The sequence below is a fragment of the Gordonia sp. NPDC062954 genome (genome assembly GCF_044543825.1).
Taxonomy (GTDB): domain Bacteria; phylum Actinomycetota; class Actinomycetes; order Mycobacteriales; family Mycobacteriaceae; genus Gordonia; species Gordonia tangerina.
Genome location: NZ_JBITWL010000011.1, coordinates 114,760 through 155,942 on the forward strand (window position 1 = coordinate 114,760; position 41,183 = coordinate 155,942).

A 41,183-nucleotide genomic window follows, 5' to 3' on the forward strand; every position below is an offset into this window, starting at 1 on the left:
CGCGTCGTCGCTGTGCAGCATGGACGCGATAAGCAGGCCCAGCCCCATCCCCACGAGGAGCACAGCCACCGTGGCCAGGGTGCTCAGCAACATCCTGCGTGATGCGGCAGCTGATTCCGGATCGGGTGCCCGGTCCTCGCGGTCGGTTCCGTGGGCATCGTGCGCCCCGTCGTTCATACCGTCACCGTCGGTCATACCGTCACCGTCGGTCATGGCGTACCCGTTGCGTCGGTCGGCGCCTGTGCGCCGGTGCCCATGTCCTGACCGGCGCCCGACGTCGCGCCGGTCCCGTCCATCTGCACTGCGTCAGGGCCGGGTTGGCCCTCGTCGGCAGCCGGCGGGTCGCTCGGGTCGAAGGCCCCCGGGATGGCGGCACAGGCGGCCTGCGTCTCGGGGAACGCCGCGGCGGCCGGATTCTCTGAGTAGACGCCGGGCGTGGTGTTGCGTCGCAAGGCGGTGATGAACTGGTCGACGCGCGGATCGTCGGCGGTATCGAGCTTCAGCTGATGTCCCCAGCTCTGCAGTGAGATCGCCTGGTCCAGGCCCGGATACGGCGACATGAACAGGAACTGTTCACCACTGACCTTCTTCGTCAGCACGTCGAGGTCCGCGTCGCTGATCGTGTCCGGGTTGTAGGCGATCCACACCGCGCCGTGCTCGAGCGCATGTACGGCGTTCTCCGAGCGCAATGCGTCCGGGTACACGATGCCGGTGCAGGTGGCCCAGACCTCGTCGTGCGGGCCGCCGAATGGCGGCGACTGGTCGTAGGCCACGCGCTGGTCGGCCCGCACGTGCTGAGCGGCCTGGTAATAGATCTTGGTGACGCCATCGATCGCGTCGGACGGGTCCGGGTTCTGCGCCGATGGCACGAACTCCGCAACCGTCTGCGGTTTGAGTTCTTGGGCTTCCTGCTGGTCGCGGAACTTCGGCAGCAGGTACCAGATCAGACCACCGATCAGCGCGAGCACCAGCACGATGGCCCCGACGATCATCCAGTCGATGCCGCGCCGGGCACCCGATCCTCGGCCGGCCTTGGGGACGTTGGCTCCCGGGGTGCGCGCCATAGCTCTCTTTCACCGATCTCATTCGCCGCCGAACGTCGATCTCCCCGCGGCGGCGGGGAGATCGGCACAGCGACGGCCAGTCTACGCAACGTCGGAAATGCCGGTTTTCGCCCACGCGCACGCCGGGCAGGCGGAGGCGATTATCCCTGCGGGGACATGGGCCAATAGGATGATGTTCCGTGACTCCCGCCGACCTCGCTGCGCTGCTGCGCACGGTGACCGTGACCGTCGTCCGCGACCGCGGGCTCGATGATGCGGCCGTGCCCGAATCCGTCGTGGTCGAGCGGCCGCGCCACGCTGACCACGGCGATTATGCGACCAACATCGCGCTGCGGCTCGGCAAGAAGCTCGGTGTGGCACCGCGCGACCTCGCCGGCTGGCTGGCCGACGCGTTCGCCGCTACCGACGGCATCGCGAAAGCCGAGGTCGCCGGGCCGGGCTTTGTGAACATCTGGCTGGCGGCAGCCGCGCAGAATTCCGTGGTCGCCTCGGTGTTGGACAGTGCCGCGGGCTACGGCCGCGGCGACGATCTCGCCGGACGACGCATCAACCTCGAGTTCGTGTCGGCCAATCCGACCGGGCCCATCCATCTGGGCGGCACCCGGTGGGCGGCTGTCGGCGACGCCCTCGGCAGAGTACTCGCGGCACGCGGTGCCGCGGTCACCCGCGAGTACTACTTCAACGATCACGGCACGCAGATCGATCGCTTCGCCCGTTCACTGGAGGCGTCGGCACGTGGGGAGGCCACCCCGGAGGACGGCTATGCCGGCGACTACATCGCCGAGATCGCGGCCCATGTTCTCGCGCAGGTGCCTGATGTGCTCGACCAGCCCGATGCGCAGCGGCTCGAGACGTTCCGGTCCGTCGGGGTCGAGTCGATGTTCGACCACATCAAGACCAGCCTGCACGACTTCGGCACCGACTTCGACGTCTACACCCACGAGAACAAGATGTTCACGTCCGGGCTGGTCGACGAGTGTATCGGCGAGTTGAAGGCCAACGGCAACCTCTACGAGGCCGACGGCGCCTGGTGGCTGCGGTCCAGCGACTTCGGCGACGACAAAGACCGCGTGGTCATCAAGAGCGACGGCGACGCCGCCTATATCGCCGGTGACATCGCGTACTACAAGGACAAGCGCAACCGCGGCTTCGACCTCTGCATCTACATGCTCGGCGCCGATCATCACGGCTACATCAGCCGATTGAAGGCCGCAGCGGCGGCGCTCGGTGACGACCCGGCGAGCGTCGAGGTGCTCATCGGCCAGATGGTCAATCTGGTCCGCGACGGCACACCGGTGCGCATGAGCAAGCGGGCGGGCACCGTCATCACCCTCGACGACCTCGTCGACGCGGTGGGAACCGACGCCGCACGATATGCGCTGATCCGCTCGTCGGTCGACGTCAACATCGACATCGACCTCGACTTGCTGCGCAAGCAGTCCAACGACAATCCGGTGTACTACGTGCAATACGCACACGCCCGGTTGTCGGCGTTGTCGCGCAACGCCGCCGATCTGGGGTTGACGATGTCGACCTCGCATCTGGATCTGCTCGACGACCCCGCCGAAGGCGACCTGATCCGCACCATCGGCGACTTCGACGAGGTGGTGGCGAGCGCCGCGGAACTGCGTGAACCACATCGGATCTGTCGGTACCTGGAGAGTCTCGCCGGCGCCTATCACCGGTTCTACGCCCGGTGCCGTGTGCTCCCGCAGGGCGACGAACCCGCCGCCGACATCCACGCCGCGCGGCTGGCGTTGTGCGATGCGACCCGTCAGGTGATCGCCAACGGGCTCGACCTGGTCGGCGTCAGCGCACCGGAGCGGATGTGAACGCGCACCCCGCCGGACCCCGGCATGCCGAGATGTTGGCCGCACCGCATCTCGCCGAGCGGCCCAACGACCCCGCCGAACTCGCGACGATCCCGGCGCACGTGTGGCCGCGCAACGCTGTGCGTCGCGACACCGGTGAGGTCGAAATCGCCGGAGTCGGCGTGGCGGAACTCGCCGACACCTACGGCACTCCGCTGTTCATCGTCGACGAGGCGGACTTCCGATCCCGCTGCGCCGACATGCTCGCGGCGTTCGGCCCCTACGGCCGCGTGCACTACGCGTCGAAAGCCTTCCTGAGTACCCAGATCGCCCGGTGGGTGGACGAGGAGGGGCTGTCGCTGGACGTGTGCACCGGCGGTGAGTTGGCCATCGCCCGGCACGCCGGTTTCCCGCCGGAGCGAATCGCCCTGCACGGCAACAACAAGAGCGTCGAGGAACTGGCGCTGGCACTCGACATGGGAGTCGGGCACATCGTTCTCGATTCGATGGTCGAGATCGAGCGGCTCGACGAGCTCGCCGGTGCGCGCGGGGTGGTCGCCGATGTACTCGTCCGGGTCACCGTGGGTGTGGAGGCGCACACCCACGAGTTCATCTCGACCGCGCACGACGACCAGAAATTCGGGTTTGCGCTTGCCGGGGGAGTGGCGATGGCGGCCGTGCGCCGGGTCTTCGCCACCGACAACCTGCGCCTGGTGGGTCTGCACAGCCACATCGGCTCGCAGATCTTCGACATGGACGGCTTCGAGGTCGCTGCCCACCGCGTCTTGGGCCTGCTCAAAGACGTCGTCGCCGAATTCGGTGTCGACAAGACGTCCCAGCTGTCGATCGTCGATCTCGGTGGCGGACTGGGTATCTCGTATCTCCCGGAAGACGACCCGCTGCCGATCGGTGACGTCGCGGAGACTCTCGCGGACATCGTGCGGCGCGAGTCGGCCGCTGTCGGCCTCCCGATGCCCACCCTCGCCGTGGAGCCGGGTCGCGCGATCGCCGGTCCCGGGACGGTCACCCTGTACCGCGTGGGCACGGTCAAGGATGTGACGGTCGGCAAGAACCTCACCCGCCGATACGTCTCCGTCGACGGTGGCATGAGTGACAACATCAGGACCGGGCTGTATCAGGCCGAATACGACATTCGCCTGGTGTCGCGGGTCTCCGAGGCGCCCGCAGTGGTCAGTCGAGTGGTCGGTAAACACTGCGAGAGCGGCGATATCGTGATCAAGGACTGTTGGCTGCCGGGCGATGTCGGTCCGGGCGACCTCGTCGCCGTCGCCGCAACCGGGGCGTACTGCTATTCGATGTCGAGCCGCTACAACATGGTGTTGCGTCCCGCAGTGACCTCGGTGCGCGCCGGATCGGCCCGAATGATGTTGCGCCGTGAGACCATCGACGACTTCCTCGCCTTGGAGGTGACCGAATGAACCCGACCCCAGATCGCACCATCGGCGTGGCCGTGCTCGGCATGGGAAATGTAGGTGCCGAAGTGGTGCGCATCATCGCCGACAATGCCGATGATCTGCGATCCCGCGTGGGTGCGCCGGTGGAGTTGCGCGGCGTGGCGGTGCGCGACCTGAGCAAACCCCGCAAGGTCGCCCAGGAGCTGCTGACCGACGATCCGGACGCGCTGGTGGCCCGCGACGACGTGGACATCGTGGTGGAACTCATGGGCGGGATCGACCCGGCCCGCGGTCTCATCCGTACGGCACTGGAGCACGGCAAGTCGGTGGTCACCGCGAACAAGGCGCTGTTGGCCGAGTACACCGGCGAACTCGCCACCGCGGCAGCCGATGCGAAGGTGGATCTGTACTTCGAGGCAGCCGTCGCCGGCGCGATCCCGGTGGTGCGCCCGCTGATGCAGTCGCTGGCCGGTGACACCGTCGAACGGGTGGCCGGAATCGTGAACGGCACCACCAACTTCATCCTCAGTGCGATGGACGAGACGGGCGCCGACTACGCCGACACCCTGGCCGAGGCCGGCCGACTCGGATACGCGGAGGCCGACCCGACGGCCGACGTGGAGGGCTACGATGCCGCCGCCAAGGCGGCCATCCTCGCGTCCATCGCCTTCCATACCCGGGTCACCGCGGCCGACGTGCACCGCGAGGGCATCACCTCGGTCTCCGCGGCCGACCTGGTCGCGGCCAAGAAGTTCGATTGCACGGTCAAGCTGCTGTCGATCTGTGAGCGCGTCCACGACGCGGACGGGCGGCAGCGGATCTCGGCGCGCGTGTATCCGGCACTGATCCCGCTGACCCACCCGTTGGCCACCGTCAACGGTGCGTTCAACGCGGTTGTGGTGGAAGCCGAGAACGCCGGACGATTGATGTTCTACGGTCAGGGCGCCGGTGGCGCACCCACCGCGTCGGCGGTGTTGGGCGACATGGTGATGGCGGCTCGCAACAAGGTGCACGGTGGCCGCGGTCCGCTGGAGTCGACGTACGCGTCGCTCCCGATCGCGCCGGTCGACGATGTACCGACGCGCTACTACATCTCGATGAAGGTGGCTGACCGGGCCGGCGTGCTGGCGCAGGTCGCCGGTGAGTTCACCAAGCGTTCCGTCTCGATCGCCGCGGTCCGGCAGGAGGGTGCGGGCGACGACGCGCGGCTGATCCTGGTGACCCACCGCGCGCCCGACCGAGCGCAGTCGGAATGCGTTGCCGCACTCGAAGACATGGATGCAGTGCTCAAAGTGTCGAGCGTTCTGCGATTGGAAGGAACCGATGACTGACGTGACCCCGGTGCACCGGCAGTGGCCCGGATTGATCGAGGCCTACCGTGATCGACTCCCGGTCGGTGACGACTGGCGCGTCGTCACCCTGCTGGAGGGTGGGACGCCGCTCATCGCCGCGCCGCACCTGTCGGAGATCACCGACTGCGAGGTGTACCTCAAGGTCGAGGGGCTCAACCCGACCGGGTCGTTCAAAGACCGCGGGATGACCATGGCCGTCAGTACCGCGGTCAACAACGGCAAGACCGCCGTGTTGTGCGCATCGACCGGCAACACCTCGGCGTCGGCTGCCGCATACGCCACGCGGGCCGGGATCACCTGCGCGGTTCTGATCCCCGAGGGCAAGATCGCGATGGGCAAGCTTGCGCAGGCCGTCATGCACGGTGCCAAGATCATCCAGGTCCAGGGCAACTTCGACGACTGCCTGGAGCTCGCACGTAAGGCGACCGCGGAGTTCGGCGAGATCGAACTGGTCAATTCGGTCAACCCGTCCCGGATCGAGGGGCAGAAGACCGCCGCGTTCGAGATCGTCGACGTGCTCGGTCGCGCTCCCGACGTCCACGCGCTTCCGGTGGGCAATGCGGGCAACATCACCGCGTACTGGAAGGGCTACACCGAGTACCACCGCGACGGTGTGAGTGGGTCGGTACCGCGCATGCTGGGTGTGCAGGCCGCCGGGGCCGCGCCGTTGGTCGATGGTGCACCGGTCAAGGAGCCGGAGACCATCGCCACCGCCATCCGGATCGGTTCGCCGGCGAGCTGGAACCAGGCGGTCGCCGCCAAGGAGGAATCCTCCGGACAGTTCCGGGCCGCCACCGACGAGAAGCTGCTCGAGGCCTATCGTCTCATCGCCGGGCGCGAGGGTGTGTTCGTGGAGCCGGCATCGGCGGCCGGTGTCGCCGGTCTGCTCGCCGCACGCGCCGACGGCTGGGTCGCGGCCGGCTCGACGGTGGTCTGCACGGTGACCGGTAACGGTCTCAAGGATCCGGACACCGCGCTGTCCGGGATGCCGGAAGTGGAGGCGATCCCCGTGGACCCGGTGGCCGTGGCCGATGCGCTCGGTGTCCGCTGAGTCCCCGGGTGTGGACACCGCGATGACCGATGAGACGGCCGTCAGTGACGCCAGAGTGCTGATCCCCGAAGGAATTTCGGTGCGCGTGCGGGTTCCCGCGTCGAGCGCGAACCTGGGGCCGGGATTCGACTGCCTGGGCGTGGCGCTGGGGATCTACGACGAACTGATCGTGGAGACGACCGCATCCGGGGTCGAGGTCGAGGTGATCGGCGAAGCCGCCCTGGAGGTCCCGCGTGACGCCTCACATCTGGTGGCGCGCGCCATCTTCCGCGGCCTCGATGCGGCAGGTGCGGTGGCCGGTGGGTTGAAGCTGCGGTGTGTCAACGCGATTCCGCATTCACGCGGATTGGGGTCCTCGGCGGCCGCGGCCGTCTCCGGTCTCGCCGCGGCCTCGGGCCTGTTGGAAGGTGCGGGGGTGCGTGACGCCTTCGACGCCGACGAGATGGTGCAGCTGTCCTCGGAATTCGAAGGACACCCGGACAATGCGGCCGCAAGTGTGCTCGGTTCGGCCGTGGTGACCTGGATCGAACATGGGGCCCACCAGAACCGCTACCGCGCACGACGACTGGTGGTGCACCCGGACATCACTGCGACGGTGTTCGTGCCCGATACCGAGTCGTCGACCTCGGTGACGCGTGGCCTGCTGCCGGAATCGGTGCCGCGACGCGATGCGGTGTTCAACGTCAGCCGTGCGGCGTTGGCCGTGGTGGCGCTCACCTCCGATCCCACGGCATTGTTCGCCGCCACCGAGGATCGACTGCATCAGGACTACCGGGCCGACGCGATGGCCCCCACCGCCGGCCTCGTTGCGCAACTGCGCACACGTGGCCTGGCTGCGACCGTCTCCGGCGCTGGGCCCACCGTGCTCGTGTTGTCGGCCGGACCGGTTCCCGCAGACGCGCGCGACATCGCGCTTGCTTCCGGATACGTACCGTCGACGGTGGCCATCGCCGGGGGAGTCGAGATCACGCGGCCATCCTGAGGCCCTACATCCGATGCGTGTCCGATCCGACGCGCGTCCGATGCGGTTGTGCCGACAGGGACGACTCGGGTCGTCGCGCATGAGCGAGCTGTGGGGCATCGGGAAGAATTGGAACCGTCGGTATGTTGCCCGTATCATCCGGACGAGTTACGATGAACGGGTCTAGCCGCGCAGGCTTGTCTTGCCGTGCTCCTCTCCGATCTACGATCCAGGCTGCTGGCCCGGTGCCGGTCGCATGATCTTCTGTCAGGAGTCGCCGAGCACGTCCATCGGACACACCGGAGCGGACCACATTTCTTCTGACCGTCTTCTGAGGAGAATCCCAGGGACATCTCCGACGGGGACGAAGCCCGCCGAATGCGGCGGGGTGACAAAGGAACCCCGGCGAGCCCACGCTCTGCTCGGGGGAACGAAAGGACATCCGTGACGGAAACGGACCTGATCACCGCACCAGCATCCTCGAACAGCGAGGATTCCTCGCCTGCGGTGAGTTCGACCACACGTGGCTCCTCGACCCGCGCCCGTAGTGGGCTGTCCGGGATGGTGCTCACAGAGCTACGTGCACTCGCCGGTGAACTCGGCATCAAGGGCACCTCCGGTATGCGCAAGGGCGACCTGATCGCCGCCATCAAGGAACGTCAGGCCTCCTCCGGCGCAGCCCAGAAGGGTGAGTCGGCTCAGTTGAGCCTCGCCGAGGAAGAGTCGGCGCCGGCCAAGGGGCGGGGACGTCGTCCCAAGGCGGAGGCGCCGACCAGCACCGAGTCCGACTCCGACCAGGTCGCGGTGAAGGACGGCGAGACCCCGGCGCGGGGTCGTCGACGCGCTCGCGCTGCAGCCGAGGAATCGGGTAGCGAGGCCACCGCCGACACGGCGGCGGGCAATGGGGAGGTCGCCGCGAAGTCGACCGACGCCGAGTCGAAGCGACCCAAGGACGCCGAGGCCGCACCCACCGCAGGCGCTGACGAATCCGGTGATGACCAGCGTAATCGCGGGCGCAACCGCAATCAGAACAGCCCCAACCGGAACCAGAACCGGGACTCTCAGGGCGGCCGCGACAACAACCAGCGCGACAACAACAACCAGCGCGACAACAACAACCAGCGCGACAACCGGGACGGCCAGGGCAACCAGGGTGGTCAGAACAACCGGGATCAGCGCAACAACCGCGACGACGACGGTGACGGAGACGGCAGCGGCCGCGGCCGGCGGGGACGCCGGTTCCGGGAACGTCGCCGCGGGCGTGACCGTGACTCGTCGGGCGGTGCGGAACCCCAGGTCTCCGAGGACGATGTGCTGCAGCCCGTCGCCGGCATCCTCGACGTGCTCGACAACTACGCATTCGTGCGTACTTCGGGCTATCTCGCGGGTGCGAACGACGTGTACGTATCGATGAACATGGTCCGGAAGAACGGCCTGCGCCGGGGTGACGCCATCACCGGTGCGGTCAAGGTGCCCCGCGAGGGCGAGCAGCCCAACCAGCGCCAGAAGTTCAACCCGCTCGTCCGGTTGGACTCGGTGAACGGCACCGACATCGACACCGCGAAGAAGCGCCCCGAGTTCGGCAAACTGACGCCGCTGTACCCCAATCAGCGGCTGCGGCTGGAGACCACCCCCGAGCGGCTCGACACCCGGGTCATCGACCTGATAATGCCCATCGGCAAGGGACAACGTGCGCTGATCGTGTCGCCGCCGAAGGCAGGCAAGACGACGATTCTGCAGGACGTCGCGAACGCGATCACCATCAACAACCCGGAATGCCATCTGATGGTGGTGCTCGTCGACGAGCGTCCCGAAGAGGTCACCGACATGCAGCGCTCGGTGAAGGGCGAGGTCATCGCGTCGACGTTCGACCGTCCGCCGTCAGATCACACGTCGGTCGCCGAACTCGCGATCGAGCGTGCCAAGCGGCTGGTGGAGAACGGCAAAGACGTGGTGGTGCTGCTCGACTCGATCACCCGACTCGGGCGTGCCTACAACAACGCATCCCCGGCATCGGGTCGCATCCTCTCCGGCGGTGTCGACTCGACCGCGCTCTATCCGCCGAAGCGGTTCCTCGGCGCGGCACGCAACATCGAGCACGGCGGTTCGCTGACGATCATCGCGACGGCGATGGTCGAGACCGGCTCCACGGGCGACACGGTCATCTTCGAGGAATTCAAGGGAACCGGCAATGCCGAGTTGAAGCTCGATCGTAAGATCGCCGAACGCCGAGTCTTCCCCGCGGTCGACGTGAACCCGTCCGGTACTCGCAAGGACGAACTCCTGCTGTCGCCGGAGGAGTTCCAGATCGTGCACAAGCTGCGCCGTGTGCTGTCGGGTCTGGACTCCCAGCAGGCCATCGACCTGCTGATCAGCCAGCTGAAGAAGACCAAGTCGAACGTGGAGTTCCTGATGCAGGTCCAGAAGACCGCGCCGGGAGCGATGAACGACGACTAGTCCCACCCGATCGGCGCGACGGATCACCACAGCTGCCGGTTGACGCGATCGAAGCGTCAACCGGCAGCTGTGTCGTCTAGCCCGTCAGTAGACGTCGCGCACGTAGCGCTTGGTGCGCCGCAGTTCGTCCACGACCTCGTGGGCTGCGGTCGTCGACAGCCCGCCGTGCTCGGCGATGATGTCGAGCAACGCGGTATCGACATCGCGGGCCATCCGGGTCGCGTCTCCACAGACGTATATGTGCGCCCCTTCCGACAGCCACGCATAGAGCGCCGCGCCCTGTTCCCGCATCCGGTCCTGAACGTAGATCTTGTGCTCCTGATCACGGGAGAAAGCCAGGTCGACACGGCTCAGCAGGCCGTCGGCGACGAAGCCCTCGATCTCGTCGGCGTAGATGTGATCGTGTTCGCGGTGTCTGTCGCCGAAGAACAGCCAGTTGCCGCCGCTGGCCCTGCGGGCCGCACGTTCGTGCAGGAATGCGCGGAACGGCGCGATACCGGTGCCCGGGCCGATCATGATGGCCTTGATGTCATCGGGTGGCAGACGGAAGGCGCGGTTGGCCGTAACGAACACGTCGACCTCGGTGCCCGCCGGTCGGCGGTCGGCGACGAAGGTCGAGCATGTGCCGCCGCGGCGTCGGTCGGCTCCGTCATGACGCACAGTGGCCATCGTCAGGTGGACGGTCGAGCCATGTACCAGCGGACTCGACGAGATCGAGTACTGCCGGTGCACGAGTGGACGCAATTGGGCGATCAGTTCCTCGGGGGCGATGACCACCGAGCGGTCGACCTCGAGCAGATCGAGGACGTCTTTGCCGGCCAGCCAGGTATCGCGGGCATCCCGGGCGACGACGTCGTCGGCGACAAGGCTGTTCAGCTCGGGGTTGCCGGTCCGGCACGCGATCAGTCGCAGCAGATCTTCCGGCGCGGTGCAGACCTCGTATCCATGGGTCAGCGCTTCGCAGAGCGCTCGGGTGGTGCGGCGATCGGCGACGGGGGTGTCGGGTGCGACGCCCAACCGATCGATGATCCGGGCGACCACGTCCGGATCGTTCACCGGCCAGACGTTGATGCCATCACCGGGCTGATACTCGATCCCGCTGTCACCGAGCGAGAGCACGATGTGGCGAACCTCCTTGTCCGAACCCGGACCGGACAGCACGGTGTTCGCCACCACCGTCGCCCGATAGGGGTTCTTCCTCGACCACTTCGACCTCACACGCGTCGGTACGTGGCGGGAGCTCGATTCGCGCAGCACCGGGGGAGAAGAACTGTCGAGCGGCATGGGATCCTCGCGGGTCGGCCCGTTTGTCGCGGGCGGTGTGCGATGCCCGGAAGGCATCGTGAGTTAGGTATGCCTAAGCACGGTAGTTCATATGGCGTGCGGGAATGAACGCGGAGGGGGTCGCGTTGGTGCCGAAGGATCGCGCGATGACCGCGTGGATCGGCAGTGGTGTTGGGTCCGGAACGGATTTCTTCGCTGCGGGATCCGCGTGGCATACTGAGCGGTCGAGTCCGGTTCCGGTTCACACCGTCGATCCCCGACGGTGACCCGGCGACCACAGAAAGGGACAACCAGATGAAGCAGGGAATCCATCCCGAGTACGCGACGACCACAGTCGTCTGCGGTTGCGGCAACACCTTCGAGACCCGCAGCACCGCGGACAACGGACGTATCAACGTCGAGGTCTGCTCGCAGTGCCACCCGTTCTACACCGGTAAGCAGAAGATCCTCGACACCGGCGGCCGTGTTGCCCGCTTCGAGAAGCGCTACGGCAAGCGGACCAAGAACGCCGACGCCAAGTAGCTGTACCGACGACGCCCACCGCGCGCGTGCGATGCACGCCGGGTGGGCGTCGTTGTCATTTCGGCGATCGATGTCGCCGTTTCTCGATTCAGATTCGATCTCAGGGAGAAGTGAGGTCCCGTGACCACGCAGAGTCCGTCGGCGATCGACGACATCCTCGCCGAACATGCGGGCCTGGAGGCGCAACTCGCCGACCCGTCATTGCATGACGATCCCACCGCTGCCCGCCGGGTCGGGAAACGGTTCGCCGAGCTCGCGCCGATCATGGCGACCTATCGTCGGCTCGAGGCGGCCCGCGACGACCTCACCGCCGCGCGGGAACTCGCCGCCGACGACGCCTCCTTCGCCGAGGAGCTGCCGGCGCTGGAGGCGAGCGTCGCCGAGCTGGACGCCACGCTCACCGACCTGCTCGCCCCCCGCGACCCGCATGACGGGGACGACGTGGTGCTCGAGATCAAGTCGGGCGCAGGTGGTGAGGAGTCGGCGCTGTTCGCCTCCGACCTGGCACGGATGTATCTCAAGTACTGCGAGCGACGGGGCTACAAGGTGCAGGTTCTCGGGGTCACCGAGAGTGATCTGGGTGGTTACAAAGAGGCGACCATCTCCATCAAGGCCAAAGTGCAGCTGCGCGACGGAGTCTGGTCTCGTCTGAAGTTCGAGGGTGGCGTGCACCGCGTCCAGCGGGTCCCGGTCACCGAGTCCCAGGGACGAATCCACACCTCGGCCGCAGGTGTGCTCATCTACCCTGAGCCCGAGGAGGTCGAACAGATCCAGATCGACGAGAACGATCTGCGCGTCGACGTCTACCGGTCTTCTGGTAAAGGCGGCCAGGGAGTCAACACCACCGACTCCGCGGTCCGGCTCACCCATCTGCCGACCGGCATCGTGGTGACCTGTCAGAACGAGCGGTCCCAGCTGCAGAACAAGGCGCGTGCGATGCAGGTGCTCGCCGCTCGGCTGCAGCTCGCCGCCGAAGAGGAGGCCGAGGCCGCCGCTGCCGAGGGCCGCGCCGCGCAGATCCGGACGGTGGACCGTTCCGAGCGCATCCGCACCTACAACTTTCCGGAGAACCGCATCTCCGATCACCGGATCGGTTACAAGGCCAACAATCTCGATGCGGTACTCGGAGGCGACATGGATGCGTTGCTCGATGCGCTGATCGCCGCCGACCGTCAGGCGCGGCTCGAAGCCGAGTGAGTCGATGAGTCAACCGGATGGTGGGTCGGTCGGCGCTCGCCCGGTGGCGGCCGAACTCCGATGGGCGGCACAGCGTCTGGCCGAAGCCGGGGTGGACAGCCCCCGCGCCGACGCCGAGTGGTTGCTGTGCGATGCCCTGGGGTGTGACCGCGGGCGCCTGCTGCTCGTCGATGCCGTGTCCGACAACGCCCGGACCCGATTCCACCACGCCGTTGCGCAGCGCGCGGAGCGAATCCCGTTGCAGCACATCACTGGTACTGCAGCATTCGGGCCTGTCGATCTCTCCGTGGGGCCGGGCGTCTTCACTCCGCGGCCAGAAACCGAGTTCCTGGCCGATTGGGCGGCCCGCGCGCTGGCGGACACCGCCGGGACGCAACTGGTGGACCTGTGCAGCGGTAGCGGTGCGCTGGCGATAGCGGTGGCGACGCTGGTGCCGAGTGTGCGGGTGACCGCCGTCGAGTATTCGCCACGCGCGCTGCACTGGTTGCGGCGCAACGTCGATGCGGCCGCCGCCGACGTCGCCGCGCGGATCTCGGTGTGCTGCGCCGATGTCACAGATGCCGAACAGATGGGCGAGCTCATCGGCCCGGCCGGCGTCGACGTCGTGGTGGCCAATCCGCCCTATGTCCCGGACGGTCACACGATCGCGCCGGAGGTGGCCCACGATCCACCCGAGGCGGTCTTCGCCGGACCCGACGGCATGACGGTGATCGATCCGATGGTGCCGATCGTTGCCGATCTGCTGCGACCCGGCGGATATGTCGGGATCGAGCATGACGACACCACATCGGTGTCGGTGCTGACCGCGCTGGAGTCGACCGGGCAGTTCGTCGATGTGCGCGCACATGCCGACCTCGCCGGTCGTCTGCGCTTCGCCACGGGACGGCGGGCCGACGGTCGCACCCCGCAGGCCCGTGGGAAGATGGCCGGGTGAGCACGGTATTCGATTGCGGTGAACCGGACACCAGGGCGGCGGGCATCCGTGCGGCCGTCGGCGCGGCGAAAGCCGGTCGGCTGGTGGTGCTGCCGACCGACACCCTCTACGGGATCGGTTGCGATGCATTCGACTCCGACGCGGTCGCGTCGCTGCTGGCTGCCAAGGGGCGTGGGCGCGACATGCCGGTCCCGGTTCTGGTCGGATCGTGGCACACGATCGACGGCCTGGTGCTGTCGGTGTCGACCGCCGCGCGTGACCTCGTGGAGGCATTCTGGCCGGGTGGCCTGAGTCTGGTGGTGGCGCAGGCGCCGTCGCTGGCCTGGGACCTCGGCGACACCGACGGCACGGTGATGCTCCGGATGCCGCTGCATCCGGTGGCGATCGACCTGCTCCGCGAGGTCGGCCCGATGGCCGTGTCGAGTGCCAACGTCTCCGGGCGTTCACCGGCCACCACGGCCGACGAGGCGCGCGAGCAACTCGGCGAGGCCGTATCGATCTACCTCGACGGCGGGCCGGCGGCCGCGGCGCAGGCATCGACCATCGTCGACCTTTCCGGCGCCACCCCGCGGATTCTGCGGGAGGGTGCAGTGCCCACACAGGCCATCGCCGAGGTGCTCGACCTCGACGCCGATGTGCTGACCGCGCACTGATCCATGGCGGGTTCGCTCTCCGATCCGCAGGTCGCGGATCTGCTGGAACGTGAGACCCGGCGTCGCGATTCGACGCTGCAGCTGCTCGCCGGGGAGACGCCGGCGAGTCCCGCGGTGCGCGCGGCGCTCACCTCCGACCTCGGCGCCAAGTATGCCGAGGGGTACCCGGGTGCGCGGTATCACGGCGGGTGTTCGGTCGCCGATGAGGTGGAGAACCTTGCCATCGAACGCGCAGCAGCACTGTTCGGAGCCGACTACGTCAACGTCCAGCCGCTGTCGGGGAGTATTGCCGGACTGTCGGTGTACGCCGCCTTCGCGCAGCCGGGCGATCCGATTCTGGCACTCGGGTTGCGCCACGGTGGTCATCAGACGCACGGGTCCCGGGCCAACTTCTCCGGTCGCTGGTTTGCGCCGATCCACTACGGCGTGCGGCGCTCCGACGAACGGATCGACTACACCGAATTGCGTGACCTCGCGCTGCTGCACCGGCCGCGGATCATCGTCGCCGGCGCTTCCTCGCACTCGCGGTCGTTCGATTTTGCCCTGCTGCGCACCATCGCCGACGAGGCCGAGGCGATCCTGTGGGTGGACGCCGCGCATCTGGCGGGTCTGGTCGCCGGCGGGGTCGTGGATTCTCCGCTACCACACGCCGACGTCGTGACCCTGTCGACGCACAAGGTGCTGCAGGGTCCCCGGGGCGGCATGATCCTCGCCCGGGACGAGCACCGTGCGGTCCTGCAGAAGGCGGTGCATCCGTTCGTGCAGGGAGGTCCCTCGATGAACTCGATCGCCGCGAAGGCGGTGTGTCTGCGCGAGTCGGGCGGCGAGGGCTTCGCGCAGTACGCCGCGGCGACGGTGACCTCCGCGCAGCGACTCGGCGAGGCACTGACCGCCGCGGGACTGCGCGTCGTCAGCGGCGGCACGGACCTGCACCTCGCCGTTGTCGACGTGTCGGAACGGGGACTCACTGGCATCGAGGCCCAACACAGACTGGCCTCGGCCGGGATCGTGGTGGACCGGGCGGTCCTGCCATTCGACAGCAGGCCCGTGACCGAGGGGTCCGCGATCAGGTTCGGGACGCCGTGCGCCGTACTCGCGGGCCTCGGACCCGACGCGATGGGCGACGTGGCCGACTGGATGATGCGCGCACTGGCGGTGGACGTCGGGGCCACCCAACACGCCGACATCCGCCACGAAATCCAGCTTCGGCTCGGCGGGTAGCGTGAAGACGGTGTTCGATACCGTCGCCGGCCTCCCCGGACTGTCGCCGGGCGCCCCGGGGGTCGGCGTCCAGGTGATGGCTTCGTCGGTGGTCGACACCGGCGGTGCCGGTGTGCCGTTGCGCGAGCTGGCGCTCGTCGCGTTGACGGCAGCTGCGGTCACCTACCTGTTGACCTCGCTGGTGCGGGTGTTCGCGATCCGCGTGGGCGCCGTCGCGGTGCCGCGGGTCCGCGATGTCCACGTCATTCCCACGCCGCGGCTGGGTGGACTCGGGATGTTCGCCGGTGTCGTGGCGGCCATCGCGTTGGCCGCCAATCTTCCCGCGCTGACGCGTGGCTTCGCCTACACCAGCGACATGAGCGCGGTGATCGTCTCCGGCACGGTGATCGTGGTGGTCGGTGTCATAGACGACCGGTGGGGACTGGACGCTCTGACGAAATTCGCGGGCCAGCTCACCGCGGCCGGCGTACTCGTCATCATGGGCGTCAGCTGGTATCTGCTCTACGTCCCGTTCGCCGACATCGGCACCGTGGTCCTCGACCCGTTGCAGGCCGGCCTGCTCACCGTCGCCATCACGGTCGCGACCATCAACGCGGTCAACTTCATCGACGGTCTGGACGGCTTGGCCGCCGGCCTCGGACTCATCGCCGCGTCGGCCATCGCCATGTTCTCCTTGGGGCTGCTCAACGATCAGGGCGGAGATGTCAGCTATTACCCGCCCGCACTGATCTCGACGGTTCTGGCCGGTGCCTGCCTGGGTTTCCTGCCGCACAACTTCTCGCCGGCCAGAATCTTCATGGGCGATTCAGGGGCGATGCTCATCGGGTTGATGCTCGCGGCGGCGTCGACCAGCGCGTCGGGCCGCATCGCGATGAACGCCTACGGACCGGCCGACGTGTTCACTCTGCTCTCGCCGTTGATCCTGGTCGCAGCCGTCGTGTTCGTACCGATGCTCGACATGCTGATGGCGGTGGTACGCCGCACGCGTGCCGGGGTGGGCTTCTACACACCCGACAAGATGCATCTGCACCATCGACTGCTCGAACTAGGACATTCGCAGCGCCGGGTTGCGCTGATCATCTACCTCTGGGTCGGTGTGCTGGCGTTTTCCGCCGCAGCCAGTACGCTGTTCCCGATATCGGTTGTCGCGCCGATGTTCGGCGCAGGATTGATCGTCGCGTTGCTGGCGACCATGGCGCCGCGGCTGCATCGTCGGTATGCCGAGATCCGGACGCGCGGTCGTGCCGATCGTGCCGGGGCCGACGGTTCCGTCACGCCGCGAATCTGACCGCTCGCGTGATCGGAAGTACCCCTAGGTAAGGCTTTGGTAAAAAGCATGTACTATCGCCTGTAGTAGGTGGTTGCCGACGCGGCGCGCCACTTCCGGCCGACGAGCCGGCGTGTTCGCCGCCCGCATCGGCCGGCCCCTGCTCCGGACCGTGCATACCCCCCGGTGAGCACGGGCGCCGGTGTTGGTAGTGTCACAGAAAACCGTGAGCTTACGTCCGGTGACGAGGGTCGCCGATCGCACGCGCGTTGACCCGTGCCCACGGGCGGGGAGGAGTTGAGGAGAGGCGAATGAGCACAGCAGCCCCTGACTCGACGTCGTATTACCCTGCCGCGCCGACCGGTTTGCGTCGTCCGGCGATCATCGCCGCGGTCGTCGTCGCCATCGTCATCGGCGTCAGCATCGCCGTCGGGCACGTATGGTTCGCGGTCTTCTTCGTCGCCGGAACGGTCGCGATCTTCGTGAACGCGATCCTGGTCCGACGAGCGGTCGAGGTCGTGGCCGCGCAAGAACACCCTCGCAAGCAAGCTCTTGCCGTCAACTCAGCCGTTCGCCTCGGGGCAATCACCGTCCTCGCACTGGTGGCGGCTTTCCTGGTCCGGCCCGATGGGCTGGGCGCGATGTTCGGACTCGCCATCGGCCAGGTCGTTCTGGTGCTCAACACGGTGATTCCGGTGATGAAAGGACTGCGTAAGCAGCTATGACCTCATTGTTCTTCCTGGCCGAGACCGCGCAAGAAGCCGAGGACGAAGCCGCGATCGAGGTGGGACACCACATCCACGTCGAGTGGCTGGGGATGACCGTCAACCTCGACACGGTGATCGGTAGCAGCGTCGCCGCGGTCATCGTGGTCGCGATGGCGTTCTTCGTCCGAAATCGGATGACCTCCAAGAAGCCGAACTCGGTTCAGCTGTACTTCGAGGTCATCACCGTCCAGATGCGCAACCAGATCGAAGGTGCGATCGGGATGAAGATCGCGGGCTTCGTGCTGCCGCTGGCGGTCACCCTGTTCACCTACATTCTGGTGGCCAACTGGCTGGCGATCGTGCCCTCGCAATACGGCACCAGCACCGGGTCCACCAGCGAATGGCTCAAGCCGCCGGCCAGCGATGCCAACTTCGCGTACGCGCTCGCCATCTTCGTCTTCGTCTGGTACCACGCCGCAGGTGTCAAGCGCCGCGGCATCATCGGCCACCCGGTCAAGCTGATCAAGGGTCACGCCGTCGGTATCGCGCCGGTGAACATCATCGAGGAGATCGCCAAGCCGGTCTCGCTGTCCCTCCGACTTTTCGGCAACCTGTTCGCGGGCACCATCATGCTCGGCCTGATCGCGCTGATGCCGGTCTACGTCATGTGGGCGCCGAACGCACTGTGGAAGTCCTTCGACCTGTTCGTCGGACTGATCCAGGCCTTCATCTTCGCGCTGCTGACCGTTCTGTACTTCAGCCAGGCGATGGAACTGGACGAAGACCACCACTAGTACGACCCGGACGGCGAACGCCGACCGGAGCAAAGACCTGGCACTGAAGTGTCAGTTTCACCCGAAAGGAAAGTTCTCAATGGATCCCAATCTGATCGGTATGGGCGCGTTGATCGGCGGCGGCATCATCATGGGTGGCGGCGCGATCGGTGCCGGTATCGGTGACGGCATCGCCGGCTCGCAGCTGATCGCCGGTATCGCCCGTCAGCCGGAGGCCCAGGGACGTCTGTTCACCCCGTTCTTCATCACCGTGGGTCTGGTCGAGGCCGCATACTTCATCAACCTGGCCTTCATGGCTCTGTTCGTCTTCGCAACGCCGATCTCCGGCCAGTCCTGATCTCGGTCTGACGACCAGATCCTCCAAGGATCAAAGGGAAATATCCGCACCATGAATCTCGCCGCAGAGAACTTCCTCATCCCCAATGGCACATTCTTCGTGTGTCTGCTGATCTTCGTCATCGTCTTCCTCATCATCCGGACGATGGTCGTGCCGCCGATCCTCAAGGTGCTCGACGAACGTGATGCCAGGGTCGCCAAGACCGTTGAGGACAACCGGGCGGCTGCGGCGAGCTACTCAGACGCCGAGACCGAATACCGGGCAGCGCTCAAGGACGCCCGGGGCGATGCCACCGGTATTCGGGACAAGGCCCGTGCCGACGGCAACGAGCAGTTGTCGGAGGCCAAGAAACGTGCCACCGCGGAAGCGGATTCGGTGCTGGCCGACAGCGTCGCGCAATTGAAGGCGGACGGCGACGACGCGGCCGCGACGGCACGCGCTGAGGTCGACCGTCTTTCGGCGGTACTCGCCAGCCGCGTGCTGGGCACCGAGGTGGCGCCGTCCGCTGCCGCGGCACCCGAGTCGACAGGAACGGTGAAGTAAGTGGACATCGTCATTGGAAACCTGATCGGTTTCGCGCTCATCGGCTTCCTGTTCTGGAAGTACGTGCGGCCGCCGCTGTCGCGAATGGTGGAGGCGCAGAAGGAGGCGATCAACCAGCAGGTCGTCGACAGCGCAGCTGCCGAGGAGCGCGTGGCCGACGCCCAGGCCGCACACGAACGTGCCCTCGCCGAGGCGAAGGCCGAGGCCAAGGAGATGCACGAGAACGCGCTCACCGATGCCAAGGGCATCGCCGAGGACTTCTCCGCGCAGGTCGACTCCGAGGTCAAGCGGATCAGTGAACACGGTAAGGCCCAGGTGGCTCTCAACCGGTCGAACCTGATCCGCGAGCTGCGCAGCGACCTCGGCCTGACCGCCGTGGACGGGGCCGGCAAGTTGGTTCGAGATCATCTCGCCGACCCGGGTGCCCAGTCCGACAGCATCGATCGGGTCATCGACGAGCTCGAGGCGATGGCGGCCGGCGGACCGTCCACGCAGGTCCCGCACACCGCGGATCTGATCGGGTTGCATTCGATGCGGGCGTCGAGCCGTGACGCTGCGCTCGCCGTGGCCGCCGAGTTCGACTCGGCTTCGCAGTCACTCGACTCCGCGGCGCTCACGACGGCGGCCACCGAGCTGACCGAGGTGATCCGGGTCATCGACGGCAACCCGGTGCTGCGCAAGCGGCTCACCGAGGACGAGGACAACGTCGACGGGCAGGTCGCCCTTGTGCAGAACCTGTTCGGCGGCAAGGTGTCGCAGATCGTCGTGGACATCCTGGTCGCCGCCGTCAAACAGCGGTGGTCGACCGCGGCAGACCTCACCGCGGCCTTGCGCCGACAGAACGCACTGGTCGTCCTGACCGCGGCGGAGCGTGACGGATCGATCGAGCAGGTCGAGACCGAACTGTTCGCCGTCGGACGGCTGCTCGACCAGAACCCACAGTTGGCGTCGTTGTTGTCCGATCACACCCATGACGGTGCGCGTCGGGTCGAACTGCTGCGTTCGCTGGTGGGCGAGAAGGTCGGGTCGCACACCTGGTATCTGCTGTCGCATCTGATCGTGCTGCTGCACGGTCAGCCCTCCGAGGTTGCCGTCGATCACCTGGCCGAACTGGCCGCGGCCCGTCGCGGCGAATCGGTGGCGCACGTGGTGTCCGCGACCCGGCTGTCGGACGCACAGACCGCGCGTCTGTCGACCGTGCTCGGCAAGATCTACCGGCGGACCATCTCGGTGCAGACCGAGATAGATCCGGAGATCATCGGCGGCCTGCGGATCGGTGTCGGCGATGAGGTGATCGACGCCGATGTCGCGACCCGGTTGGCGAAGGCGGCCGAGAGCCTGCCGCGCTGACCTGCACCGAACCCAACCCAGCAACTGACAAACCACCAGCCGGACTGAGCAAGAAAGACGAAAACCCATGGCGGAGTTGACGATCTCACCAGACGAAATCAAGGGAGCGATCGAGCAGTATGTCTCGTCGTTCGAAGCCGATGCCTCCCGTGACGAGGTGGGCATCGTCACCGACACCTCGGACGGCATCGCTCACGTGAGCGGCCTGCCCGGCGCGATGGCCAACGAGCTGTTGCAGTTCGAGGGTGGCGTGCTCGGCGTGGCCCTGAACCTCGACGAGGACGAGATCGGTGCGGTCATCCTCGGTGACTACGAGTCACTCGAAGAAGGCCAGCAGGTCAGCCGTACCGGCGAGGTGCTCTCGGTGCCCGTCGGCGACAAGTTCCTCGGGCGCGTCGTCGACCCGCTCGGCGCCCCGATCGACGGCCTCGGTGACATCGAGGCCGACGAGCAGCGCGTGCTCGAACTCCAGGCGGCCTCTGTGCTCGAGCGCCAGCCCGTCGAGGAGTCCCTGGCCACTGGCATCAAGGCCATCGACGCCATGACCGCCATCGGCCGCGGGCAGCGTCAGCTGGTCATCGGCGACCGCAAGACCGGTAAGACCGCGGTCTGCATCGACGCGATCCTCAACCAGAAGGCCAACTGGGACTCCGGCGACCCCGACAAGCAGGTGCGCTGCATCTACGTCGCGATCGGCCAGAAGGGTTCGACCATCGCCGGCGTCAAGACCGCGCTGGAAGAGGCCGGCGCCATGGAGTACACCACCATCGTTGCCGCCCCGGCGTCGGACTCCGCGGGCTTCAAGTGGCTCGCTCCGTACACGGGTTCGGCCATCGGGCAGCACTGGATGTTCCAGGGCAAGCATGTCCTGATCGTGTTCGACGACCTGACCAAGCAGGCCGAGGCCTACCGTGCCATCTCGCTGTTGCTGCGCCGCCCGCCGGGCCGCGAGGCCTATCCGGGCGACGTCTTCTACCTGCACTCCCGTCTGCTGGAGCGTTGCGCGAAGCTCTCCGACGAGATGGGTGGCGGATCGATGACCGGTCTGCCGATCATCGAGACCAAGGCCAACGACGTCTCGGCGTTCATCCCGACCAACGTCATCTCGATCACCGACGGCCAGGTCTTCTTGGAGTCGGACCTGTTCAACAAGGGTGTTCGCCCGGCAATCAACGTCGGTACGTCGGTGTCGCGCGTGGGTGGTGCCGCACAGACCAAGGGACTGAAGAAGGTCTCCGGTTCGCTGCGTCTGGAACTGGCACAGTTCCGCGAGCTCGAAGCCTTCTCGGCCTTCGCCTCCGACCTCGACGACGCATCGAAGGCGCAGCTCGAGCGCGGTGCGCGCTGGGTCGAGATGCTCAAGCAGGACCAGTACAGCCCCTTCTCGGTGGAGGACGAGATCGTCTCGATCTACCTCTGCGGTGAAGGCCACTACGACTCGGTGCCCGTCGACGACGTGCGTAACTTTGAGACGCAGCTGCTCAGCCACCTGCACCATGAGGCCAAGGGCGTCTACGACTCGATCGCAGGCGGCAAGGCTCTCTCCGACGATCAGGCCGAGGCGCTGGTCGACGAGACCAACAAGTTCAAGAACAGCTACCTCACCCACGACGGCAAGCGGGTCGTGAACGAGGCCGAGGCCAAGGCGATGGACTCGGAGAACGTCGAACACGAGCAGATCACGGTCCGCAAGTCGTGATCGCGTCGTCCGACATTCGTCCGCAGGAAGGGGTGAGAGCTCATGGCCAGCATTCGTGAGCTGCGCTCGCGCATCCGGTCGGTGAACTCGACGAAGAAGATCACCAAGGCCCAGGAGCTGATCGCGACCTCGCGCATCACCAAGGCGCAGGCGCGCGTGGCGGCGGCCAAGCCGTATGCACACGAGATGACCGAGGTGCTCTCGGAACTCGCGAGCAATGCGGGGTCGCTCGACCACCCATTGCTCGTCGAGCGCGAGCAGCCCAAACGCGCCGGCATCCTGGTCGTCACGAGCGACCGGGGCATGTGCGGCGGATACAACGCGAACGTGCTGCGTGCGGCCCGTGAACTGATGGCGCTGGTCCGCGACGAGGGCAAGGAGCCGGTGCTGTTCGTGATGGGGCAGAAGGGCGTCGGCTTCTTCAGCTTCCGCGGCACCGACATCGCCGACTCGTGGACCGGATTCTCCCAGTCGCCCGACTACAACGACGCGGCCACCGCCACCGGCTTCCTGGTGGACCTGTTCCTGGCCGGCTCCGGCGAGCAGGTAGAGCGGCCCGACGGCGAGGGCTCCCTCGAGGGGGTCGACGAGCTGCACCTGGTGTACACCCGGTTCGTCTCGATGTTGACGCAGGCACCCGAGGTGCGCCGGGTGGCGCCGCTGGTGGTGTCGGAGGCGGAGGTGGATCAGGACGCCGAGATCCACAAGCCGTCGCGTAACTATTCGTTCGAGCCGGCTCCGGAGGCGCTGCTCGACGCGTTGTTGCCCAAGTATGTGGCGACGCGAGTGTATGCGGCGCTGCTGGATTCAGCGGCGTCCGAGTCGGCGGCGCGACGCACCGCCATGAAGGCGGCCACCGACAACGCCGAGGAACTGGCCACGTCGCTGTCCCGTGAGGCCAACCAGCTCCGCCAGGCGCAGATCACCCAGGAGATCAGCGAGATCGTCGGCGGCTCCAGCGCTCTGGCCAACTGACCTATCGACCCAAAGAGGAAGTGACCCAACGACAATGACTGCAGCAGTAACCTCCCCCACGGGGGCCGAGACGGGATCGGCCGACGGCCGGGTCGTCCGCATCATCGGCCCCGTCGTCGACGTCGAGTTCCCGCGCGGCTCGATCCCAGATCTGTTCAACGCCCTGCACGCCGAGATCAAGCTCGAAGCGGTGGCCAAGACGCTGACCCTCGAGGTTGCCCAGCACCTCGGTGACAACCTGGTCCGCACCATCTCCATGCAGCCGACCGACGGTCTGGTGCGTGGGGCCGCGGTCAGCGACACCGGCAAGTCGATCGTCGTGCCGGTCGGCGATGTCGTGAAGGGTCACGTCTTCAACGCGCTCGGCGATTGCCTCGACACCCCGGGCCTCGGCCGCGACGGCGAGCAGTGGAGCATCCACCGCAAGCCCCCGGCATTCGACGAGCTCGAGGGCAAGACCGAGATCCTCGAGACCGGCATCAAGGTCATCGACCTGCTGACCCCGTACGTCAAGGGTGGCAAGATCGGCCTGTTCGGCGGCGCGGGCGTGGGTAAGACGGTGCTCATCCAGGAGATGATCACCCGTATCGCACGTGAGTTCTCCGGCACCTCGGTGTTCGCCGGTGTCGGCGAGCGCACCCGTGAGGGCACCGACCTCCACCTCGAGATGGAGGAGATGGGCGTTCTGCAGGACACCGCACTGGTGTTCGGGCAGATGGATGAGCCGCCGGGCACTCGTATGCGCGTGGCGCTGTCGGCGCTGACCATGGCGGAATACTTCCGCGATGTGAAGCACCAGGACGTGCTGCTGTTCATCGACAACATCTTCCGGTTCACCCAGGCCGGTTCGGAGGTCTCCACCCTGCTCGGCCGTATGCCGTCTGCGGTGGGCTACCAGCCGACTCTGGCCGACGAGATGGGTGAATTGCAGGAGCGGATCACCTCGACCAAGGGTCGTTCGATCACCTCGCTGCAGGCCATCTACGTTCCTGCCGACGACTACACCGACCCGGCGCCGGCGACCACCTTCGCCCACCTCGATGCAACCACCGAGCTCTCGCGTCCGATCTCGCAGCTGGGTATCTACCCGGCCGTGGACCCGCTGACCTCGACCTCCCGCATCCTGGAGGCCTCGATCGTCGGTGACGAGCACTTCCGCGTCGCCAACGAGGTCAAGCGCATCCTGCAGAAGTACAAGGAACTGCAGGACATCATCGCCATCCTCGGTATGGACGAGCTCTCCGAAGAGGACAAGGTCACGGTGCAGCGTGCTCGCCGTATCCAGAAGTTCCTCGGCCAGAACTTCCTCGTCGCCGAGAAGTTCACCGGCCAGAAGGGCTCGGTCGTTCCGCTCGCCGACACCATCGAGGCATTCGATCGGGTCTGCAAGGGTGAGTTCGACCACCTGCCCGAGCAGGCGTTCAACAGCTGCGGTGGCCTCGACGACGTGGAGGCAGCCGCCGCCAAGATCAGCGGAAAGTAGCGAACCACCATGGCAGAGAAGTCCTTTCACGTCGAGGTCGTCGCCGCTGACGACAGGCTCTACTCGGGTGAGGCGACCTTCGTGATCGCGCAGACCACTTCTGGTGAGCTCGGTGTGATGGCGAACCACGAGCCGCTGTTGGGCCAGTTGGTGGCCGGCGGTTTCGTGGTGGTCGTCGAGGAGGGCGGCAACCGTCGCACGCTCGCCGTCCAGGGTGGATTCCTGTCGGTCACGGGCGAGGCGGTGACCATCCTCGCCGAGTCGGCGCAGTGGGCCGACGGCATCGATGCCGCTGCCGAGCGCGCGGCCATGGAAGCTGCCGACCCCGGCTCCGACGAGTACAACCGCGCGCATTCCCGGTTGGTCGCGGCCGAACACACCGCCAAGTAGACAGCTCGGCTCAACGGCCGGTCACCGCCAGTTGGCGGTGACCGGCCGTTGTCGTCTTTCCGGATCCGTCTGGCATGCTGGAGGTAGAAAAGACCGCTCGAGTCGCTCGACTCGTTGCCGGTGCGTGACAGCCCGCGCTCTGGCCTCAGCCCCACGTCGGTCGTTTTCGGAGGTTCGCCTGGTGTCGTTGGTAGCGATCTTGCTCGGTGTCCTACTGGTCGCCGCCTTGATCGTGTGTGGCCTGTTGGCGTACCGATTGAGTCAGCTGCGTCGAATGGGCACGCCCGTACTGTTGCGCCCGATCCCGGCCGCCGACGACGAGGGGTGGCGTCACGGCACCGTTCATTACAGTGACGACGCATTGCGGTATTTCCGGCTCACCGCGCTGCGGCCCGGCCCCACCCGCACGCTGGTGCGGCAATCGATCGAGATCACCGGACGGCGCCGGCCATTCGGTAGTGAGTCCGACATCTTGGAGGGCATGGTGATCGTGGAGTTGGCCGCCGGCGCGGACGCCCACGGTGGAGCCTACGAACTGGCGATGGCGCCCGGGGCGGTTACTGCATTCCAGTCCTGGCTGGAATCGCGCCAGAATGAACGCTCCCAGCGACGCCGTACCGCGTGAGCGACCCACGCGACGCGGGGCACTAGATTCAGACCATGGCTGTACATCTCACCCGCATCTACACACGTACCGGCGACGACGGCACTACGGGCCTCAGCGATTTCTCGCGGGTCTCCAAGACCGACCTGCGGGTCGCAGCGTACGCCGATTGCGATGAGGCCAATGCGGTCATCGGCATGGCGCTGGCATTGGCCGACCAGGTGCCCGCCGAGGTCGCCACCGTGCTGGCGACGGTGCAGAACGACCTCTTCGATGCGGGAGCCGACCTGTCGACCCCGGCGATCGAGAATCCGCAGTACCCGCCGTTGCGGATCGAACAGAGCTACATCGACGCACTGGAGACTTGGTGTGATGAATTCGGGGAGGGATTGCCCGCGCTGGATTCCTTCATTCTTCCCGGGGGCACGCGACTGAGCGCCCTGCTGCATCACGCACGCACCGTCGCCCGCCGGGCCGAACGCTCTGCGTGGGCGGCCGTCGATGCCGAACCGGATACCACCAGCGTGCTTCCTGCCCGCTACCTGAATCGGCTGTCGGACCTGCTATTCATCCTGGCGCGCGTCGCGAATCGGCCGCCGGTCGGTGGCGGGGACGTCAAGTGGGTGCCGGGTGGGGATCGTGCCCGACCCGGGGCGGGCCGGCGGGGCGGCGGTCCGAGCGGAACGAGCGCCGACGAAGGCTAAGGTGGCACCGTGAGTGATCGCTTTATGGTGTCCGGTGGCGCCCGCCTGTCCGGTGAGGTCTCCGTCGGTGGGGCCAAGAACAGTGTGTTGAAACTGATGGCCGCCTCGTTGCTGGCCGAGGGCACCACCACACTTACGAATTCACCCGAGATCGCAGACGTGCCGTTGATGGCCGATGTGTTGCGAGGACTCGGAGCCGTGGTGTCGATCGACGGCGACACCGTGATGATCGATGCGCCGGCCGAACCGAAGTTCCACGCCGATTTCGATGCGGTCAAGCAGTTCCGCGCCTCGGTCTGTGTGCTCGGTCCACTGATGGCCCGATGCCATCGCGCGGTCGTCGCCCTGCCCGGCGGCGACGCCATCGGGTCCCGGCCACTCGACATGCACCAGGCCGGGCTGCGCGCACTCGGGGCGCACAGCTCCATCGAACACGGCTGTGTGGTGGCCGAGGCGGACACTCTGATCGGTGCGCCGGTAGCCCTTGAGTTCCCATCGGTGGGTGCAACGGAGAACATCCTGATGGCGGCGGTGCTCGCCGAAGGTGTGACCGTCATCGACAACGCTGCGCGCGAGCCGGAGATCGTCGACCTGTGTGTGATGCTGCAGCAGATGGGCGCCCAGATCGACGGCGCGGGCACGTCGACGCTGACCGTCACCGGCGTGGAGCGACTCCATCCGACCACCCACCGGGTCGTCGGCGATCGCATCGTCGGTGCGACATGGGGAATCGCCGCGGCGATGACACGCGGTGACGTCACCGTGCGCGGTGTCTCGCCCGACCACCTGCAGTTGGTCCTCACCAAGCTGCGCGACGCCGGGGCCACGGTGGACACGTTCGACGACGGATTCCGGGTGCGTCAGGATCGTCGCCCGACCGCGGTGAACGTCTCGACACTGCCGTTTCCCGGGTTCCCGACGGACCTGCAGCCGATGGCGATAGGTATGGCCGCGATCGCCGACGGGATGTCGGTGATCACCGAGAATGTGTTCGAGGCGCGGTTCCGCTTCGTCGAGGAGATGGTGCGACTCGGTGCTGATGCACGTACCGACGGGCATCACGCGGTGCTGCGCGGCATCGAGCGCTTGTCCAGTGCCCCGGTGTGGTGCTCGGACATCCGTGCCGGCGCGGGTCTGGTATTGGCCGGGCTGGTCGCCGACGGGGTGACCGAGGTGCACGATGTCGAGCACATCGACCGCGGGTATCCGCGTTTTGTGGAGAATCTGCGCAACCTCGGCGGGGAGATCGAACGAGTGGGCGAGTGAGGTGACTGCCGACCGCGGTCATCGACCGGCCGCCGGGGACGCGGCGAACGTCCCGCCCCCGCCTCGCCGCGACGTGGACATAGCCGCGTGGTCCACCAGGTTCGACCTGCTGTCCGACCCACACCGACTGGAGATCCTCATCGTGCTGCATCAGCGGCCGGGCATCATCGTAGGTGACCTCGCCGCGGCGGTGGGTCGGACGGAAACGGCTGTCTCGCAGGCTCTGCGGGTGCTTCGACACCAGGGGTGGGTCAGCTCCACCCGGCAGGGCCGTTCGGTGAGCTATCGGCTCGACGACGAAACCGTCCATCAGTTGCTGCATTGGATGGGCGCCGGGCACTCGTAGTGCAGGACCCCACCTGACCGATCGGCTAGTCTGTCCACCTAAACATCTGAATAAGTGGACAGATGACGGTGGTGTGCTTACGGTTCGACCATGTTCTCGACGACCTCATCGTCCACCGCAGTGGCGATGCACATGAGTGACGGCATCATCGACGCGCCGACGTCTGCGGTGTTCGCGGTGATCGCGGTGGCCGGCCTCGCGCTGTGTACCTGGCGTGCCCGCGCCGACCTGGACGAGAAGACGGTGCCGATGGCGGGTCTGGTCGCAGCGTTCATCTTCGCGGTCCAGATGATCAACTTCCCGATCCTGCCGGGGGTGAGCGGTCATCTGCTCGGTGGGGCCTTGGCGGCAATCCTGGTAGGGCCGTTCACCGGAGCCCTGTGCATCGCCATCGTCCTGATCGTGCAGGCGTTGCTCTTTGCCGATGGTGGGGTCACGGCGCTGGGCGCCAACATCACGAACATGGCGCTGATCTCCACTGTCGTCGGCTATGCGGTGGCAGTCGGGATGATGCGGCTGATCGCGCGCCGAACCTGGACGGTCGGTCGTCTGGGGGTGGTGGCCTTTGTCGCCGCCCTGTGCGGAACGCTCGCGGCCGCAACCGGTTTCATCGTCGAATACGAGATCGGGGGCGCCGCGACGCAGTCGCTGACTGCTGTGGCCGGCTACATGTGGGGTACGCACGCCCTCATCGGCGTGGGGGAGGGGCTGATCACCGCCGTCACCGTGATGGCAGTCGCCCGCACCCGCCCCGACCTGGTGTACCTCCTGCGGGCCCGACCGCAGTCGGTGGCCGCGGACACCACCAGGATGGGAGCGCACGCATGACCACGTCCAACCGCGCGCACCGCTTGGGTCGCAGGGCATTTCTGGTGGGATTCGGCTTGGCAGCGCTCGTCATCGCCGGTGTCGTGTCGTACGCGGCCAGTGCCTCGCCGGACGGACTCGATTCGACGACATTGCGCGGATGCGAGACGATCGTCGTCGACGGAACCGAGAATCTGGCCGGCGACTGTATCGCGCAGCACGCCACCGAGCACGCGCTGGCATCATCACCACTCGCCGACTACTCGGTCGGTGGAATCGGGTACTCCAACGGCATCGCAGGCGTCATCGGCGTGCTCGTGACCCTCGCCATTGCGGTTGCCGTGTTCTGGCTGATCGCTCGACGCCGGACCGACGGTCGCGCCGCGACTCGTGGCGCCGGCCGACGCTGAACCGGAGTTCGCACACCATGGGCGCAGGCCACGCACACCCGCTCTACCGATCCGCGACATCGGTGGTACATCGGGCACCTGCCGAGGCCAAGTTGGCGGCGCTGGTGGTGTTCGTGTTTGCCGTGGTGGCCACGCCCCGCGAAGTGTTCTGGCCTTACGCGCTCTACGCGGCGATGCTGCTGACGATCTGGCGGTTCGCAACGATCCCGCTGAGATGGATGCTGCCGCGCATGCTCATCGAGGCGCCGTTCGTGGTGCTCGCGGTGCTGCTGCCGTTCTCCGAAGGCGGTGAGCGCGCGCACGTCGCGGGTATGTCGCTGTCGGTGGCCGGGCTCTACGCGGCGTGGGGGATCGTCATCAAGGGCACGCTCGGGGTGGCGGCCTCGCTGACGTTCGCGGCGACCACCCCGGCCAGTGCGCTGCCGGTGGCGCTGACGCGCCTCGGCATGCCTGCCACCGTGACGCCGGTGATCGTCATGATGTTGCGGTACGCGGATCTGTTGTCGGCGGAGATCCGCAGGATGCACATCGCTCGGTTGGCGCGCGGTGACTCACCGCGCACTCTGCATCGGGCCGGCGCGATCGCACAGGGTATCGGTGCGCTGTTCCTGCGGTCCTACGAACGTGGCGAACGTGTGCATCTCGCGATGATGTCGCGCGGTTTCAGCGGCGCGATTCCGGAGATGCCCGGCGTCGCCGGGTCGGCGCGTGCCAGCGCGCGTCAGTGGCTCGCGGTGACCACGCCCGCGACCATCGCTGTGATTATCGCCGTGATCTCATGGGGAGCAACATGATACGTCGGAAGTCCACTGCTGGTTCGGAGCCGCTCCCGTCGACCGGTGTGGCGGTCGAGGTCAGCGGCGTCCGATACACCTATCCCGATGGGCATCGGGCTCTGGACGGAGTCGACCTGCGAATCCGCGCAGGCGAGCGGGTCGCTCTGCTCGGGCCGAACGGCGCAGGGAAGACGACCCTGATGCTGCACCTCAACGGGGTGTTGACGCCGACCGAAGGTGTCGTGTCCATCCACGGGCGGATCGTCGACAAGAAATCGGTGCGCGAGGTCCGGCGGCAGGTGGGCGTGGTGTTCCAGGATCCGGACGATCAGCTCTTCATGCCGACCCTCGCCGAGGACGTGGCCTTCGGACCCGCCAATTTCGGCGTCGAGGGGCAGGCGCTGGCCGAACGTGTCGACGAGGCGCTGGCCGCGGTCGGGATGCGCGAGCAGGCGCAGCGCAGTCCCCATCACCTTTCCGGGGGTCAGCGTCGTCGCGGGGCGCTGGCATCGGTGCTGGCATGCCGGCCCGACGTGCTGGTCCTCGACGAGCCGTCGGCCAATCTCGATCCCGTCGCGCGCCGCGAACTCGCCGAGACGCTGATCGGACTGGACACGACGATGATCGTGGTGACTCACGACCTGCCCTACGCCGCGCAGCTGTGCGACCGGGCGGTGATCGTCGACGAGGGGCGGGTCGTCGCCGATGGCGCCATCCTCGATGTACTGGCCGACGCGGAGACGTTGGCGCGGCACCGTCTCGAGTTGCCGTGGGGATTCGACGTGGACACCATGCGCGCCCTGTCCGAACGGACAGGGCGCCGGGTGCCAACCGGATAGCACTCCGGCGCCAAGGGCGGGTTTGCACTCCGAGATCTGTTGTCCGCCAGTGTGACGCGCGTAACGTCGCCGGTGTTCACCACCGATGCCGATATCGCGCAGCGCGCGCAGGAGGACAGTCACCATGCAGGTCGACGAGCTACTCAAACCATTCCCCATCAAAGAGTTCCATCCCTTCCCGCGGGCGATGATGGGCCCCGGCGCCCACGAGATGATCGGACCCGAGGCGCTGAAGCTGGGTTTCAAGCGCACCCTGGTGATGACCACCGGACTGCGGGGCAGCGACACCGTCCACAAGATCGTCGAGTCATGCAAGTACCACGGACTGGAAGTGGTGCTGTTCGATCAGGTGGAGTCCAATCCGAAGGACTACAACGTGATGGACGCGGTGTCGCTCTACAACTCCGAGCAGTGTGACTCCTTCATCTCGATCGGTGGTGGATCGGCCCATGACGCGTGTAAGGGAGCGCGCATCTCGGTGGCGCACGACGGACGAAACATCAACGAGTTCGAAGGCTTCAACAAGAGCGAGAACCCGAAGAACCCGCCGCATATCGCGGTGTCCACCACGGCGGGCACGGGATCGGAGACCTCCTGGGCCTACGTCATCACCGACACCACCACCGACCCGGACAAGCCGCACAAGTATGTGGCGTTCGACGACGCGTCGGTGACCACCCTCGCGATCGACGATCCGGTGCTTTACTACGACTGCCCGGTCGCGTTCACCGCACAGTGCGGGTTCGACGTGCTCGCGCACGCCTCCGAACCGTATGTCTCGCGGTTGAACTTCCCGCCGTCGATGGGCAATGCACTGCATGCGGTGCGATTGACCGCACGACACCTGCGTGAGGCCACGTGGAACCCCACCGAACTCGCCGGCCGCGAGGGCATGATGTACGCGCAGTACATCGCGGCGCAGGCCTTCAATTCGGGCGGCCTGGGCATCATCCACTCGATCAGCCACGCGGTGTCGGCTTTCTACGACACCCACCACGGACTCAACAATGCGATCGCGCTGCCGCGTGTGTGGGCATTCAACATGCCGGTGCTCTACGAGCGCTTTGCCGATCTCGCCGAGGCGATGGGCGTCGACACGCACGGTATGACCAAGGTTCAGGCTGCTGATCAGGCGCTCAATGCGGCGATCCGGTTGCTGCGCGATGTGGGTATCCCGGAGAAGTTCACCGACGTGACGCAGGACTCGCACATCAAGAACCGGCTCGGTCAGGGCCCGACCAGGTTCTACGAGAACCGCAAGGAGATCTCGGGTGCGCCGGAGTCCATCGACGCGATCACCAACCACGTGCTCGGCGACGCCTGCACTCCGGGTAACCCGAAGGAGTGCACGTTCGAAACCGTGCGACCTGTCGTCGATCACGCCTTCAACGGCGACCTCGATGACCTGATCTCGTAGGGGCGCCACCCCTACGGCGCAGACGGGTGGCGAATCCACTGCCCCCGACCAGGTTTCGCCACCCGTCTGCATTCACCACCCCAATTTCGATCACCGTGACCCGCCCACAGAACCGGAGACACCGATGTCCGTGCAGTTCGCCGACGAGCCCGACGAGTTCGGACCGACGAGCCCCGATCCCGCCCGGTCCATGAGTGGCTCGCGTGGCACCGGTGGGGAACGGCCACCCCGATCTGGGGGTGGCACGGGTGACGGGGAATCACCCCGCGGGGGTGGCACGGATGACGGGGGATCCGCCCGTCCCCTGAGGAGCCCGCGAGGAACGAGCGGGCGTCACGAAGGGTCGCCCCCCTTCACCGACGTCGCCGACGTGATCGAGAAATTCGCCGCAGCAGGCTATCTCGCCGATCAGCGCCTCGCGACGACGGTCTTCTTGCAGAGCCGGCTGGACAAGCCGATCCTGCTCGAGGGGCCTGCGGGAGTCGGCAAGACCGAACTCGCCAAGACACTGGCAGAGGTCACCGGACGCCACCTGTTGCGCCTGCAGTGCTACGAGGGCCAGGACGAGACGACCGCGCTTTACGAATGGGATTACGGCAAGCAGCTGCTCTACACACAGGTGCTGCGCGAGAAGATCAGCCAGGTCGTCGAGGATGCCGCGACACTCACCGAAGCGGTCGACCGGATTGGTGCCGAGGAGAGCGTGTTCTTCTCCGAACGCTTCCTCGCACCGCGGCCGCTGCTGGAAGCCGTGCGCTCCGAAAGGCCGGTGGTACTGCTCGTCGACGAGGTCGATCGTGCCGACGAAGCGCTCGAGGCGGTCTTGCTGGAACTGCTCGCCGAGTATCAGGTCTCTGTGCCGGAGATCGGTACCTTCGTCGCTACCCACCAGCCGATGATCGTGTTGACCTCCAACAACACCCGGGATCTGTCGGCCGCGCTCAAACGACGCTGCCTGCACCTGTCGCTGGACTACCCCGATGCCGACCGTGAACTGGAGATCATCAAGTCCAAGGACACCGGGTTGTCGGAGGCATTGGCCGCACAGCTCGTGCAGATCGTGCGCGGGTTGCGCGAGCTGGATCTGCGCAAGGCGCCGAGCATCTCCGAGGCCATCGACTGGGCGCGGACCCTCGCTGTTCTCGGTGCCGACGACCTCACCGCCGAGATCCTCTCCGACACCGCCAATGTCGTGGTCAAATACGACCGGGACCTGACTCGTGCGATCGATGCCATGCCCAGGTTGGTCGATCCGAATGCCGAAGTGCCCGAACATTTGCACGGGCACTCGCACGACCACGGCCACTCGCACGACCACGGGCACTCCCATGACCACGGGCATTCCCACGATCATGACCATTCGCCCGGGCACGAGACGAACTCGGGGCCGGCGCGGCGGGCCGCCAAAGATCTTCCGGGGCGTCACGGACAGGACTACTACGGATCGCCGGGCGCCCGCAGCGAGGCCGGTACCAAGGGCGGTGTGAGTCCGGGTCAGGGGAGCCGGTCGTTCCAGCGACGAGGCGGCACCGGCAAGCGGCCGTTCTGAGGCGAGCAGGATGGAAGGGGCGCTGCACCGGTTCGTCCGGTTGCTACGACTACACGGGATACGGATCGGTGTATCCGAGGCGATGGATGCCATGCGAGCCACCGCGACGGCGGAAGTCCTCGCCGATCGTGAGCTGCTGCGATCGGCACTGGAGGTATGCCTGATCAAGGACCGCCGCGACGAGGACACCTTCAACGAGGTCTTCGACCGGTTTTTCGGTCTGCGGCCGGTGGTCGACCGCGACGACGGGCATGGGCACTCGCACAGCCACGACGATCTCAGCGACACCGGCGAACTCGAGGAGTACACGCTGTCCGAGGACGTCAGCGAGACTCCGCAGCAGGGACACAGTCACGGACCGCCGTCCAACATCCGGCAGTACTTCGACCCGGAGGATCTCGCCGAGCAGTACAACTTGCATCAGGAGGCCAACAAACTCGATATGGCATCGCTCACGGACGAGATCGTGCTCTCGGCCGACGAGGTCCCGAACTCGGAGGCCGCCGCGCGGGTGCAGCTCACGGTGTCCCGACTGCACAACCCGGGCCGTCCGGGTGATCTCGTCGCCGGTACGCCGACCGAGCTCGACACCGAGCTCTCCGTCGCGCAGGAGATGGCGCTGCTCGAATGGCTCGACACCGACGAGTCCGCGGGTGGACAGCCAGACGCCGAGGAGTTGGCGGCGCTACGGCGCGCGCTGGCCGGCCTACTCGACGGGCTGCCGGAGAAGTTGCGAGATCACCTCGAGCAATTGATGGCCACCGACCACGAACTGGAGAGCCGCGAGATCAAGGCCTCGGTGCGTGAGGTGATCCACGAGCAGGACCGGGCGAGCCTCGAGGAATCGATCCGCCGCCTGATCCGCAGTCTGCACGGAGCTCCGCGCGCCCGCCGCAAACTCGCTGCGCGGGGCACCGTCGACGGCGCTCGCACCATGCGCGCGAACCTGCGCTACGACGGGGTGCCGTTTCGTCCCGTCACGGTCGCCAAGGTCACCGATCGTCCCAGCCTGCTGGTCCTGGCCGACGTGTCATTGTCGGTGCGTGCGGCGGCCCGGTTCACCTTGCAGCTCGTGCACGGGCTGCAGAGCATGGTCGCCCACGTGCGGTCCTTTGCCTTCGTCGCCGACCTCGTCGAGATCACCGACCTGTTCGCCGAGCACCCAGCCGAGGAGGCGTTGTCGCTCGTTGTCTCGGGGCTACCCGCCGGCGGAGTGCTCGACACCGACGCCGACTCCGACTACGGACACGCGCTGGAGACCTTTCTCGAGGAGTTCGGTGGCGCGGTCAACCGTCGCACCACCGTCATCGTCCTCGGGGACGGCCGAACCAACGGCCGGGACCCCAACCTGCCCGCATTCGAGGAGATCACGCGGCGGGCCCGGGAGACGATCTGGATCACGCCCGAGCCGAGCTATTCCTGGGGCCTGGGATCGTGCGACCTTCCCGCCTACGCGACGATGTGCGACCGGGTCCATGTTGTCCACGACCTGTCCGAGTTGGAGCAGGTGTCGGTCGACGCGATCGGGCCAGTACACCGGTGATCGCCCGCGTAGGATCGCGAACAGGCAACCGGCGCTGGGACGGGTGAGGTGACGTGGCAACCGAGGCGGGCGCGACGATGATCCGCACCGGTGTGCGGATCGCCAAATTCCACACCCCGGAGATCATCATCGGGCACGGGTCGTTGGCCGAGGTGCCGCGTGCGGCCGATGGCCTGGGCGTGCGGCGACTGATGGTCGTCTCCGACCGGCCGTTGATGGCGACCCCGTGGTACTCGGAGCTGTGCGATCGCCTGCGCTCGTCGGGGCTGCAGGTGTATTCGTTCACCGGGGTGTCGCCGAATCCGCGCGCTCCCGAGGTGTCCGCCGCGCTCGAACACTACGAATCGGCCCGCTGTGAGGGCATCGTCGCACTCGGCGGTGGATCGGTCATCGATGCCGCCAAAGGAGTTGCCGTGCTCGCCGCGAACGGCGGACACATTCTGGAATACGAGGGCATCGATCGGGCCCGCCGACCGCTGCCGCCGTTGGTCGCCGCACCCACCACAGCCGGCAGCGGTTCGGATGTCTCGCAGTTCTGCATCATCAACGACGTCGACCGCCGCACCAAGGTCACCATCATCGGTCGCGGGCTGGTCCCCGACGTCTCGGTCATCGACCCGAGGGTGCTGGCAACACTGCCCCCGGAGGTCGTCGCGCAATCGGGGATGGACGCCATCACCCACTGCATCGAGGCCTATGCGTCGATCGCCCACAACCGACTCACCGACATCGCGGCCCGCTCGGCCATCGGTACGGCCTGGCGCAGTCTGGAGCGGCTGGTGGAAGACCCGGGCGACGCACAGGCCGGACTGGACATGGCCTACGCCGCCCTCGAAGCCGGCATGGCGTTCACCAATGCGATCCTCGGTGCGACCCACGCGATGAGCCACCCGGTGGGCGGTCTGTGCGATGCGCCGCATGGGGCGATCAACGCGGTGCTGTTGCCGCATGTCATCAGGTTCAATGCCGAGACCGACCCGCAGCCCTACGCCGAATTGGCAGAAGCGGTGGGTGTCGCCGCCGCGTCGTCGGCCCATACGACCGCCGAACGGTTCGCCGCGCGTGTCGCCGACCTCTCCGCCCGCGTCGGCCTGCCCGGATCGTTGACACCGCTCGGGGTTCGCCGCGAGGATCTCGCCGTGCTCTCTGCCCACGCACTGGCCGACGCATGCATGACCACCAATCCCCGTCAACCGACTGCAGATGACGTACACCGGCTGTATCGGGAGGCATTGTGATGGCCGGGCACCGCGCCCCGGCGCCAGGGCCCGTCGATCCGGTGATGGACGCGCCTCCCGACCACGACGTCGTCGGTGGAATCGACGATCGGTTGGAGTCCCTGGTCGGATTGCATTCGGTCAAGGGATCCCACTATGCGCAATTCCGTGGAGTGGAACAGCGGTTGTCGCGGGTCGTCGACGCGCTAGACCGGATATCGCGGGCACTTGTGCAGACCGCCGAGGGGCCCGAGAACCTGGTGCTGTCGGTCGTGCGCGCCGCCCAAGAGCATCTGGGCGCGGAGTGGGTGGTGTTCGCGCTGTGCGATGGCGAGCTCGATCGCACGGGACCACGGCATCTGATGATGACCCAGGACGGCACCATCCTCGCCTTCGAGGGCGTTCAGATGGCGCGGGCGCCGAGGCACCTGCCCGCCGACGTGCTCAACCGACTCAACGACATCCTGCGCAATCAGATGGATCGTCTGACACGTCCGGTGGTCGACGATCATCACCTGCATGTGCCGGTACATCTCGACGGCCGGGTGGTCGGCGGGTTGTCGGCATGGACGCCGCCCCACACACCGGTGGACTCCTCGGATCTCGTCGTGATGCGGATTCTGGCGCGTCAGGCAGCTGTCGCGCTGCTCAACGCCGCGCTCCTCGAGGAAAGCCGCCATCAGCTGACCCGGGCCGAACACGCGTACGCGCAGGCTTCCGAACAGGCTCGGGATCTTGCGGCGCGCAACCTGGAACTCGAGCGCACACAGCGTGAATTGTCCGCCGCCATGCGACAACGCCTCGTGGTGGAGGAACGCGAGCGCATCGCTCGAGAGCTGCACGACTCGGTCACGCAGTCGGTGCTGTCGGCGGGTATGCAGATCGAGGTGTGCCGGATCGATGCCGAACCGCGTACGGCGGAGCGGCTCGAGGTCGCCGGACGACTCACGCGCGATGCGGTCGAGCAGCTTCGCTCGGTGATCTATGCGCTCAACCAGTCGCCGACGGTCAGCGAGTTGAGCCTGGGGGAGGTTCTCGACGGGCTGTGTTCGATGCACATGCCGGCCGACCTGGAGACCGAGGTGCGTGTGGTGGGGAGACCACGAGACCTGCCCGACGACGTTCAACACGCCATCCTTCGGATCGCCGGGGAGGCACTGTTCAACACCGCCGTGCACGCCGAGGCGTCCACGGCCCGACTGACCCTCTCCTACGGCGATCACCTGATCTCGCTGAGCATTGACGACGACGGGGACGGGGACCCGGCGCACATGCGCAAGGTGTTGCGCGCCGCAACGCTCGGCGACCTGGCCGGGCGGCATCGCGGTCTGGCCAATATGGCCACCAGGGCAACCGAACTCGGCGGTGGCCTGCGCATCCGACGATCACGCCTCGGCGGTGTGCGCATCGGCGTCGAGATCCCGGTGACCGGGGCCACGGGTTCGGGGACGAGGGAGGCAACATGACAGCACCCGAGACCACGGCGGTTCGCACGATGCTGGTGGACGACCACGCCCTGTTGCGTGAGGGCATCCGATCGCTGCTCGACCGAGAGTCGTCGATCGCGGTGGTCGGCGAGGCGGACTCGTATGAGAACGCACTTGCCGAGGTGACCCGATGTCGACCCGACGTGGTCGTGGTCGACCTCAAGCTGACCGCCGGCACGGAGTATGAGGGCCTACGGCTGATCGGCGAGATCGCGCAGCGTCACCCCGGTGTGGCCGCGCTGGTGTTGACCACATTCCTCGACGACGACCTCGTGGTCCGCGCGGTCAAGGCCGGAGCCCGCGGCTACGTCGTGAAGGACGTCGACACCACCGAACTTGTCCGTGCGATCCAGGCGGTGTCGGGGGGTGGCAGCGCCTTCGACCCGCGCAGCGCCGCGATCGTGCTGCGTACGGTGTCCGGGGAGGGAGGGGTGTCGGAGGGTTTGACCGAGCGTGAGCGCGAGGTCCTGCGCCTGCTCGCCGACGGATTGTCGAACAAACGCATCGGGCAGACGCTTTACATCTCCGAGTCGACGGTCAAGTTCCACATTCGCAACATCATCCGCAAACTCGGAGTCTCCAAGCGCACCGATGCCGTGTACATCGCCAGCAAACGAGGATTGATCTGATCATGCGACGGTCTATCGCGGGGTGAGGACCATCCAGCCGCCGTGATCGTCGAAGAACTCGACGGTCGCAGGCTTTACGAGCTCGGCCCAATGACGCAGGTGGCTTGCAGTCAAGCGCAACAGATGTCCGAAGTGCTCACTGGGGTGGTCTTCGTAGGGCACAGCGACAACGACGCGTCGGCGCGCCACCCGCAACGCCTCGGACAACGCACGACGAGCCGAGCCATCGTCGAGGTGTTCGAGCAGGTGGATCAACGTCACCGTGTCGACCGAGTCGGCACCGAACGGGAGTGCGGTCGCGTCGCCGACAACCGCCGACACGTCGTCGCCACGTCGGCGCGCGGCAGACTTCAGCAGCGCGGTGGCACCGGGGGAGATATCACAGGCGTGTACCCGCCGGCCATCGCCGGCGCACTGCAATGCGAGGAAACCGAAACACGAACCGACCTCCAGAACGCTCTCGCCGATCACCAGAGACCTGGCCCGTAGATGAATCGGGGCAAAAGGCGAGCGTCCGTCGGCCAGTTCGGCGAGGGAATTGTCGTAGAACGCCGCCCACGCGCGGTCATCATCGGGCGCAGAAGTTCGGATCACACCCAGCGCGGCCTGCTCGAAAGCATGCCGACCGGCGAGGATCCCGAGGTTCACGAGATGAAGTAGTCCGTCCACCATCGACGCGTCGCTGATCGTCGATGCGTCCAGCCGGTGGATGATCTCGACTCCGTCGATGCCCGGACGCCAGGCGAACGGACCGCAGTTGACGAAGCCGGCGGGGACACTCAGGGTGCGACGCACCGCTACGCGAGTCGGCGGCGGGTCGACACAAGCGAGCGCTGTCATGCCTTCACGCTATGGACGGTCTTGACCTGCAGTAACTGCCCATCGAGGTCCGGTGACTGTCCAAAAGGACGGGATCAATGGCGCAGATCACACAGAGATTCGCACGTCTCAGGCCGGGTAGTGCGCAGTCATCGCGGCCGGACGCACGTCTATGACCTGCGATGATGCTGCGGAGCCACGCTGCTGACCAGGCGATTTGGATATGGCCGCGAGAGTGCGTAACTTTCTTCGAGTCAGCGCGCCACGGCGCCGCCCCGGACGCCCCGAGAGGGGAAACGGGGAAGGGAAACCGGGTTCTGCACTGACCGCCCCCGAGAAATCGACCGGGTCGCTTGATGCGCCAGGTTTGACATCTCGGACTGCCAGACACTCCCGATCGGACCACGACCGAGAGTTGCGGGCCGCGAAGAGCGTCTGGTAGGTTGGAAGAGTTGCGCCGGAGACGGGCAGCGAATCCAAATTGAACGAAAGCTCGCAGGTGAGCGCCCTTTCACGGGGTGGTGCTGGTGGGTGTGTGTTCTTTGAGAACTCGATAGTGTGTTGATGGATTGTCTGATGCCATTTGTTTGGCATCGTGTGTCCAAGTGTTTTTGGATATGGATGATTTTTGTTTTTGTGGCATCTGCCCTGTGGGGTGGGTGTTGCTAGTTTTTGTTTGGTCAGGTTTTTGTCTCTCTGGCTGAGATTGTGTTGAAAGTCTGCCGGCCTGTGGTTGGTGGTTTTCGATAGGTTTTCATGGAGAGTTTGATCCTGGCTCAGGACGAACGCTGGCGGCGTGCTTAACACATGCAAGTCGAACGGAAAGGCCCAGCTTGCTGGGTGCTCGAGTGGCGAACGGGTGAGTAACACGTGGGTGATCTGCCCCTGACTTTGGGATAAGCCTGGGAAACTGGGTCTAATACCGGATATGACCTTCTCTCGCATGGGAGTTGGTGGAAAGCCTTGTGCGGTTGGGGATGGGCCCGCGGCCTATCAGCTTGTTGGTGGGGTAATGGCCTACCAAGGCGACGACGGGTAGCCGACCTGAGAGGGTGATCGGCCACACTGGGACTGAGACACGGCCCAGACTCCTACGGGAGGCAGCAGTGGGGAATATTGCACAATGGGCGCAAGCCTGATGCAGCGACGCCGCGTGAGGGATGACGGCCTTCGGGTTGTAAACCTCTTTCACCAGGGACGAAGCTTTTGTGACGGTACCTGGAGAAGAAGCACCGGCCAACTACGTGCCAGCAGCCGCGGTAATACGTAGGGTGCGAGCGTTGTCCGGAATTACTGGGCGTAA

39 protein-coding genes and 1 rRNA gene (1 of these 40 running past the window's edge) are annotated in these 41,183 nt (G+C 66.5%); 36 read left to right on the forward strand and 4 right to left on the reverse strand.

Going from position 1 to position 41,183, the window contains the following annotated elements; translation table 11 throughout:
• Nucleotides 1–195: the beginning of a DUF305 domain-containing protein gene (locus ACIGKQ_RS12940; protein WP_372475006.1), read on the reverse strand. Its footprint begins 672 nt before the window's first position; only the first 195 of its 867 coding nucleotides appear in the window; it begins with the start codon at nucleotides 193–195; its stop codon lies off the left edge, out of view.
• 14 nt (nucleotides 196–209) lie between these two features.
• Nucleotides 210–1,064, reverse strand: a complete 855-nt coding sequence (locus ACIGKQ_RS12945; protein ID WP_396573936.1) for a DUF3105 domain-containing protein — start codon at nucleotides 1,062–1,064, stop codon at nucleotides 210–212.
• Between the two features lie 179 nt (nucleotides 1,065–1,243).
• Here ACIGKQ_RS12945 and argS point away from each other — a divergent pair, with 179 nt between their 5' ends.
• The 6 genes from argS to rho all read left to right on the forward strand — a co-directional run bounded on the left by argS (nucleotide 1,244) and on the right by rho (nucleotide 10,111).
• The gene (gene argS / locus ACIGKQ_RS12950) at nucleotides 1,244–2,896 is read left to right on the forward strand and encodes an arginine--tRNA ligase (protein ID WP_396573938.1); all 1,653 of its coding nucleotides are present in this window, start codon (nucleotides 1,244–1,246) and stop codon (nucleotides 2,894–2,896) included.
• Complete coding sequence (lysA, locus tag ACIGKQ_RS12955; RefSeq protein ID WP_266062083.1) at nucleotides 2,893–4,314, forward strand: diaminopimelate decarboxylase; 1,422 nt, start codon at nucleotides 2,893–2,895, stop codon at nucleotides 4,312–4,314. The genes argS and lysA overlap by 4 nt, the downstream gene beginning before the upstream one ends.
• A complete protein-coding gene (locus tag ACIGKQ_RS12960; protein WP_328714077.1) occupies nucleotides 4,311–5,621 on the forward strand; it encodes a homoserine dehydrogenase in 1,311 nt (436 codons plus the stop codon). The genes lysA and ACIGKQ_RS12960 overlap by 4 nt, the downstream gene beginning before the upstream one ends.
• The gene (thrC, locus tag ACIGKQ_RS12965) at nucleotides 5,614–6,693 is read left to right on the forward strand and encodes a threonine synthase (RefSeq protein WP_235723791.1); all 1,080 of its coding nucleotides are present in this window, start codon (nucleotides 5,614–5,616) and stop codon (nucleotides 6,691–6,693) included. Before ACIGKQ_RS12960 ends, thrC begins: the two co-directional genes overlap by 8 nt.
• Nucleotides 6,674–7,675: a homoserine kinase gene (gene thrB / locus ACIGKQ_RS12970; protein WP_396573941.1), complete on the forward strand. Its 1,002-nt coding sequence runs from the start codon at nucleotides 6,674–6,676 to the stop codon at nucleotides 7,673–7,675. The genes thrC and thrB overlap by 20 nt, the downstream gene beginning before the upstream one ends.
• Before the next feature lie 423 nt (nucleotides 7,676–8,098).
• The gene (rho, locus tag ACIGKQ_RS12975; RefSeq protein WP_396573943.1) at nucleotides 8,099–10,111 is read left to right on the forward strand and encodes a transcription termination factor Rho; all 2,013 of its coding nucleotides are present in this window, start codon (nucleotides 8,099–8,101) and stop codon (nucleotides 10,109–10,111) included.
• 84 nt (nucleotides 10,112–10,195) lie between these two features.
• Here the strand turns inward: rho and ACIGKQ_RS12980 are convergent, their stop codons facing one another.
• Nucleotides 10,196–11,452 (reverse strand): sulfite reductase flavoprotein subunit alpha, encoded by a 1,257-nt coding sequence (locus ACIGKQ_RS12980; protein WP_396573945.1) that lies wholly within the window; start codon nucleotides 11,450–11,452, stop codon nucleotides 10,196–10,198.
• A 237-nt stretch (nucleotides 11,453–11,689) separates the two neighbouring features.
• Between ACIGKQ_RS12980 and rpmE the strand changes: the two genes are divergently transcribed.
• From rpmE to ACIGKQ_RS13125, 29 genes are all read left to right on the forward strand, one after another.
• Nucleotides 11,690–11,917, forward strand: a complete 228-nt coding sequence (gene rpmE, locus ACIGKQ_RS12985) for a 50S ribosomal protein L31 (protein WP_007624933.1) — start codon at nucleotides 11,690–11,692, stop codon at nucleotides 11,915–11,917.
• 120 nt (nucleotides 11,918–12,037) lie between these two features.
• Nucleotides 12,038–13,114 (forward strand): peptide chain release factor 1, encoded by a 1,077-nt coding sequence (gene prfA / locus ACIGKQ_RS12990; protein WP_396573948.1) that lies wholly within the window; start codon nucleotides 12,038–12,040, stop codon nucleotides 13,112–13,114.
• Between the two features lie 4 nt (nucleotides 13,115–13,118).
• The gene (prmC, locus tag ACIGKQ_RS12995) at nucleotides 13,119–14,048 is read left to right on the forward strand and encodes a peptide chain release factor N(5)-glutamine methyltransferase (protein WP_396573950.1); all 930 of its coding nucleotides are present in this window, start codon (nucleotides 13,119–13,121) and stop codon (nucleotides 14,046–14,048) included.
• Nucleotides 14,045–14,701, forward strand: coding sequence for an L-threonylcarbamoyladenylate synthase (locus tag ACIGKQ_RS13000; RefSeq protein ID WP_235723785.1), 657 nt, complete (start codon nucleotides 14,045–14,047; stop codon nucleotides 14,699–14,701). Before prmC ends, ACIGKQ_RS13000 begins: the two co-directional genes overlap by 4 nt.
• Nucleotides 14,702–14,704: 3 nt before the next feature.
• Nucleotides 14,705–15,922: a serine hydroxymethyltransferase gene (gene glyA / locus ACIGKQ_RS13005; protein WP_396573953.1), complete on the forward strand. Its 1,218-nt coding sequence runs from the start codon at nucleotides 14,705–14,707 to the stop codon at nucleotides 15,920–15,922.
• A gap of 76 nt (nucleotides 15,923–15,998) precedes the next feature.
• Nucleotides 15,999–17,210, forward strand: a complete 1,212-nt coding sequence (locus ACIGKQ_RS13010; protein ID WP_396573979.1) for an MraY family glycosyltransferase — start codon at nucleotides 15,999–16,001, stop codon at nucleotides 17,208–17,210.
• A gap of 290 nt (nucleotides 17,211–17,500) precedes the next feature.
• Complete coding sequence (locus ACIGKQ_RS13015) at nucleotides 17,501–17,914, forward strand: hypothetical protein (protein ID WP_396573955.1); 414 nt, start codon at nucleotides 17,501–17,503, stop codon at nucleotides 17,912–17,914.
• Nucleotides 17,911–18,690, forward strand: a complete 780-nt coding sequence (gene atpB / locus ACIGKQ_RS13020) for a F0F1 ATP synthase subunit A (protein WP_396573957.1) — start codon at nucleotides 17,911–17,913, stop codon at nucleotides 18,688–18,690. The genes ACIGKQ_RS13015 and atpB overlap by 4 nt, the downstream gene beginning before the upstream one ends.
• Nucleotides 18,691–18,769: 79 nt before the next feature.
• The gene (locus tag ACIGKQ_RS13025; RefSeq protein WP_266062098.1) at nucleotides 18,770–19,027 is read left to right on the forward strand and encodes a F0F1 ATP synthase subunit C; all 258 of its coding nucleotides are present in this window, start codon (nucleotides 18,770–18,772) and stop codon (nucleotides 19,025–19,027) included.
• Between the two features lie 51 nt (nucleotides 19,028–19,078).
• Nucleotides 19,079–19,570 (forward strand): F0F1 ATP synthase subunit B, encoded by a 492-nt coding sequence (locus tag ACIGKQ_RS13030; protein WP_235723781.1) that lies wholly within the window; start codon nucleotides 19,079–19,081, stop codon nucleotides 19,568–19,570.
• The gene (locus ACIGKQ_RS13035; protein ID WP_235723780.1) at nucleotides 19,571–20,920 is read left to right on the forward strand and encodes a F0F1 ATP synthase subunit B/delta; all 1,350 of its coding nucleotides are present in this window, start codon (nucleotides 19,571–19,573) and stop codon (nucleotides 20,918–20,920) included.
• 67 nt (nucleotides 20,921–20,987) lie between these two features.
• Nucleotides 20,988–22,619: a F0F1 ATP synthase subunit alpha gene (gene atpA / locus ACIGKQ_RS13040; RefSeq protein WP_235723779.1), complete on the forward strand. Its 1,632-nt coding sequence runs from the start codon at nucleotides 20,988–20,990 to the stop codon at nucleotides 22,617–22,619.
• 42 nt (nucleotides 22,620–22,661) lie between these two features.
• Nucleotides 22,662–23,594, forward strand: coding sequence for a F0F1 ATP synthase subunit gamma (locus tag ACIGKQ_RS13045; protein WP_235723778.1), 933 nt, complete (start codon nucleotides 22,662–22,664; stop codon nucleotides 23,592–23,594).
• A gap of 34 nt (nucleotides 23,595–23,628) precedes the next feature.
• Nucleotides 23,629–25,077, forward strand: a complete 1,449-nt coding sequence (gene atpD / locus ACIGKQ_RS13050) for a F0F1 ATP synthase subunit beta (protein ID WP_235723777.1) — start codon at nucleotides 23,629–23,631, stop codon at nucleotides 25,075–25,077.
• A 9-nt stretch (nucleotides 25,078–25,086) separates the two neighbouring features.
• Nucleotides 25,087–25,467: a F0F1 ATP synthase subunit epsilon gene (locus ACIGKQ_RS13055; protein WP_235723776.1), complete on the forward strand. Its 381-nt coding sequence runs from the start codon at nucleotides 25,087–25,089 to the stop codon at nucleotides 25,465–25,467.
• A gap of 181 nt (nucleotides 25,468–25,648) precedes the next feature.
• On the forward strand, nucleotides 25,649–26,092 hold the full coding sequence (locus tag ACIGKQ_RS13060) for a DUF2550 domain-containing protein (protein ID WP_235723775.1): 444 nt from the start codon (nucleotides 25,649–25,651) through the stop codon (nucleotides 26,090–26,092).
• Between the two features lie 35 nt (nucleotides 26,093–26,127).
• Nucleotides 26,128–26,775, forward strand: a complete 648-nt coding sequence (locus ACIGKQ_RS13065; RefSeq protein WP_396573960.1) for a cob(I)yrinic acid a,c-diamide adenosyltransferase — start codon at nucleotides 26,128–26,130, stop codon at nucleotides 26,773–26,775.
• Nucleotides 26,776–26,784: 9 nt separating this feature from the next.
• Nucleotides 26,785–28,041 carry a UDP-N-acetylglucosamine 1-carboxyvinyltransferase gene (gene murA / locus ACIGKQ_RS13070; protein WP_396573962.1) on the forward strand — a complete coding sequence of 419 codons (1,257 nt, stop codon included), beginning with the start codon at nucleotides 26,785–26,787 and terminating at the stop codon, nucleotides 28,039–28,041.
• 73 nt (nucleotides 28,042–28,114) lie between these two features.
• The gene (locus ACIGKQ_RS13075; protein WP_266062133.1) at nucleotides 28,115–28,387 is read left to right on the forward strand and encodes a helix-turn-helix transcriptional regulator; all 273 of its coding nucleotides are present in this window, start codon (nucleotides 28,115–28,117) and stop codon (nucleotides 28,385–28,387) included.
• A 90-nt stretch (nucleotides 28,388–28,477) separates the two neighbouring features.
• Entirely contained in the window at nucleotides 28,478–29,215 is a 738-nt protein-coding gene (locus tag ACIGKQ_RS13080) for an energy-coupling factor ABC transporter permease (protein WP_287016257.1), read from the forward strand.
• On the forward strand, nucleotides 29,212–29,604 hold the full coding sequence (locus tag ACIGKQ_RS13085) for a PDGLE domain-containing protein (RefSeq protein WP_266062108.1): 393 nt from the start codon (nucleotides 29,212–29,214) through the stop codon (nucleotides 29,602–29,604). Before ACIGKQ_RS13080 ends, ACIGKQ_RS13085 begins: the two co-directional genes overlap by 4 nt.
• Nucleotides 29,605–29,621: 17 nt before the next feature.
• Nucleotides 29,622–30,398: a cobalt ECF transporter T component CbiQ gene (gene cbiQ, locus ACIGKQ_RS13090; protein WP_396573965.1), complete on the forward strand. Its 777-nt coding sequence runs from the start codon at nucleotides 29,622–29,624 to the stop codon at nucleotides 30,396–30,398.
• A complete protein-coding gene (locus ACIGKQ_RS13095; protein ID WP_235723768.1) occupies nucleotides 30,395–31,219 on the forward strand; it encodes an energy-coupling factor ABC transporter ATP-binding protein in 825 nt (274 codons plus the stop codon). The genes cbiQ and ACIGKQ_RS13095 overlap by 4 nt, the downstream gene beginning before the upstream one ends.
• Before the next feature lie 124 nt (nucleotides 31,220–31,343).
• Nucleotides 31,344–32,636: an NDMA-dependent methanol dehydrogenase gene (gene mdo, locus ACIGKQ_RS13100; protein WP_396573967.1), complete on the forward strand. Its 1,293-nt coding sequence runs from the start codon at nucleotides 31,344–31,346 to the stop codon at nucleotides 32,634–32,636.
• A gap of 304 nt (nucleotides 32,637–32,940) precedes the next feature.
• Entirely contained in the window at nucleotides 32,941–34,185 is a 1,245-nt protein-coding gene (locus ACIGKQ_RS13105; protein WP_268900244.1) for a MoxR family ATPase, read from the forward strand.
• Between the two features lie 10 nt (nucleotides 34,186–34,195).
• The gene (locus ACIGKQ_RS13110) at nucleotides 34,196–35,728 is read left to right on the forward strand and encodes a VWA domain-containing protein (protein WP_235723765.1); all 1,533 of its coding nucleotides are present in this window, start codon (nucleotides 34,196–34,198) and stop codon (nucleotides 35,726–35,728) included.
• Between the two features lie 77 nt (nucleotides 35,729–35,805).
• Nucleotides 35,806–36,966: an iron-containing alcohol dehydrogenase gene (locus tag ACIGKQ_RS13115; RefSeq protein ID WP_235723888.1), complete on the forward strand. Its 1,161-nt coding sequence runs from the start codon at nucleotides 35,806–35,808 to the stop codon at nucleotides 36,964–36,966.
• A gap of 44 nt (nucleotides 36,967–37,010) precedes the next feature.
• On the forward strand, nucleotides 37,011–38,411 hold the full coding sequence (locus ACIGKQ_RS13120; protein ID WP_235723887.1) for a sensor histidine kinase: 1,401 nt from the start codon (nucleotides 37,011–37,013) through the stop codon (nucleotides 38,409–38,411).
• Nucleotides 38,408–39,061 (forward strand): response regulator transcription factor, encoded by a 654-nt coding sequence (locus tag ACIGKQ_RS13125; RefSeq protein WP_235723764.1) that lies wholly within the window; start codon nucleotides 38,408–38,410, stop codon nucleotides 39,059–39,061. Before ACIGKQ_RS13120 ends, ACIGKQ_RS13125 begins: the two co-directional genes overlap by 4 nt.
• Before the next feature lie 12 nt (nucleotides 39,062–39,073).
• Here the strand turns inward: ACIGKQ_RS13125 and mftM are convergent, their stop codons facing one another.
• Entirely contained in the window at nucleotides 39,074–39,901 is an 828-nt protein-coding gene (mftM, locus tag ACIGKQ_RS13130) for a mycofactocin oligosaccharide methyltransferase MftM (protein WP_235723763.1), read from the reverse strand.
• A gap of 732 nt (nucleotides 39,902–40,633) precedes the next feature.
• On the opposite strand from mftM, the gene ACIGKQ_RS13135 reads away from it, so the two are divergent.
• Nucleotides 40,634–41,183: ribosomal RNA gene (locus tag ACIGKQ_RS13135) — 16S ribosomal RNA — on the forward strand; the annotation flags it as partial.

What these genes read in the sequence shown, in the direction of transcription:
- ACIGKQ_RS12945 (WP_396573936.1), bottom strand. Translation starts at nt 1,064, where the DNA reads ATGGCGCGCACCCCGGGAGCCAACGTCCCCAAGGCCGGCCGAGGATCG.
- ACIGKQ_RS12960 (WP_328714077.1), top strand. Translation starts at nt 4,311, where the DNA reads ATGAACCCGACCCCAGATCGCACCATCGGCGTGGCCGTGCTCGGCATG.
- thrC (WP_235723791.1), top strand. Translation starts at nt 5,614, where the DNA reads ATGACTGACGTGACCCCGGTGCACCGGCAGTGGCCCGGATTGATCGAG.
- thrB (WP_396573941.1), top strand. Translation starts at nt 6,674, where the DNA reads ATGCGCTCGGTGTCCGCTGAGTCCCCGGGTGTGGACACCGCGATGACC.
- ACIGKQ_RS12980 (WP_396573945.1), bottom strand. Translation starts at nt 11,452, where the DNA reads ATGCCTTCCGGGCATCGCACACCGCCCGCGACAAACGGGCCGACCCGC.
- rpmE (WP_007624933.1), top strand. Translation starts at nt 11,690, where the DNA reads ATGAAGCAGGGAATCCATCCCGAGTACGCGACGACCACAGTCGTCTGC.
- prmC (WP_396573950.1), top strand. Translation starts at nt 13,119, where the DNA reads ATGAGTCAACCGGATGGTGGGTCGGTCGGCGCTCGCCCGGTGGCGGCC.
- glyA (WP_396573953.1), top strand. Translation starts at nt 14,705, where the DNA reads ATGGCGGGTTCGCTCTCCGATCCGCAGGTCGCGGATCTGCTGGAACGT.
- ACIGKQ_RS13010 (WP_396573979.1), top strand. Translation starts at nt 15,999, where the DNA reads ATGGCTTCGTCGGTGGTCGACACCGGCGGTGCCGGTGTGCCGTTGCGC.
- ACIGKQ_RS13015 (WP_396573955.1), top strand. Translation starts at nt 17,501, where the DNA reads ATGAGCACAGCAGCCCCTGACTCGACGTCGTATTACCCTGCCGCGCCG.
- atpB (WP_396573957.1), top strand. Translation starts at nt 17,911, where the DNA reads ATGACCTCATTGTTCTTCCTGGCCGAGACCGCGCAAGAAGCCGAGGAC.
- ACIGKQ_RS13025 (WP_266062098.1), top strand. Translation starts at nt 18,770, where the DNA reads ATGGATCCCAATCTGATCGGTATGGGCGCGTTGATCGGCGGCGGCATC.
- ACIGKQ_RS13030 (WP_235723781.1), top strand. Translation starts at nt 19,079, where the DNA reads ATGAATCTCGCCGCAGAGAACTTCCTCATCCCCAATGGCACATTCTTC.
- atpA (WP_235723779.1), top strand. Translation starts at nt 20,988, where the DNA reads ATGGCGGAGTTGACGATCTCACCAGACGAAATCAAGGGAGCGATCGAG.
- ACIGKQ_RS13045 (WP_235723778.1), top strand. Translation starts at nt 22,662, where the DNA reads ATGGCCAGCATTCGTGAGCTGCGCTCGCGCATCCGGTCGGTGAACTCG.
- atpD (WP_235723777.1), top strand. Translation starts at nt 23,629, where the DNA reads ATGACTGCAGCAGTAACCTCCCCCACGGGGGCCGAGACGGGATCGGCC.
- ACIGKQ_RS13055 (WP_235723776.1), top strand. Translation starts at nt 25,087, where the DNA reads ATGGCAGAGAAGTCCTTTCACGTCGAGGTCGTCGCCGCTGACGACAGG.
- ACIGKQ_RS13065 (WP_396573960.1), top strand. Translation starts at nt 26,128, where the DNA reads ATGGCTGTACATCTCACCCGCATCTACACACGTACCGGCGACGACGGC.
- ACIGKQ_RS13080 (WP_287016257.1), top strand. Translation starts at nt 28,478, where the DNA reads ATGTTCTCGACGACCTCATCGTCCACCGCAGTGGCGATGCACATGAGT.
- ACIGKQ_RS13085 (WP_266062108.1), top strand. Translation starts at nt 29,212, where the DNA reads ATGACCACGTCCAACCGCGCGCACCGCTTGGGTCGCAGGGCATTTCTG.
- cbiQ (WP_396573965.1), top strand. Translation starts at nt 29,622, where the DNA reads ATGGGCGCAGGCCACGCACACCCGCTCTACCGATCCGCGACATCGGTG.
- ACIGKQ_RS13095 (WP_235723768.1), top strand. Translation starts at nt 30,395, where the DNA reads ATGATACGTCGGAAGTCCACTGCTGGTTCGGAGCCGCTCCCGTCGACC.
- mdo (WP_396573967.1), top strand. Translation starts at nt 31,344, where the DNA reads ATGCAGGTCGACGAGCTACTCAAACCATTCCCCATCAAAGAGTTCCAT.
- ACIGKQ_RS13110 (WP_235723765.1), top strand. Translation starts at nt 34,196, where the DNA reads ATGGAAGGGGCGCTGCACCGGTTCGTCCGGTTGCTACGACTACACGGG.
- ACIGKQ_RS13115 (WP_235723888.1), top strand. Translation starts at nt 35,806, where the DNA reads ATGATCCGCACCGGTGTGCGGATCGCCAAATTCCACACCCCGGAGATC.
- ACIGKQ_RS13120 (WP_235723887.1), top strand. Translation starts at nt 37,011, where the DNA reads ATGGACGCGCCTCCCGACCACGACGTCGTCGGTGGAATCGACGATCGG.
- ACIGKQ_RS13125 (WP_235723764.1), top strand. Translation starts at nt 38,408, where the DNA reads ATGACAGCACCCGAGACCACGGCGGTTCGCACGATGCTGGTGGACGAC.
- mftM (WP_235723763.1), bottom strand. Translation starts at nt 39,901, where the DNA reads ATGACAGCGCTCGCTTGTGTCGACCCGCCGCCGACTCGCGTAGCGGTG.